We start from the raw sequence: 54,896 nt of genomic DNA, 5'->3' as shown, positions 1-54,896 counted from the left end.
CCACGTCAGGTTGACGATCGGGTCCGGGAACACGCCCCCTTCCTTCAGGTAGAGGTCGCGCACCCGCAGGAACACCTGGGCCATGATCCAGGTGTCCAGCTTCGCCTCGCCCGGGGGCTCGGCCCCCGGCCAGTGCCACTGCAGCCAGCGGCCCGAGTTCACGAGCGCGCCTTCGTCCTCGGCAAAGCAGGACGAGGGCAGCTGGATCACCTCGGTCTGGATCGCGGGGGTGTCCACGTCGTTGTGGTCGCCGTGGTTTTCCCAGAACCGCGACGTTTCCGTCTCCAGCGGGTCGATCGTGACGAGCAGCTTCAGCTTCGACAGCGCCCGCGTGACCTTGCCCCGGTCGGGGAAGGCCAGAAGCCCGTTGAAGCCCTGGCAGAAGTAGATGTTGCAGCGCCCCTGGTCCATCATCTCGAAGATGCGCAGCACGTCGTAGGCCGGCACGTCGAGCTTGGGCAGGTAGTGGTAGGCCCAGTCGTTTTCCGCCGTTGCCGCGTCGCCCCACATCGCCTTCATGAAGCTGACCATGAACTTGGGATAGTTCTGCCAGTAGCTCGTCTGCCCGGGCCGCAGCGGCTTGAACGCCCGCGTCTTCATGTAGGACGCCCAGTCGGGTTCCTGTTCGGTCGGGATGTTGAGGTAGCCGGGGATCAGGTTCGACATCAGCCCGATGTCGGTCAGGCCCTGGATGTTGGAATGGCCCCGCAGCGCGTTCATGCCGCCGCCCCGCACCCCGATGTTGCCCAGGATCAGCTGCAGCATCGCCATGCCGCGGATGTTCTGAGCGCCCTTGGAATGCTGCGTCCAGCCGAGCGCGTACATCGAGGTCATGGTCTTCGTGGGCGAAGAACACTCCCCGATCATCTCGGCGACCTTCAGGAAGCGGTCGGCGGGCGTGCCGCAGACGCGTTCCACCATCTCGGGCGTGTAGGCGTCCACGTGGGCGCGCAGCAGCTGCCACACGCAGCGCGGGTTTTCCAGCGTCGGGTCGACCGCCGCGAAGCCGTCCTCGCCGATCACGTAGTCCCAGCTTTTCTTGTCGTAGTCGCGCTTTTCCTCGTTGTAGCCGGTGAACAGCCCGTCATTCCAGCCGAAGTCGTCGCGCACGATGTACGCGGCGTTGGTGTAGTTGCGGACATAGTCCCACTGCACCTTGTCGTTTTCGATCATGTAGCGGATCAGCGCCATCAGGAACACGATGTCGCTGCCGGGGCGGATCGGCGCGTAATAGTCGGACACGCTCGCCGTGCGCGTGAACCGGGGGTCCACGACGATCAGCTTGGCGCCGCGATGATGCTTCGCCTCGGTCACCCACTTGAAGCCGCACGGATGCGCTTCGGCGGCGTTGCCGCCCATGACGACCACGAGGTCGGTGTTCTTGATGTCGGTCCAGGAGTTGGTCATCGCTCCACGGCCAAATGTCGGGCCCAAACTGGACACCGTGGGGCCGTGTCAGACGCGCGCCTGGTTGTCGAACGCGACTACTCCCATGGACCGGACGACCTTGTAGGTCAGCCAGGCCGTTTCGTTGGTGGTGGCCGACGCGGCAAGGAAGCCCGTCGTCGTCCAGCGGTTGACCGGCACGCCCGCCTCGTTCAGCGACAGGAAGTTTGCGTCGCGGTCGTCCTTCAGCGCGCGGGCGATCCTGTCGAGCGCATCGTCCCAGCTGACCGGCTCGAACTCGGTCCCGCCCGGCTTGCGGATGCGGGGCTGGGTCAGGCGGGTCGGGGCGTTGACGAAATCCTTCAGCGCCGCGCCCTTCGGGCACAGGGTGCCGCGGTTGGTCGGGTGGTCGGCGTCGCCTTCGATGTGGAAGATGCGCTTCTTGCCGGTTGCGTCGTCCACGCGGGAATACATGATGATGCCGCAGGCGACCGAGCAGTAGGGGCAGGTGTTGCGCGCTTCCGTGGTGGCGGCCAGCTTGAAGGCGCGCACATGCGCGAGCTCCGCCGCCTCCGCCTCGCCGAAGCCCAGGGCTCCCAGCGACGTTGCCGCGACACCCGCACCCGCCAGCTTCAGGAAGCCGCGCCGTGAGAGGTCGATGTTCATCCGATCCTCCGTCCTTTGCCTGTCGTCTAGATAGGTAACTTCATCCTTCGGCCCGAAACGGCCGAGTGTCAACGCATCAGGTCCGGTGAGGAACAAGGGGCCGGCGGTGGCGTTGCGTCACGTGGTGCCGTGGCGAGTGGCACCTCATGCGGAAGGGGGCCTGCCATGCGGACCGCGGCATCGACATGGTGGGGGATCCTGCTGGGCGTGGCGCTCGGCGGGTTCTTCGACGGCATCCTGCTGCACCAGATTCTGCAATGGCACCACCTGCTGAGCCTCGTGGCCGGGATGGGCGACCTGCGGACTCAGGTTCTGTGGGACGGCTATTTCCACGCGCTGATGTACCTGATCGCCGCGGCCGCGCTGTGGGGCCTGTGGTCCGCGCACCGGCGCGGCGCCCTGCCCGAGGGCTGGGCGCTGGCGGGGGCGCTGCTGGTCGGGTTCGGGCTGTGGCACGTCCTCGACAGCATCCTGTCGCACTGGCTCCTGGGCATCCACCGGATCAAGGTGGACAGCCCGAACCCGCTGGCCTGGGACCTGGTCTGGTTCGTCGTGTTCGGCGTGGTGCCCATCGTGCTCGGCTGGCAGGCGGGCCGGGGCGGAGGCACCCCGCGGCTGCCCGCGCGGACGGCTGCGATGCTGGCGCTGACGGCCCTGACCCTTGCCGCCGCCGCCTGGTCGCTGCGCCCCGCGCCGGGCCAGCCGTTCACCACCGTCGTGTTCCGCCCGGGCATCGCCCCGGCGCAGGTGTTTGCGGCGCTGGGCGCGCAGGACGCGCGCCTCGTCTGGTCGGACCCGGCCGGAGCCGTGATCGTGGTCGCCGTCGATCCGGCCGACCGGTGGGGCTTCTACCGCCACGGCGCATTGCTGGTGGGCGGCGCGGGAACGCCCGCCGGGTGCATCGCGTGGACCCGCGCCTGACCTGCGCCTGACCTGCGCCTGATCCCCCCCGGCGGCCCCGGCGCGGCTACAACCCGCTGCGCAGGTCCCAGAGGTCCGGGAACAGCACCGTGTCCAGCATCCGCCTGAGATACGACACCCCCGCCGTGCCGCCGGTGCCGCGCTTGAAGCCGATGATGCGTTCCACGGTCGTGACATGGTTGAAGCGCCAGCGGCGGAAGTAGTCCTCGAAATCGACCAGCTTCTCGCCCAGCTCGTAAAGCCCCCACCACCGCTCCGGATCGGCGTAGATCGCGCCCCACGCCGCCCGCGCCGCCGGATCGGGCGCGGTCGGCGCCGAAACGTCCTGCGGCGCCGCCACGTCGAAGCCTTCGGCCGCGAGCCGCCCCAGCACGACCGCGTAGAGCGACGGCCGCCCCATCTCGGCCCGCAGCGAGGCGGCGAGTTCGGGGCGGTGTTCGTGCGGGCGGATCAGCTCCGGGTTGCGGTTGCCGGCGACGAACTCGATCATCCGGTACTGGTGGCTCTGGAAGCCCGAGCTTTCGCCGAGGAACGGGCGGAACTGCTGGTACTCGCTCGGCGTCATCGTCCGCAGCACGTCCCACGAGCCGTTCAGCTGCTCCATGATCCGCGCGACGCGGGTCAGCATCTTGAAGGCCGGACGAAGGGCCCCGGCGGCGATGGCCTCGCGCGCGGCGGAAAGCTCGTGCAGCGCGAGCTTCATCCACAGCTCGCTGGTCTGGTGCTGGATGATGAACAGCATCTCGTCATGCGCCGCCGACCGCGGGTGCTGCGCCGACAGGACGGGATCGAGCGACAGGTAGTCGCCGTAGCTCATCCGGCCCTCGAACGACATCTGCGCGTCGTGGTGGCCCGGCGGGTTGGAAGGGGCGGGGTCGGTCATGGCGAGGCTCCGCTTCGTTCCGGGATCTGCCCCAAGCATACAGCGCGGACCGCCCCGGCTGGCAAGGCCGCCGCCGCATGCTAGACTCGGGGCAACGAACTGCAGGATGACCGCCATGACCGACCTCACGATCCGCCTGTCCCAGCTTGCCCACGGCGGCGGCTGCGGCTGCAAGCTCGCCCCCGCCGTGCTGCGCGACCTGCTGGCGGGGCAGCCCGCCGGGCAGATGTTCCCGCAGCTTCTCGTGGGCAACGAGACCGCCGACGACGCCGCCGTGTGGCAGGTCGACGACCAGACCGCCGTGATCGCGACGACCGACTTCTTCATGCCGATGGTGGACGACCCCCACGCCTTCGGCCGCATCGCAGGCGCGAACGCGATTTCCGACATCTACGCGATGGGCGGGCGCCCGATCCTGGCGCTGGCGATCCTGGGCATGCCGGTGGACCGCCTTCCGGCCGAGACGATCCGGCAGATCCTGCAGGGCGGGCAGTCGATCTGCGCCGAGGCGGGGATCCCGGTTGCGGGCGGCCATTCGATCGACTCGGTCGAACCGATCTACGGCCTTGCCGTGATCGGGCTGGTCCACCCGTCGAAGCTGCGCCGCAATGCGGACGCGCGGGTGGGCGATGCGCTGATCCTGACCAAGGGGCTGGGCGTCGGGCATTATTCATCGGCGATCAAGAAGGGGGCGCTGGACCAGGCCGGGATCGACGAGATGATCGCGTCCACGACGCTCCTGAACCGGATCGGGGCCGACCTGGCCGACGACCCGGCCGTCCACGCGATCACCGACGTGACGGGCTTCGGAATCCTGGGCCACGGGCTGGAGGTCGCGCGGGGCTCGGGCGCGCGGCTGGTGATCGAGGCGGCGGCGCTGCCGCGCCTGTCCCGCGCGGACGAGCTTGCGCAGGCGGGCTTCGTCACCGGCGCCTCGCATCGGAACTGGGCCGCCTACGGGCACGACGTGACGCTGCCCCAGGGCTGCCCGGACTGGCTGCGCGCGCTGCTCTGCGATCCGCAGACCTCGGGCGGGCTGCTGGTGGCGGTGGCGCCAGAGGCGGCGGACGCCTGGGTCAGCCGCATCCGCGAGGCGGGCTACCCGCTGGCCGCGATCATCGGGACGGTAGAGGACGGCAGCGGCGTCACCGTGGTCTGACGGGCGCCCCCGGCGGCGCTGATCGACACCCCGGCCGGCGATCACCCCGGTCTGCCTAAGCGGACCGGAACGCGCCCGCCCGGGCAGGCCCGTCCCATCGGGGTGCTTGCATTATCGGACCGCCCGGAAAGGCCTCGTGCCGTGTCATTCGGCACAACGGCCGCGCTCCCGCCGGAGGCTGATTCTCCGACTGCATCCGCTCCCCCGCCCGAAGAACGGCGCAGGGAACACGGACGCGCCCGCAAGGCCGAGGCGGCCGCCAAGGGGCGAAGGATCAGTCCTTCGCGCGCTCGACGTAGCTGTTGTCCTCGGTGTTGATGACGATCCGCGTGCCCACGCCGATATGCGGCGGCACCATCACGCGCAGGCCGTTGTCGACCGTCGCCGGCTTGTAGGACGACGACGCCGTCTGGCCCTTCACCACCGGCTCGGTCTCGGTGATCTCGACCGTGATCCGCTGCGGCAGGGTCATCGCGATCGGCACGCCGTTGAAGACCTGCAGGAACAGGCGCATGCCTTCCTGCAGATAGGCCTTCTGGTCGCCCACCATGTCGGCGGGGGCGACGACCTGCTCGTAGCTTTCCGGCTCCATGAAGTGGAAGCCCTCGCCGTCCTCGTAGAGGAAGTCGTAGGCGCGTTCGTCGACATGCGCGCGCTCCACCTGCTCGGTCGTGCGCCAGCGTTCCGACACCTTCACGCCGTCGGCGATCCGGCGCATGTCCACCTGCGTCACGGGCGTGCCCTTGCCGGGGTGGAAGTTCTGGGCGGTCAGGACGACATACAGCTTGCCGTCCAGCTCGACGACGTTGCCTTTGCGAAGGCTGGAAGCGATGACTTTCACGGGCGTCTTTCTTGCGATCTGGGGATGTGTGGAATATCGCGCGGTCCTTAGCGCAACGCATCGGATTTCGCCAGCCATGACCAGACCGGCCACGGAAACGCCCTGGTGGAACCCCCGCCGCCACGCCGACCGCCGTCCGCTGCTGCTGGCGCGCAACCGCACGCAGGCGGCGATCCGGCGCTGGCTGGACGACAACGGCTTCACCGAGGTGGACCCCGCAGCCCTGGCGGTCAGCCCTGGTAACGAGGCGCATCTGCACGGCTTCGCCACCGACGCGATCGGCAATGACGGCGCGGCGCGGCGGATGTACCTGCACACCTCGCCCGAGTTCGCGATGAAGAAGCTGCTCGCGGCAGGAGAAACCCGGATCGCCGCCTTTTCCCACGTCTGGCGCAACCGCGAGCGGGGGCCGCGCCACAGCCCCGAGTTCACGATGCTTGAATGGTACCGGGCGGGCGAGGGCTACGACGTCCTGGTCGACGACTGCGCCGCCTTCCTGCGCCTTGCGGCCGACGCGGCGGGCGCGACCCTGCTGCGCCATCGCGCGGCCACCTGCGACCCCTTCGCGCCGCCCGAGCGCCTGTCCGTCGCCGACGCCTTTGCCCGCCACGCCGGGATCGACCTGCTGGCGACCGTCAGGGCCGACGGCGGCACCGATCGCGACGGCCTCGCCGCGCAGATGACCGCGTCGGGCGTCCGCCATTCCGCCGACGACACCTGGTCCGACCTTCTCAGCCGCGTCCTCGTTGAACGGGTTGAGCCGCATCTCGGCCACGGCCGTCCGACCGTGCTGGACCGCTACCCCGCGCCCGAGGCGGCGCTCGCCCGCCGCGCCCCCGACGACCCCCGCGTGGCCGAGCGGTTCGAGCTTTACGCCTGCGGGGTCGAGCTCGCGAACGGCTTCGGCGAGCTGACCGACCCGGACGAGCAGCGCACCCGCTTCGCCGCCGAGATGGACGAAAAGCACCGCGTCTACGGCGAGCGCTACCCGGTGGACGAGGATTTCCTTGCGGCCCTCGCCCACATGCCGCCCGCATCCGGCATCGCGCTGGGCTTCGACCGACTCGTGATGCTCGCGACCGGCGCCCCGCGGATCGACGACGTGATGTGGACGCCCGTTCCCTGAACCCCTGACACGCCCGGAGCCCGACATGATCGACTACCCCGCCCTTGCCGCCAGCATCGCCTCGCTCACCCACGGGGAAACGGACGAGGTCGCGCTGATGGCGACCCTTGCCTGCGAAATCCACCATGCCGACGACCGCTTCGACTGGACCGGCTTCTACCGCGTGACCGGGCCCGAGCTCCTGAAGATCGGCCCCTACCAGGGCGGGCACGGCTGTCTCGTGATCCCGTTCTCGCGCGGGGTCTGCGGGGCGGCGGCGCGCACGCGGCAGACGCAGCTCGTCCCCGACGTGGACGCCTTCCCCGGCCACATCGCCTGCGCGAGTTCCACCCGGTCCGAACTGGTGATCCCGGTCCTCGGCGCGGGCGGGCGGCTGATCGGCGTTCTGGACATCGACAGCGACCTGCCCGACGCTTTCACGGCCGCCGACTCGGCGGCGCTGGAAGGGATCCTGCACGATGTCTTCGGAAAGCTCTGACCTGACCGGCGGCTGCCTATGCGGCGCGATCCGCTATTCCGCCGGGGCCGAGACGCTCGGCAACTCTGCCTGCCACTGCGGGCAGTGCCGCAGCTGGTCGGGGCATGTCTGGGCGTCTGTCATGGTCCCGAAGGAGGCGCTGAGCCTCACCGGCGCGCCCAAGTGGTTCCGCTCCTCCGACCACGCGGAGCGCGGCTTCTGCCCGAGCTGCGGAACCTCGCTGTTCTGGCGCGAGGACGGGGCGCGCCACGTCTCGATTGGGATGGGGACGGTCGACGAGCCCACCGGCCTGCAACTGGAGCGGCACATCTACGTCGACTTCAAGGGCGACTACTACGACATCGCCGACGGCCTGCCGCAGGAGGACAGCGCGTGAGGGAGCTTTCCGGCGCCTGCATGTGCGGGGCGGTGAAGCTGCGGGTCCGGACCGGCGCGACCGAGGCGCGGGAGTGTCACTGCACCCAGTGCCGCCGGCAGTCGGGGCATGTCTTGGCGTTCCTGACGGTGCCATGGGACGCGGTGGACTGGCAGGGCGCGCCCGCGATCTACCGGCACACGGAAAAGGCCGACCGGGGCTTCTGCGCCGGGTGCGGGTCCTACCTGTACTGGCGCGAGCGGTCGTCCGACATGGTGGACCTGTCGGCGGGAATGTTCGACGCGCCGACCGGGCTGCATCTTGGACCGCCGTCCTTCACCGGCAACAAGGGCGACTATTACGACGTAAGCCCGTGGAGCGCGGCGGAATGACGGTATCCCTGACCGGCGGCTGCCTGTGCGGCGCGGTGCGCTTTACCGCCGAAGCGGACGACGACGGCATCGTCGCCTGCCATTGCACCATGTGCCGGCGCTGGTCGGGCCATGTCTGGGCGGCGGCCGGCGTAACCGCGCTCAGGATCGAGGATGAACGGGCGCTGCGCTGGTACCGTTCCTCCGGCATCGGCGAGCGGGGGTTCTGCGCGGAATGCGGGTCGTCCCTGTTCTGGCGCGGGGTCCGGGATGGCCACGCGGTCGAGGATGACGTCGAGGTTTCCGGCGGCGCGCTCGACGCGCCCACCGGGTTGAGGCTGTCGTGCCATGCGCGGGTGGACTTCAAGGGCGACTACTACGCGATCGCGGACGGCGTGCCGCAGCGGACCGAGGGACCGGCGGCGTGATCTGGGATACATTGGGCAACATTCCGGCGGCGCAGCTGCTGGCCTTCGTCACCGGCGGGCTGGTCCTGAACTTCGCGCCCGGGCAGGACGTGTTCTTCGCCAGCGCCTGCGGGGTGCAGGGCGGCCCGCGCGCGGGCGCGCTCGCAGGCTTCGGGGTGGGGCTGGGGGTCGTCTGCCACGTCATCCTCGCGACCGTGGGGCTTGGCGCAGTGATCGCCGCGCACCCGCAGGCGCTGATGGGCATCAAGTGGATCGGCGCGGCGTACCTGCTGTTTCTCGCCTGGAAAAGCTGGACCGCGCCGCCGCCCGAGCCGTCCGCCCGCGCGTCCGTGCGGACGTGGAACATCGTCCGGCGCGGGATATTGTCGAACCTCCTCAACCCCAAGCCGGTGCTGTTCCTTCTGGCGTTCCTGCCGCAGTTCACGAACCCCGCCTACGGGCCGGTCTGGCAGCAGTTCCTGGGCCTCGGCCTGATCTTCGCCTTCACCGGAACGCTGGTGACGATCGGCTACGGGGTGGTCGCGGGCAGCCTCGGCCACATGCTGGGGCGGCATCTCGGCATCCTCAACAAGGTCGCGGGCGTGATGTTCGCGGGTCTCGCGGTGCGGCTGGTCGCGAAGTGACGCAAGCCGCACCCGCCCCGTTCGTCTATGTCCCGACCAGCGAGCAGCCCCGCCTGATCCACGCCGACGACCAGATCCTGGTCGTGGACAAGCCCGCGGGGCTCCTGTCCGTGCCGGGCAGGGGAGAGGACCGGGCCGACTGCCTGATCGCGCGGCTTGCGGTCACGTTTCCGACCGTGCTGCTGGTGCATCGGCTGGACCTCGACACCTCGGGCGTGATGGTCTTCGCCCTCACGCCCCACGCGCAGCGCCACCTCGGCCAGCAGTTCGAGCGGCGGCAGACGAAAAAGGCCTATGTCGCGCGCCTGTCGGGCCGGCTGGAGCCGAAGTCGGGCACCGTGGACCTGCCGCTGATCGTGGACTGGCCGAACCGCCCGCGCCAGAAGGTCGATCACGAGCATGGCCGCCCCGCCCGGACCGACTGGCGGGTGATCCGCGCCGACGATGCGGAAACCCGCGTCCGCCTGAACCCGGTCACGGGCCGCAGCCACCAGCTGCGCGTCCATATGGCCTCGCTCGGCCACCCGATCCTGGGCGACAGCCTGTACGCCGAAGGGGCGGCGGCCGACCATCCCCGGCTGATGCTGCACGCCGAGACGCTGCGGCTGCGCCATCCCGACAGCAATGTCACGATGACGTTGTCGGCCCCGGTTCCCTTCTGACCGGCGTTGCCCAAGGCCCCGCGCGGGTGCTGTAGTCATCCCCTTTCACACGGGGACCAGCCATGCCTGAACGACTCACCCGCCGCCGGATGATGCTGGCCGCAGCCGCCGCCCTGGTGCCGCCCGGCGCGCGGGCACAGGCGCAGCCCGCGTGGGTCGCAACGGCCGCGGGGCTGGACCAGTTGCACGCGCTCGTCGTGAACAGGGGCGGGGCCCGTGCGTTCGGTCGTGCGTTCCGCGGCCCCGCGCTCGACCGGCCGGTGAACGTGAAGTCCGTCAGCAAGACGCTTCTGGCGCTGCTGACCGGCGTCGCGATCGACCGGGGCGTGCTCGAGGGACCGGACCAGCGGGTGCTTCCGCTTCTGGGCCGGGCGGGTTTCGGGGACGCGCGCGACCGGCTGACGGTCGGGAACCTGCTGTCGATGCAGACCGGCCTCGCCAGCACGTCGGGGCCGAACTACGGCGCCTGGGTGAACAGCCGCGACTGGGTGGACTACGTCCTGCAGCACCCCTCGGGGCAGCCGGGCGGGTCGTTCATCTATTCCACCGGCGGCTGGCACGTCCTCGGCGCGGCGTTGGCGCGGGCGAGCGGCGAGAGCCTGCTGACCCTCGCGCGCGACTGGCTGGGCGAGCCGCTGGACATCGCCGTGCCGCCGTGGGTGCGCGACCCGCAGGGGCGCTATCTCGGCGGCAACGACATGGCGTTGAGCCCGCTGGCGCTCGCGCGGATCGGCGACATGGTGCTCGCGGGCGGGCAGGCGAACGGCCGCCGGGTGGTCAGCGAGGCGTGGCTCCGCACCTCGTGGCAGCCGCGGGCGCGTTCGCCGTTTTCCGGCGACCGGTACGGCTACGGCTGGTTCCTGACCCGCCTCGGCGGCCACGACGCGGCCTATGCGCGCGGCTATGGCGGGCAGATGCTGGCGGTGATCCCGGCGCTCGGGGCGAGCATCGCCATCACCTCGGACCCGACCCGTCCGGCAAGGGGCGAGGGGCATTTCGGCGATCTCCGCCGCCTTGTGGACGAGATCGCGCGCGACCTCGGCTAGAGGTCGTCGTCCGCCTGCGGGCGCCGCCTTCGCTGCGCCAGCCTGCCCGCGACCGGCGCAAGCGAGATCACCAGCACCATCCGCACGAGATGGTGGGCCACGACATAGGCGAGGTCCGCCCCGGCGATGATCGCCATGACCACCATCTCCGACTGCCCGCCCGGCAGGAACGCGAGGAACGCGTCGAGCGCCGGGGCGAGCCGCAGCAGGTGGATCACCTCGAGGAACCCGAGCGAGATCACCGAGAGGATCAGCGCGTAGACGACCCCCGCGCCCACGTCCACGCGGAGTTCCCGCAGGGTGATGCCGCTGTATTTCGCGCCGACCGCGATCCCGATGAAGAACTGCGCCGCCCAGATGATCTCGGCCGGCGGGCGCGCGGTGATGATTCCCGACAGCGACAGGATCGCGGTCAGGATCATCGGGCCGAGGATCGTCGCCCCGAAAAGCCCGATCCGCGCCGCGATCCGCCAGCCGAGAAAGCACGAGCCGACCATCAGCGCGATCTGCACCGAGTCGGTGTCGCGCGCGCTCGCGCCCGGGGGCAACGACAGGTCCACGTTCCACAGCATCGACATCACCAGCGGCGCGACCGTGACGATCACGAGAACCCGCGAGGCGTGGATCAGCGACAGCGCCCGGATGTCGCCGCCGGCTTCTTCTCCGAACACCAGCATGTCCTGCAGCCCGCCGGGCATCGCCCCGAACCACGCGGTCGCGTGGTCGAAGCCGAAGACGTGGCGGAACAGCGGATAGCCCGCGGCGCCGATCAGCAGGACGAACACCGGCACGAAGGCCAGCGACAGCGCGAAGTCGGGAAGGTGAGAGACCATGGCGGGCGTGACCGCGGTGCCCGCCGCGACGCCGAGGAAGGTCCGCATGAAGGTGCCGAGCGCCCCCATGTCGCGCATCCGCGCGCCCGCGAACGCCCCCACGAGGCAACCCGCCATCGGACCCAGCAGGAACGGCAGCGGCAGTCCGGCCAGGTGGAAGACCAGCGTGCCGATGGCGGCAAGCGCAAGGGCGGCAAGGCGGGGGGCGGCGAGGCGGGGGCCGGCGGGGCGGGGGGCGGTGGGGCGGGGATCGGTCAGGCGGGGGGCGAGGGTCACGGGGGCTTTCCGTGGTCAGCGGCATGCGGCCCGGTCAAGCACGTCGGCGGTCCGGCGGCAATGCCCGCCGGGCCCCGCCGAACCCCGCGCGACTCCGCCCCGTCCCGCGTCAGGCGATCCCGCGTCAGGCGATCCCCGTCCGCCGCTGCCCCCGCATCTGCCGCCATGCGGGGATCATCGCGGCCAGCAGCATCAGCGAGGCGAAGCCCGCGACCATGTGGACCTCGGGCCAGCCGAGGGCGGCGCGGATGTCGATCCCCATCCGCCGCGACAGGATTTCCGAAGCGACCCCCATCCCCGCCAGCGCCAGCCCGACGCCGAGAGCCGCGCCCGCCACGATCAGGATCGCCGCGAACCCCCACGACACCGCCAGGATGAACCGCATCGGCGCACCCATGGCCCCCAGCAGCGCGAACTGGTCCGCGAACAGCGCCATGACGAGCGTGAGCCCCGCCAGCACCGCCACGGTGACCAGCCCCTGGCTCGCCAGCGCCATCACGGACAGCGCCGCGCGCGCGTCGCCGAGGACGGCGTGCAGTTGCGACAGCACCGCGCCGGGGAAGACCGCCATCATGTCGGGCCGCGACAGGGCCGAGCGGACGCCGTAGGCGGCGGCAAGCTGGTCGGTGTCGATCGCGACCGCGGGCACGCCGGGAAACGAGCTTGTGTCCCAGGGCGGGCCGATGGGACGGGCTTCGTGGTCGTGGTCGTGGTCGTGGTCGTGGTCGTGGTCGTGGTCGTGGTGGTCGGCCTCGGCCAGCGGGTGCCCGTCGGGCAGGCCGTGCATGTCCCACAGCGTCTCGATCGGCACGACCACGGCGCGGTCCCACGGTCCCCCCGTCGGCGCAAGGCGGCCCACGACATGCAGATGGTGGCCCGCATGGGCGTGTTCGTCCGCCGCCTCGCCCGTGCCGTGGGCGGGCTCGATCTCGTCGCCAATGGCGAAGGGGGCAAGGGCGCCGACGACCGCCTCGGCCCGCGCGGCGAAGGGGCGGCCCTCGGCGGGCGGACCGGCGAGATGGGCCACGAACTCCGCCGTGGTGCCGACGACAGGGGCGCCGTCGGCGCTGTCGCCGAAGCCGAGCGGGGCGGCCATCGCGACCCCCGGGGTCGCCGCGATCTCGGCAAACTGCGCGCCGGTCAGCAGCGGCAGGTCCGCCGGCTGCAGGAACACCGACGCCAGCATCGCCGTCGTCTCGCTGCCCGGCGCGGCGACGAGCACGTCGAACGGGTCGGCAGCGCGGGCGGAGGCCTGGCGCAGGCCGCGTTCCTGCGCGGTGAGGACCAGCCCCAGCGCCAGGGCCACCGCGATCAGCGCCGTGAACAGAAGCGCCGTGCCCGCGGACCGGCGCAGCATCGCGGCGATCACCGGCCAGGGCCGGTAGCCGCGCAGGACGACCGCGCCGCAGATCAGGCCCGGCAGGACCAGCGCGCAGGCGAGCAGCGCGTCCTCGGCGAAGGGCGAAAGCTCAGGCATCGCTGTCCTCCACGATGCGGCCGTCCGCAAGCGTGATCACGCGGGACGCGCGGGCCTGCACGGCGGGGTCGTGGCTGACGACGACCACCGTGCGCGGGCCGGCGAGCGCGGCCAGGTCGTCCGCAAGCCGGTCGGCGTTCGCGCGGTCGAGGCTGGCGGTCGGCTCGTCCGCAAGGATCGCCGATGGCGCGGTCGCGAGGGCGCGCGCCATGGCGACCCGCTGCCGCTCGCCCCCCGACATCACCGCGACGCGCCGGTCCGCCGCCGCGCCGAGGCCAAGCCGGTCGAGCGCCGCGACCGCTGCCGCGCGCAGCGCGGGCCGGCGCGCGCGCGGCATCCATGCGGCGGCCAGCGCCGCGTTGTCGAGCGCGCCCAGCTCCGCGAACAGGCGGTAGTCCTGGAAGATCAGCCCCAGCCTCTCGCGCCGGAACCGCCTCCGTCCCGCAGGGGACAGCCCGGCGATGTCGGTGCCGCCCCAGCGGACCTGCCCGGCGCTGGCGGCAAGGTTCCCCGACAGCACGTTCAGCGCCGTGGACTTGCCCGCCCCCGACGCGCCGCGCAGGACCAGCATCGCGCCCGCCGGCACCGTCAGCGCGGGAATGTCGAGGATGGTGCGCCCGCCCGCCTCGACCCGCAGGCCGGCGACGGCCAGGTCCGGCGCCGCCGTCTCAGGCGCGGGCATAGGTCGCATCCACCAGCCGCACCCTGGACGCGAAGCCCAGCTCGGGGTCGACGTAATCGCCGAGCTCCAGCCGGCCCTGCGTCACGATGGGGATGTTGAAGCCGATCACGTCCACCACGCGGCGGGCATAGATCGCGAGGATGTCGTCGGGCCAGGGCATCCCCGGCTCGCAGAACGGGCACACGGCCATCGGCTTCTTGGTCAGCACGAAGAACGTCGATTCCGCCTTCAGGGGCGGCGCCATGAAGCCCGCCACGTCGATGCGCTGGCCCTCGTTGGCCAGCGCGAGTTCCGAGAACGACAGGTCCTTGTTGTAGAGGTCGCGCATCCTGATGGGGCCGCCTTCGGCGAAGGCGGGACGCCGCGTCAGCGGCGCGGTGGCGGCGGCGAGGGTAAGCGCCCGGATCAGCGTGCGGCGGTTCATGGCGGCGGCCTTTCTTCCTGCGGGTACACGGCCCCAATGGGACAGGGCGGACCGGGTGGTCCGCCCCGCCTGTCATGTCGTGCCGGCCGCCTACTCCGCGGTGACGGCCTTGTTCATCACGTGGAAGATCACGTTCTGCTCGATCAGCCCGTCGAAGAGGTGCGACCAGGGGCCGCGCGCGAACACCGCGACATCCTCGCCCGAGTGGGTTTCCGACGACATCGGGATCAGCGCCTGCTGGACGAAGTCGATGTCGGTCGCTTCTTCCTGGGTCAGCGTGGCCCGGCCCTCGGGCGCGGCATAGACCGGCTGCGCGGGTTGCGCCGCCGCTTCGGCCGCTTCGGCCGCCACGTCCGCGGGCGTCGCGCCGGGGGCCGCGGCGTCGGCCGCCTGCGCCACCGCGTCCATCGCCGGGGCGGGTTCCGGCGCCGTCACGTCCGTCGATGCCGAGGTCGCGGCCGAGTCGGTCGCCGCAAGCTCGGGCGTGGCCTGCTCGACCAGCACGGACCCCACGCCGTTCAGGAAGCCCACGACGCTGTAGGGCTTGCCGTCCGCGGCGGTTTCAAGTTCGTCCAGGTGCTCGACCCCGGCCTCGTTCACCTTGTAGCACAGCCCCTCGATCGGGGTGCCGCGGCCGCAATAGCCGTTGAAGGCGATCGCGTGCTCGTGGTCGGCGGTGACGATGATCAGCGTGTCCTGCGCGTCCGTCAGCTCCGCCGCCCTGGCGATCGCGTCCTGGAACGCCTTGCCGTCCACCAGCGCGCGCTTGACGTTGCCGTCGTGGTTGGCGTGGTCGACCCGCCCGCCCTCGATGTTGAGGTAGAAGCCCTGCTCGTTCTGCGACAAGGACCTGATCGCGGCCTCGGTCATCTCGGCCAGCGACGGCTCGCCGGTGCGGTCGGCCTCGTACTTCATGTGCGAGCCTTCGAACAGGCCCAGCACCGGCTGGTTGTTGCCCCAGGTCAGCGCCTTGAAGCTGTCCTCGTCCTGGGCGAAGGCGAAGCCTGCGGCCTGCGCTTCCTCGACCAGGTTGCGGCCGTCGTCGCGAAGGCCCTTCTTGCCTTCGGCGTCCTCGGTCCCCTCGGGCAGGAACTGCGAGCGGCCGCCCCCCAGCGCCACGTCGATCACGCCGGCCTTCATCTGGTCGATCAGCTGGGCGGCGATGTCCTTCTGGGCGCAGCCTTCCGGGATCTCGGCGCTGTTTTCCCAGTCGCGGTCGACGCTCCGGGCATAGACGGCGGCGGGGGTCGCGTGGGTGATGCGCGCGGTCGAGATGACCCCGACCGACTTGCCCATGCCGGACACGATCTCGGCGAAGGTGGTCAGGCCGTTCTGCAGCCCCGCCTCGCAGTCGCCCACGGCGACGCTGTCAGGCATGTTGATGATGTCGTTCTTGGTCTTCACGCCGGTGTTCATGGCGCTGGCGGTCGGCGCGGAATCCGGGGTCTGGCCGTTGGCCGAGTAGGTCTTGACCAGCGCCGAATGGGGGAAGGTTTCCGACGGCTGGACGTAGTCGTCGCCCAGCCCGCCCGCCTGCTGGCCCGAGAACAGGCGGATCGCGTAGTTCGTGCCCACGCCGTTGCCGTCGGCGGTGAACAGGATCACGTTCTTCGCCCGGCCGGTGTTCGGCTGGACGGCCATCAGTTCCTCGACCCTCGCCTGCCCGGCCTTGAACCATTCGTTGTCGGCCTGCGGCAGGTCCTGGGCGAACGACGCCGTGGCAAGCGCCGTCAGCACGGTGGAAAGAAGAAACGTCTTCATGGCTGGCTCCTGTTGCTCGCAGCCGCCTTAGCGGGCGATCATTTCGCTCGCGTGACGACCTCGTGGCGATCGTGTGACGGTCACAGGTCACGGATACGTTGCGCAACGTGACCGCGGCCCGCGTTGACGCCCGGGCCCGGATCGCCAACGTTCGCCCGGAAAAGGAAAGACGCTGACATGAGGTCCGAGGTGCCCGCCACATTGCCGCTCCGCGACACCCCGCAGGTCTATGGCGTGGTGACGCGGTTCCTTCACTGGACCGTGGCCGGGCTGGTCCTGTGGCAGCTTCTGGGCATGGGCCTTCGCAAGATCTTCGGCCGCCAGCCCTTCGTCGACGTCGTCGCCGGCTGGCATCAGGCGGTCGGGACGGTGCTGTTCGTCCTGATCGTCGCCCGGATCGCCTGGGCGCTGTCCAACCTTCGCAACCGGCCCCGGCACGGCCGCCACTTCACTGGCCGCGCGGCGAGCCTCGGGCACGCGCTTCTCTATGCGGTGATGTTCTCCGTGGCAGCCGTCGGGCTGCTGCGCGCCTATGGCAACGACCGCGCATTCGCGCCGTTCGGCTTCACGATCTTCCCCGCGCAGGACCCGCCGGTCGCGTGGATGGTGCAGCTCGGCGGCCTGCTGCACGGAGAGCTGGGCTGGGTGCTGGCGACGCTGGTGCTGGGCCATGTCGTCATGGTCGGCGTCCACGAAAGCATGTGGCGCGACGGGACGCTTGCCCGCATGGCGGGGCGCCCGGGCCGTCCGCCCGCACGCCGCAGCAAGGCTGCGGACGCCGCACCCACGCGCTGAGCCGGCGCCGCGCGTCCAGACCGGTCCCGGCTCACAGCTTCCGCTCAGCGCCGATGAGCGTCGTGTCTCGGTGCTCGACCCGGATGGCCCGTCGTTCCCGCGCTCACCCCGCCGACAAGTCCTGCGGCACGTCCACGTCCACCAGCTCTGTCGCGGGGGCGGAAACGCAGGTCGCGTCCTGAAGCAGCTCGCCCGCGCCGCGGTCGCCGTGCAGGTTCGACAGCGCCGGGAACAGGCTCCCCGGAAAGCAGGCGGGCGCGCCGGGGCGGCCGTCGGGGTGGCGCGCGGCCGACGGCGTGTCGTCCTTGCAGTCGCCGAGGATCGCGACCAGCAGCCGTTCGGTCACCAGCGGCATGTCGCCCAGCAGCACGAGCAGCCGCCCCGCGCCCATCTGCCCGGCCCAGCGGACGGCGGCGCGAAGGCTCGACGACTGGTCGTCGCCTTCGGGCGCAAGCAGCGTCGCCTGGTCGACCAGCGCGCCGATCTGCGGATCGCGCACGACCGCGGCGCGAAGGTCCACCGGCGCGCGGCACAGCATCGACGCCGCGTAGGACACCAGCGGCCGCCCGTTCCATTCGGCCAGCAGCTTGTCATCAGGCCCCCAGCGGCGCGAATGCCCGGCGGCGAGCAGAACCGCGGCGGTCCGGGGCGAAGGCGAAGGAGGGGCGCTCATCGCCGGGCCTCGGCCAGGATCTCGGCAAGGACCGATACCGCGAGCACCTGCGGATCGCGCGCGGACGGGATCAGCCCGATCGGGCCGCGCAGGCGGGCGATCTGCGCCTCGGTCACGCCCATGTCGCGCAGCGCCTGCACGCGGGCGCGGTGGCTGCGCAGGCTTCCCTGCGCGCCCACGTAGAAGGCCTGACTTGCGAGTGCGCGGGCAAGCACCGGCGGCTCGCGGTCGTGGTCGTGGTAGAACAGCGTCACCGCGGTCCACGGGTCGGCGTCCACGAGCGTCGGGTCCGCGCCCTGCCGCAGGTCCACGCCCTGGACGGCGGCGGCGCCGGCGGTGGCGTCGTCGTGGGTCGTCAGCTCCGCGGGGAAACCGGCGGCGCGGGCGAGGGCCGCGAAACGCACCGCCTCGACCCCCGCGCCCCAGACCAGGAAGCGCGTCGCGGGTTCCAGCCGCAGCTGGAAGCCCGGCCCGTTCTCGGCGACGGTGCCGTGATCGAGATCGATCCCCAGCGTGATGTCGCGCCGCGCATCGCGCGCCGCCAGCGCCGCCCGGATCGGCGCGGGATCGGTCACGGGCACCAGCGCCACGTCCAGCCCCCCGCCGCAGGGCAGCACCAGATCGAGGAACGGCGACCCGGCCCCGTAGCGCAGCTGGCGGACCCGGCCGTCCTGCGCGACCTCGGCCGCATGGATGGCCAGATCGGCCTCGATGCAGCCGGAGCTCAGCTGTCCGACCCTGCCGCCCGCCGCGGGAAAGGCCATGAAGGTGCCGGGGTTGCGGTAATGCGGCCCCTCGACCCCGGTGATCAGCGCCAGCACGCCGCCGCCCGCCAGCGCCGGCAGCGGATCGCCCAGCGGATTGGGCGCGGGTTCCGCGGTGGATTCACCGCTTTGCGGGGTGGGGCGGGTCAGGGTCATGCGGTGTGCCGCTTGCTATTATTTGTCGCTCGGGACGGAACACCGACGTGCGCAAGGTTGTTCCGCCGCAGCCACGCAGCCGACATGGAGGATCCGCGGATGGATGTCACCCTCACCGTCAACGGCGCGCAGCAGACCTTGCAGCTTGACGACCCCCGGGTCTCGCTGCTGGATGCCTTGCGCCAGCGACTTGACCTGACCGGAACCAAGAAGGGCTGCGATCACGGACAGTGCGGCGCCTGCACCGTCATCGTGAACGGCCGCCGGATCAATTCCTGCCTCACGCTTGCCGTGATGCACGACGGCGACGAGATCACCACGATCGAGGGGATCGGCACCCCGGACAATCTCGCCCCGCTGCAGCGCGCGTTCATCAAGCACGACGGGTTCCAGTGCGGCTACTGCACGCCGGGGCAGATCGTGTCCGCGACCGCCATGCTGGAGGAGCTGCGGCAGGGATGGCCCAGCCAGCTGACGGGCGACCTCGGCGCGGCCGACCTGACCGACGAGGAGATCCGCGAGCGCATGTCGGGCAACATCTGCCGATGCTCGTGCTATCCCAACATCGTCGATGCGATCCGCGACGCGGCCGGCGAGACGGGCAGTCAGGCGGGTGGCCAGCCGGGCGCCCGGCTGGCAGCGGAGGGCGCGGCATGAGACAGTTCGACTATTCCCGCGCCGCCAGCCCCGCCGACGCGATCGGGACGGATGCGCGCATCATCGCGGGCGGCACGAACCTGCTGGACCTGATGAAGCTTCAGGTCGAGACGCCCGACCGGCTGATCGACGTGAACCATGTCGGGCTTGACCGGATCGAGCGTGACGGCGACGGGGTCAGGATCGGTGCGCTGGTGCGCAACGCCGACTGCGCGGCGGACGAGACGGTGCGGCGGGACTGGCCGCTTCTGTCGCACGCGATCCTTGCCGGGGCGAGCCCCCAGCTTCGCAACCGCGCCAGCACCGGCGGCAACCTGATGCAGCGGACGCGGTGTTACTATTTCTATGACCTCGACGCGCCCTGCAACAAGCGCGAGCCCGGATCGGGGTGCGGCGCCATCGGCGGCATCAACCGCATCCACGCGATCCTCGGCGCGTCCGAATCGTGCATCGCCACCTATCCAGGCGACATGGCCGTGGCCATGAGCGCGCTCGACGCCGTGGTCGAGGTGGAAGGCCCGAACGGCAGGCGCGACATCCCCGCGACCGAGTTCCACCGCCTGCCCGGCGACACGCCAGAGCGCGACAACACCCTAGAACCCGGCGAGATGATCCTGTCCGTGCGCCTGCCCGCGCCGCTCGGGGGCCGGCACATCTACCGCAAGGTGCGGGACCGGCGGTCCTACGCCTTTGCGCTGGTGTCCGTCGCCGCCGTCGTGGCGATGGACGGGGGCCGCATGTCCAATGTTCGCCTTGCCTTCGGGGGCGTCGCCCACAAGCCCTGGCGCGTGCCCGAGGCCGAGGCGCTGCTGGAAGGGCAGGCGCCCGCGCCCGACCTGTTCGACCGCGCCGCCGAGGCCGTGCTGGACGGCGCGCGGGGGCAGGGCCACAACGATTTCAAGATCCCCCTGCTGCGCCGCACCCTGTCCGCGGTGCTGGCCGAGGCCACGGAAGGAGCCGAGTGATGTCCGAACCGATCGAAGTCAGCCTCAGCCACCGGATGAACTTTGCCGACAAGGAAGACCTGCTGGACCGCACCACGCAGGGGATCATCGGCACGCCCATGGACCGTCCCGAGGGCCCGCTGAAGGTCAGCGGCACCGCGACCTACGCCGACGAGGACCACCCGCCCGGGACCGTCTACGGGTGGCTGGTCCGGTCCTCGATCTCGAAGGGCTGGGTCACGGGATTCAACACGCGCGAGCTGCGCGCCATGCCGGGCGTGCTGGCCGTGATCCGCGACAAGCGGATGCTGCGGAACCCGGCGCAGGGGCAGGCCTCCAAGGCGCCCTACCAGGGCCCGGCCGAGATCTTCTACAAGGGCCAGCCGATCGCGCTGGTCGTGGCCGAGACGTTCGAGCAGGCGCGGGATGCGGCGATCAAGGCGCGCGCCGACTACGACGATCGCAGCGAGAAGGGCGTGTTCGTCCCGGCCGAGGCGAAGTACGAGGCGCCCCGGTCGCAGCAATCCTCGCAGGGCGACCTCGACGCCGCGATGGACGGGGCCGCGTTCGCCGTCGACGTGGAATACCACACGCCCTCAATGAGCCACGCGGCGATGGAACCCCACGCGGCCGTGGCATGGTGGGACGGCGGCAGCGTCACCCTGCGCGGCAGCTACCAGATGCTCGGCTCGAACAAGGCCGAGCTTGCGGATTCGCTGGGGATAAGCCCCAAGAAGGTGCGGATCCTGTCGCCCTACGTGGGCGGCGGCTTCGGCAGCAAGCTGGGCATCAGCCACGAGGGCGTCGCCGCCGCCATCGCCGCGCAAAAGCTGGGGCGCCCGGTCGCGGTCGCGCTGCACCGCCGCCAGCAGTTCGAGACGACGATCCGCCGCAGCGAAAGCCGCCAGCGCGTGCGTCTGTCCTGCGACGCCGAGGGCCGCATGACCGGCGTGGGACACGAGGCATGGGTGTCGAACCTGCCCGCGGAAACCTTCAGCGAGCCGGTGAGCCAGGCCACGCCCTTCACCTATGAGGGCGAGAACCGCAAGATCGGCCACCATGTCGGCCGCCTGAACATCACCTGCGCCGGCTCGATGCGCGCGCCGGGCGAGGCGATCGGCGTGCCCGTGACCGAGGCCGCGATGGACGAGCTGGCCCACGCCGCCGGCATCGACCCGGTGGAGTTCCGGCTGCGGAACATCCCCGAGAAGGACCCGTCCTCGGGCCGGCCCTTCAGCAGCCACCGGCTGGCCGACTGCCTCAGGCGCGGCGCGGAAAGCTTCGGCTGGCATAACCGGCAGGCGCCGGGCGCGCGGCGCGAGGGGGAATGGCTGATCGGCATGGGCGTGACGTCGGCGATCCGGGTCAACATGCTCGAACCCAGCACGGCCCGCGTCATCCTGCTGCCGGACGGCACCGCGCGGGTGGAAACCGACATGACCGACATCGGCACCGGCAGCTATTCGATCCTCACGCAGATCGCGGCCGAGGTGCTGGGCCTGCCCGCCGACCGCGTGACGACCGTGCTGGGCGACAGCGACCTGCCGCAGTCGTCCGGTTCGGGGGGATCGTTCGGCGCGGCGTCGTCGGGCAGCTCGGTCATGCTGGCCGCCAAGGCCGTGCGCCAGAAGCTTGCCAAGCGGATGGAGTGCGACCCCGACGAGCTGACCCTGAAGGACGGCTACGCCATCGCCGAGAACCGCAGGCGCACCCTGGCGGAGGTGCTGGCGGGCGACACGCTGCAGGGCACCGGCACGATCAAGAAGGGGCTGACCTCGCTTGGCCACCAGCAGGCGTCGTGGGGCGCGCAGTTCGCCGAGGTCGCGGTCAGCAGCGTCACCGGCGAGGTGCATGTCCGCCGCCTGGCCGCGACATTTGCGTGTGGCCGCATCCTGAACGCCAAGACGGCGCGGTCGCAATGCATCGGCGGCATGATCTTCGGGATCGGCCAGGCGCTGCACGAGAAGGTCGAGACGGACGCCCGCGACGGCAGCTTCGTGAACCGGGATCTCGCGGAATACCACGTCCCCGCGAACCTCGACGTGCCGCATATCGACATCGAGTTCCTCGACGACCGCGACCCTTACGCCAACCCGATGCAGGCCAAGGGCATCGGCGAGCTTGCCTGCTGCGGGACGGCGGGGGCGATCGTGAACGCAATCGCGAACGCCACCGGCCACCGTTTCCGCAGCTTCCCGGTGACGCTGGACAAGGTGCTGGAAAAGCTGGGCTGAGGGTGGGGCGCGGCCTCAGCCGGCCGCGCCCATCACCCGCTTCAGGATCAGCGGCAGCAGCCCGCCCCGCCGCAGCGTCTCGACCTCCAGCGAGGTCTCGATCGCTGCGGTCCCGGTGAAGCGGGCGGTGCGGCCGTCTTCGTGGCGGATGGTGACGGGCACCGGGGCGCGGGGTCTGATGCGGGCGGGGTCGGCGTCGATCTCGACCAGGTCGTGGACCGTCAGCGCCAGCATCTGCGGCGTCACGCCTTCGGCCAGGCGCAGGGGCAGGACGCCCATGCCGATCAGGTTGGCGCGGTGGATGCGTTCGAAGCTCGACGCCAGCACCGCGCGCGCGCCCAGCAGCGCCGCGCCCTTCGCGGCCCAGTCGCGCGACGACCCCATGCCGTAGCGTTCCCCCGCGACGATCACGACCGGCTCGCCCGCGTCGCGGTAGCGCGCGGCGGCTTGCCACAGGGGCAGCACGTCGCCGCCGGGCGTCACGGTGGCGCCGGGCGGGATGCCCTCTGCGAGCAGGTTCACCACGTTGCGGTTGGTGTAGAGCCCGCGCAGCATCACCTCCCAGTTGCCGCGACGGGACGAGAAGACGTTGAGGTCGCGCGGGTTCTCGCCGCGCGCGGTCAGCCAGCGCCCCGCCTCGCCCGACGCGGGGATCGCGCCTGCGGGCGAGATGTGGTCGGTCGTGATGTCGTCGCCCAGCACCAGCAGGGGCCGGGCGGTGTAGCGGCCAAGCCTGGTTCCGTCGCCTGCAGAGGCGAAGGGCGGGCGGCGGATGTAGGTGGACGCCTCGTCCCACGGGAACAGCGCGGTCGCGGGCGCGTCGAGGTCGGACCACAGGCGGCTTGCCTCGGCCTCGTCATAGGCGGCGGCGAAATCGCGGGGGTCGGCGCCGGCGGCCAGCGCCGCGTCGATCTCGGCCCCCGTGGGCCACAGGTCGGCCAGCCGCACGCCCGGCGCGATGTCGTCGCGCAGGATGTCGCGCTCGACGTCGCCCGCGAGCGCGAAGGCCACGACCAGCGGCGGCGAGGCGAGGAACCCCGCTTCCAGCTGCGGGTGGACCCGGCCGGGAAAGTTCCGGTTGCCCGACAGCACCGCCGCCTGCAACCGCCCGTCGGCCAGCGCCTCGGCCGAGGCCGGGGTCAGGTCGCCCGAGTTGCCGATGCAGGTGGTGCAGCCGAAGCCCACGATGCCGAAGCCTACCGCCTCCAGGTCGTCCAGCAGCCCCGCGCGTTCCAGGTAGCGCCGGGCGGTGGGCGATCCGGGGGCGAGCGATGTCTTGACCCAGGGAGGCGGCGCCAGCCCCAGCGCGCGGGCGCGGCGCGCGACGAGACCGGCGGCGACCAGCAGCCGCGGGTCGGTGGTGTTGGTGCAGCTGGTGATTGCGGCAATGGCGACGGCGCCGTCGGGAACCTCGCCCGCCGCGTGATGGCAGGGCGGGGCGCCGCGCACCGCGGCCGCGCCCTGCGCCGTGGCGGATGCGGGCAGGCGGTCCTGCGGGCGGCGGGGGCCCGCGACGCTGACCTCGACCCGAGCGAGGTCCAGTTCGACCACCTGGGGGAACGCGGGCATCTCGTCGGGGTCGAACCACAGGCCCTGCCTGCGGCAGTAGGCGCCGACGCGCTCGATCAGGGCGAGGTCGCGCCCCGTCGCGGCCAGGTAGTCCAGCACGGCCGCGTCCACCGGGAAGAAGCCGGTGTTCGCCCCGAACTCTGGCGCCATGTTGGCGACCGCGGCCCGGTCCCCGGCCGACAGCGTGGACACGCCCGGCCCGAAGAACTCCACGAAGCGGTCGGACAGGTCGATCCGGCGCAGCCGTTCCGTGACGGTCAGCGCAAGGTCGGTCGCCGTCACGCCTTCACGCAGCCGGCCCGTCAGGCGCACCCCCACCACGTCGGGCACCCGCAGCATCACGGGCATGCCGAAGAAGACGCTTTCCGCCTCGATCCCGCCGACGCCCCAGCCCAGGACGCCGAGCCCGTTGATCATCGGCGTGTGGCTGTCGGTGCCGATCATCGCGTCGGGCATCAGCCAGCCGTCGCGCGCCGCCACCACGGTCGCGAGGCGTTCGAGGTTCAGCGTGTGCATGATCCCCGTGCCGGGCGGATGCACGCGGAACCCGTCGAGCGCGGCGGTCGCCCACTTCATGAAGCGGTAGCGTTCGCCGTTGCGGCGGTATTCGTTGGCAAGGTTGCGTTCCATCGCCCCGCGCCCGCCGAAGAAATCGACCGCGAGCGAATGGTCCGTGGATACGTCCACCGGCAGCACGGGGTTCAGCAGGCGCGGGTCGAACCCGGCCTCGGCCAGCGTCGAACGCATCGCCGCGATGTCCACCAGCGCCGGGCCGCAGGTGGTGTCGTGCATCAGGACGCGCCCGGGCAGGAACGGGATTTCCGCGTCGGACGGGCCGTCGAGCGCCGCCATGATCGCGGAACGGGCGGCGCGGGCGTCCTTTCCCCCGGTTCGCAGCACGTTTTCCAGCAGGATGCGGTGGATGTGCGGCATCCGCCCGATCCGGCCCGCCGCTGCGGCGGGCAGGTCGATGATCCGGTGGCGGGTGCCACCCAGCGACAGTTCGGTCTCGAACTCCATCGGCGGTGCCCTTTCGGGTCAGTCCTCTTCCTTGCGCAGCGCCGCGAGGCCGCGGAACAGGAACGGGGCCAGCAGGGCAAGGGCCGCGATCACGATCATGATGGCCGATCCGGGGTGGCGGAACAGCACCATCGGATCGCCGAGGCTCATCTGCAGCGCCCGCCTCAGCTGGCTGTCGGCCATCGGGCCGAGGATTAGGCCCACGATCACGGGCGCGACGGGATAGTCGTATCGTCGCATGATGAAGCCCAGGACGCCGAAGCCCGACAGCAGCAGCAGTTCCACGACGGAAGGGTTCGCCGCGATCGTGCCCATCGTCGCGAACACCAGGATGCCCGCGTAAAGCCACGGCATCGGGATCTTCAGCAGCTGCACCCACAGCCCGACCAGCGGCAGGTTCAGGACCAGCAGCATGACGTTCGCGATGAAGAGCGACGCGATCAGCGCCCAGACGAGGTCCGCGTGCTGGACGAACAGCAGCGGCCCCGGCTGGATGTTGTACTGCTGGAAGCCCGCGAGCATCACCGCGGCCGTGGCCGAGGTTGGCAGACCCAGCGTCAGCAGCGGCACCAGCGACCCGGCGGCGGATGCGTTGTTCGCGGCCTCCGGTCCCGCCACGCCCTCGATCGCACCGGTGCCGAACTCCTCGGGGTGGCGCGACAGCTTGCGCTCGGCGGTGTAGCTGAGGAAGGTCGGGATCTCGGCCCCGCCCGCCGGTAGCGCGCCGATCGGAAAGCCGATCGCGGCACCGCGCAGCCAGGGTTTCCACGACCGGCCCCAGTCCTTCCGCGTCATCCAGACCGAGCCCTTGATCGGGATCGGCTTTTCCGGCGCGAAGGCGTGGCGCGAGACGACGTGGAGCGCCTCGCCGATCGCGAACAGGCCCACGGCCAGCGTCGTGACCTCGATCCCGTCGAACAGGTTGGGGACGCCGAAGGTCAGCCGCGTCTGCCCCGTGAGCTGGTCGATCCCGATCAGCCCCAGCCACAGGCCGAGCGCGAGGCTGGTCAGCCCGCGCAGGGGCGACGATCCGAACGTGGCCGACACGGTGACGAAGGCGATGAGCATGAGCCCGAAATAGTCCCACGGCCCGAACCGGACCGCGACCTTGACGAGCCAGGGCGCGAGGAAGGCGAGCCCGGCCGTGGCGATCAGCGCGGCCACGAACGACCCCAGCGCCGCGGTGGCCAGCGCCGGTCCGCCCCGGCCGCTGCGGGCCATGCGGTTGCCTTCCAGCGCGGTCACGACCGACGCGGCCTCGCCCGGCGTGTTCAGGAGGATCGCGGTGGTCGAGCCGCCGTACATGCCGCCGTAGTAGATGCCCGCGAACATGATGAGCGAGCCGCCCGGGTCTAGCTGGAAGGTGACGGGCAGCAGGAGCGCCACGGTCAGCGCCGGGCCGATGCCGGGCAGGACGCCGACGGCCGTGCCCAGAAGGACGCCGATGGCGGCGAACAGCAGGTTCATGGGCAGGATCGCCGCGCCGAACCCGTGGAAAAGCTGCGTCAGCGCGTCCATGGCGACCTCAGAACAGACGTTCCAGCGGACCCGCCGGCAGGGCCAGTTGCAGGAGCTTGTTGAACAGAAGGAAGATCAACGTGGACAGGGCCAGCCCGATCAGCAGGTCTGCGAGCAGCGCCCGGCGTCCGAAGGACCGCGCGGTGAAGGCGAAAAGAAGCGTCGAGCCGATGATGAACCCCGCGCCCATCCAGATCGACCCGATCAGCCCGACGAGCGCCAGCAGCACCCAGCCGACCCCCGCCCAGTCGGTGTCGTCGGCGCGGATGCCCGGCCGCATCGCGGCGATCAGATGGCCCGCGCCGAGGACGCCGAGGAACGCCGCGACAAAGTAGGACGCGGCGTCCGCACCCATGCCGTAGTTGGCCCGGATCGTCATCGACCGCGCGTCGAACCACGTGACCGCGGCCAGCGCGAACAGGCCCACGCCGATGATGAGGGTGGGGCGGTGGAACCCCGTGCGGGCAGGCGGCTGCATTGCGTGAACCCCCGAGATGGGCGGGGGGCGCGGATGACCTCCGCGTCCCCCGGATCGTTACTTCGCCAGCCCGATGGCGCGCAGGGTCGCGCCGACGCGCTCGTTCTCGGACGCGATGAAGGTCGCGAACTCGTCGGCGGGCGCGTAGTAGTCGGTCCAGCCGCGCGCCTTCAGGATTTCCTGCCACTCGGGCGACTTCACGGTGTTGGCGATGGCGGTGGACAGCGCAGCCTTCGTCTCGTCCGGGATGTCCGGCCCCGCGAACACGCCGCGCCAGTTCACCAGCTCGACATCGACGCCCTGCGCCTTGAGCGGTTGCGCGGCGATCCCCTCGATCGGCTCGGGGTAGGAAATGGCCAGCGCGCGGAGGTCGCCGGATTCGATCTGGCCCTGCCATTCGCCGTAGCCCGAGATCCCGGCCGTGACCTGCCCGCCGAGCATCGCGGCCAGCGCCTCGCCGCCGCCCGAATAGGCGACGTAGTTGACCTTGGACGGGTCCGCGCCCGCAGCCTGCGTGATCAGCGCGGCCAGGATGTGGTCGGCGCCGCCGGCCGATCCGCCGGCCCAGATCGTGTTCGCGACATCGCCCTTGATCGCGGCGGTCAGGTCCGCGAGCGTCTGGTCGGGCGATGCCTTCGGCACCACCACGACCAGCGGGTCGCCGGTCAGCCGCGCGAGCGGGGTGACGCTGCTCAGGTCGACCGGCGAGTTGTTGGTCAGGATCGCGCCGACCATGGTGATCCCGCCGACCAGCAGCTGGTCATCGGACCCGCGCGCGGACTGCGCGAACTGCGCCAGCCCCACGGTTCCGCCCGCGCCCGGCACGTTCTGCACCTGCACGCTGCGGGCGTTGCCCGACTTGACCATCGCGTCCTGCAGCGCGCGCGCGGCCGCATCCCAGCCGCCGCCCGCGCCCGCCGGGGCGATGATGCTCAGTTCCAGATCCTGCCCCACCGCGGGCGAGACCATCGCCGCGACGGCGATGCACGCGGCCGCAAGCCGCGACGTGAAGAATGACATGAGTTCCTCCCCAGATACCCTGTTGACCTGTGTGGTCCCCGTCCTGCCGAAAGGCAACATCGTTGCTGCCGTCCTTGCGGGCAGGCCGGGGCTGGCTGTCAGCGCAGCCCGAGCATGCGGCCCAGCCGGGTGTCGGCAAGCTCGCCCACGATGCCGCGCCGGAACAGCAGGACGCAGATCATGAAGACGATCCCGGTGACGACCGTGACCGGCACGTCCGACGTGGCCAGCCGGTTCTGCAGCGCGATGATGACGCCCGCGCCGACGATCGGGCCGGCCATCGTTCCGATTCCGCCCAGAAGCGTCATCAGGATCACCTCGCCCGACATCTGCCACGCCACGTCGGTGAGGGTCGCGAATTCCATCACCAGCGCCTTCATCCCGCCGGCGAGGCCCGCGAAGGCCGCCGACATCACGAACGCGCCCAGCTTGTAGCGCGCGACCGAGTAGCCGAGCGAGATCGCCCGCTGCTCGTTCTCGCGGATCGCCTTCAGGATCATGCCGTAGGGCGAATGGACGATCAGCCAGATCGCCCACAGCGCAAGCGCGAAGACGACGGCGACGAACCAGTACATGTTCAGGCCCTGGTTCAGTTCGATCACGCCGAACAGCGAACCCTTGGGCACGGACTGGATCCCGTCCTCGCCATGGGTGAAGGGCATCTGCAGGCAGGCGAAGAAGAACATCTGCGACAGCGCCAGCGTGATCATGGCGAAGTAGATGCCCTGCCGCCGGATCGCGATGGCGCCCATCACCAGCCCGAGGAGCGCCGCCCCTGCGACGCCGATGAGAATCGCCCATTCGGGCTGCCAGCCCCAGACCTTCGCGGCATGTGCCGTGAAGTAGGCGGCGCCGCCGAAGAAGGCCGCGTGCCCGAAGGACAGAAGGCCGGTGAAGCCCAGGAGCAGGTTGAACGCCGCCGCGAACAGGCCGAAGCAGAGCAGCTTCATGACGAACACGGGGTAGGAGACGAAGGGCGCGATGATCAGGGCCGCCAGCGCGATCAGCACCAGCACCCATCCCGCGCCCCGCGGCCGCGCCACGTTGGCGGCCCCGGCCTTGCCGGCCGCTTGCGTGTGGTTGGCCATCTCAGGCTTCCTTTCCGAACAGGCCTGCCGGGCGCAGGATCAGCACGATCGCCATGATGACGAAGATCACGATGTTGGACGCCTCGGGGTAGAAGACCTTGGTCAGCCCCTCGGCGATGCCCAGCAGGTAGCCGGTCACGATCGCCCCCATGATCGACCCCATGCCGCCGACCACGACCACCGCGAACACGACGATGATGATGTTCGACCCCATCAGCGGCGACACCTGGTAGATCGGCGCGGCCAGCACGCCCGCCAGCGCCGCCAGCCCCGCGCCGAGCGCGTAGGTCAGCGTCAGCAGCATCGGCACGTTGATCCCGAAGCTCTGCACCATGACCGGGTTCTCGGTCGCCGCGCGCAGCGTCGCGCCCAGCCGCGTCTTCTCGATCAGCGCCCAGACGGCGAGGCAGATCACCAGCGACGCCACCACGACCCAGCCGCGATAGAGCGGCAGGAACATGAAGCCCAGGTTCACGCCGCCGGTCAGCGCGGGCGGCGGGGCGTAGGGTTGCCCCGACGCGCCGAACTGCCAGCGGAACAGCCCCTCGAGCGTCAGCGCGAGGCCGAAGGTGAACAGGAGCCCGTAGAGATGGTCCAGCTTGTAGAGCCGCGACAGCATCGAGCGTTCCACCAGCGCGCCGAACGCCCCCACGATCAGCGGCGCGAGGATCAGCGCGAACCAGTAGTTCAGCCCCAGCCACGTCTGCACCAGAAGCGCCACGAAGGCGCCCAGCATGTACTGCGCGCCATGCGCGAAGTTGATGACGCGCAGCAGGCCGAAGATCACCGCCAGTCCCAGCGACAGCAGCGCGTAGAACGACCCGTTGATCAGGCCGACGAGCAACTGCCCCATCAGCGCCTGGACGGGGATACCGAAAATCATGGGCATGTCAGACCCCCAGCGTTTCGTGCAGCATGTCCATGCGGGCGGCCAGTTCGCCCACCGGGAATTCGTGGGTCATCTGCCCGTGATCCATGATGTAGAAGCGGTCCGCGACCTTCGACGCGAAGCGGAAGTTCTGTTCCACCAGCACGACCGTCATGCCCCGTGCGCGCAGTTCGCGCAGCACCACGCCGATGGCGTCGATGATGACGGGGGCCAGCCCCTCGGTCGGCTCGTCCAGAAGCAGGGTCGTGGCGCCGGTGCGCAGGATGCGGGCGATCGCCAGCATCTGCTGCTCGCCGCCCGACAGCTTCGTGCCGGGGCTGCGGCGCCGTTCCAGCAGGTTCGGGAACAGGCGGTAGATCTCGTCCAGCGTCATGCCGCCCTGCGAGATGACGGGGGGCAGAAGCAGGTTCTCCTCGACCGACAGGGTGGCGAAGATGCCGCGCTCCTCGGGCACGAAGCCGAGGCCCGTGTGCGCGGTGCGGTGCAGCGGCAGCGCCGTCAGGTCCTGCCCGCCCAGCGTGATCCGGCCCTGTCGCTGCCGCACGATCCCCATAATCGACCGCAGCGTGGTCGTCTTGCCCATGCCGTTGCGGCCCAGGATGCAGACCGTCTCGCCCTTGCTCACGTGCATGTTCACGCCGTGGAGGACATGGCTTTCCCCGTACCAGGCGTTCAGGTCGCGGACTTCCAGCAGCGGCGTCATGCCTCGGATCCCATGTAGGCGGTCCGCACGCGCGGATCGGCGGACACGGTCGCGTAGTCGCCCTCGGCGAGGATCTCGCCGCGCTGCAGGACCGTGACGTGGTGGCAGATGTCGGCGACGACCGACAGGTTGTGTTCGACCATCAGCACTGCGCGGGACTGCGCCACGCCGCGGATGATGTCGGCGACCATGTGCACGTCCTCGTGCCCCATGCCGGCCATCGGCTCGTCCAGCAGCAGCACCTCGGGGTCGAGCGCGAGGGTCGTCGCGATCTCCAGCACGCGCTTGCGGCCATAGGACAGGTCGGCGGCGCGGGTGTCGCGCCAGGGCGCGAGGCCGAGGTTGTCGATCAGCTCGTCCGCGCGCGCGTTCAGGCGGTCCAGCGCGCCCATGCCGCGCCAGAACTGGACGTGCAGCCCGGCGGGACGCTGCAGCGCGACGCGAACGTTTTCCAGCACCGTCAGGTCGGGGAACACGGCCGAGATCTGGAACGACCGGACAAGCCCCATCCGCGCCACGGCGTCGGGGCGGGTGCCGGTGATGTCGGTCCCCAGCAGCGTGATCTGCCCGCGCGTCGGCTGCAGGAACTTGGTCAGCAGGTTGAAGACCGTGGTCTTTCCGGCCCCGTTCGGACCGATCAGGGCGTGGATGCGGGCGTGGTGGACGTCCAGGTTCACGTTGTTGACCGCCGTGAACCCGAAGAAGTCCTTGCCAAGGCCGCGGGCGGTCAGCACCACCCGCGGCTCGGTCGAGGTTGAGGCCTGCGCCATCGCGTTACTGGACAAGCGGGCAGCCCGATTGGGCCGGGTCCATGTAGGCTTCCTCGCCCGGGATCTCGGCCAGGATCTTGAAGTAGTCCCACTCGCCCGTGCTTTCCTCGGGCGTCTTGACCTGCATCAGGTACTGGGTGTTCATCAGCCGCCCGTTGGCCGCGACCTTCACGCCGCGCCCGAACACGTCGTCCACCGGCATTTCCTTCAGCTTCGCCGCGACCGCGGTGGAATCGTCGCCACCGGCGGCGTCGATCGCCTTGAGGTACTGCAGCACCGCCGAATAGGTGCTTGCGTGGATCATCGACGGCATGCCGCCGTTGCGTTCCTTGAAGCGGGTGGCGAACTCGCGCGACTGGTCGTCGCGGTCCCAGTAGAAGCCTTCGGTCAGGTACAGCCCCTGCGCGGTCTGAAGGCCCAGCCCGTGGACGTCGGTGATGAACAGCAGCAGCCCGGCCAGGCTCTGCCCGCCCTGCGTGATGCCGAATTCGGCCGCCTGCTTGATGGCGTTCTGGGTGTCCAGCCCGGCGCTGGCAAGCCCGATCACCTTCGCGCCCGACGCCTGCGCCTGCAGCAGGAAGGCCGAGTAGTCGGTGTTGTTCAGCGGATGGCGGACCGAGCCCAGGACCTTGCCGCCCGCGGCTTCCACCGTCTTGCTGGTGTTTTCCTCGAGCGAATAGCCGAAGGCGTAGTCGGCGGTCAGGAAGAACCAGCTGTCGCCGCCCTGCTTCACGACCTGTTCCCCGGTGCCCACTGCCAGCGCGTGGGTGTCATAGGCCCAGTGGAAGCTGTAGGGCGTGCAGGCCTTGCCGGTCAGTTCGGTCGTGCCGCCGCCGGTGACGATGTCGATCTTGCCCTTTTCGCCCGACAGCGCCTGCACGGCCAGCGCCACCGACGAGGTGGTCAGGTCCATGATCGCGTCCACCTTTTCGGTGTCGTACCACTGGCGGGCGATGGTCGCGCCGACATCGGCCTTGTTCTGGTGGTCGGCGCCGACGATCTCGATCGGCGCGCCCTGCACGGTGCCGCCGAAATCCTCGACCGCCATCCGCGCGGCGTCCACCGAGCCGACGCCGCCCAGGGCCGAATAGGGCCCCGACTGGTCGTTGAGGATGCCGATCTTGACGACATTGTCCGAAATTTCCGCATGCGCGGCCGAGGCCATCAGCGCCCCCGCGCCGACGGTCATCAGGATCTTCTTCATGCTTTCCTCCCAAGGCGGCCGCGACTTCTGGCGGCGTTGCGCCACGTTCCCTGATGACGTGGCTTGATGCAAGCATTGAGTGGCGCCGGGACCGCTCCGGCGCCACGCCTTCCCGTCGACGCGCGCGTCACTCGACGAGCGGGCACCCCGACTGCGCCGGATCCAGGTAGGCCTGGTCTCCCGGAATGGTCGCGCGGACGTTGTAGTAGTCCCACTCGCCCTTGCTTTCCTCGGGCTTCTTCACTTCCAGCAGGTACACGTCCGAGATCATGCGCCCGTTCGCGCCCACGCGGCCATTTTCGGCGAAGGCGTCATTGACCGGCAGCTCGCGCATCTTGGCGGCGACGTCCTCGGTCTCGTCGGTGCCCGCTTCCTTGATCGCCTTGAGATAGTGCAGCACGCCGGAATAGGTCCCGGCCTGGATCATGTTCGGCATCCGCCCGGTGCGTTCCTTGAAGCGGTTGCCGAACTCGCGCGAGGTGTCGTTACGGTCCCAGTAGAAGCTTTCGGTCAGCGTCAGCCCCTGCGCGGTTTCCAGGCCCAGCCCGTGCACCTCGGCCAGCGTGAACAGGAGCCCGGCGAGCCGCTGGCCGCCCTGCGTGATCCCGAACTCGGCCGCCTGCTTGATGGTGTTTTGCGTGTCGAGGCCCGCGTTCGCCAGCCCGATGACCTTGGCGCCCGACGACTGCGCCTGCAGCAGGAAGGACGAGAAGTCGGTCGTGGCCAGCGGGTGCTTGACCGCGCCGACGACCGTGCCGCCCTTTTCCTTGACCACGGCCGAGGTGTTTTCCTCGAGCGAATAGCCGAAGGCGTAGTCGGCCGTCAGGAAGAACCAGCTGTCGCCGCCCTGTTCCACCAGCGCGCCGCCGGTGCCCACCGCCAGCGCGTGGGTGTCGTAGGCCCAGTGGAAGCCGTAGGGCGAGCACGCCTTGCCGGTCAGGTCGGCGGTCGCCGCGCCGGTCACGAGGTCGATCTTCTTCTTTTCCTGGCTCAGCGCCTGCACCGCGAGCGCCACGGACGAGGTCGTCAGCTCCATGATGGAATCGACCTGCTCGGTGTCGTACCACTGGCGGGCGATGGTGCTGGCGATGTCGGCCTTGTTCTGGTGGTCGGCGCTCACGATCTCGATCGGCGCGTCCAGCACGGTACCGCCGAAATCCTCGACCGCCATCCGCGCCGCCTCGACCGAGCCCGTCCCGCCGAAGTCGGCATAGACGCCGGACTGGTCGTTGAGGATGCCGATCTTGACGCGGCCATCGGAGATCTTTCCGTCCTGGGCAAGGGCCGGCGCGGAAAGAAGCGCCGCCGCGGCGACGCCAAGAAGAAGTCTGGTCATGTATCCCCCCATCGACCGGCCTCCCCGCCGGTCGTCGGGCAGCAGGTTTGCCGAAGAGCGGGAGCAATGCAACAGCGTTGGGGCCGGTCGCCGCGGGTGGGTTCAGGGGCGGACGAAGACGCGGCTGGGGTGCACCTCGCCGCCCATGTAGCGGCCGATGCCGATGGCGCGGCCCTCGTGGCTGACCCAGACCTCGGTCCCGAATTCGGCGTGGCCGATCACCTGGCCGGGGTTGCCGTTCATGATCCGCGCCGCGCCCGCGTCGGTCGCCTGCACCTGCGGCAGCTCCAGCGCGGACTCGACCGGCAGCAGGGCGGCGTCCAGGTCGTCGATGCTGGCGCGGTCGATCCGGTCGAACGGAACCGCCTGTTCCACGTCGAACGGCCCCGACCAGACTCGTCGCAGGCCGACGACATGGCCGAACGTCCCCAGCGCGCGACCCAGGTCGCGGGCGATGGCGCGGACATAGCCGCCCTTGCCGCAGACCATGTGCAGGTCGGCGCCGTCTTCGCGCGCTTCCAGCAGCTCCAGCTCCTCGACCCACAGGGGACGCGCCTGCAGCTCGACCGTCTCGCCCTCGCGGGCGAGGTCGTAGGCGCGCGCGCCGTCCACCTTCACGGCCGACACCGAAGGCGGCACCTGCATGATGTCGCCCCGGAACCGCGCCAGCGCGGCCTCGACCGCCGCCGCGTCGGGCCGCACGTCCGAAGTCCGCAGCACCTCGCCCGACACGTCGTCGGTCGAGGTCTCGGCGCCCCAGGCAACGGTGAAGTCATACGCCTTGAGCGCGTCGGTGAGGTAGGGCACGGTCTTCGTCGCCTCGCCCAGCGCCACCGCCAGGAGCCCGGTCGCATCGGGGTCCAGCGTGCCGGCGTGCCCCGCCTTCTTCGCGTCCAGCGCCCAGCGCACGCGGCCCACCACGTCGGTCGACCCCACGCCGGCCGGCTTGTCCACGATCAGCCAGCCGGACACGTCCCGGCCCTTCTTCCGCCCCATCAGGATCCTGCCTTCGCGTCAGCGGCGCCCGTCACGAGGCCCACGATCGGCCCCATCGTGCGGCCCCAGTCGGCGCGGTTGATGTCGGGCGCATACAGCCGCGAGATCGAGCCGTCGAAATACAGCGCGTTGTGCGCGGAAAGCTCGTCCCGGAAGAAGCGGGCGAATTCGTGGAAGGTCACGGCGCTGTCCGAGATCACGAACCATGCCGTGTTGAAGTCGCGCGACACGCCGACGCCGTTCCGGATGTAGCGGCTGTCGCTGTCGGGAAGGAAGCGCGGGTGCAGATCGCCCTGGATCAGCAGCATCGGGCCGGATTGCGTCGCAAGGCGGCAGTCGGGCTGCGCCTCGGCGAAGCGGCGGCTTTCGATCACCTGGAACGGGGCCTTCGCGCCGACGCAGAAGACGCCGTTCGGGCGCATGCCGAAGTTCCCGTCGCCGCCGCCGGTCACGAGCGCGCCCTTTTCCACCCCGTCGGCGCGGAACAGCCCCACCGGGCTGAAGTCGGTATGATACATCCCCGCGTTCATGGCGAAGGCCAGCACCTGCCCTTGGGCCAGCGTGCCGCGGACACCGCGGAAGTCGCCCAGGATCCGCCCGTCCGGCCCGTCCAGCCACAGGCGCAGCTTGTCCTGGTCGGCGGCCTCGACCGTGCAGACGGCGTAGCCCTTGCCCTCGAACTGGCGCTTTTCGCAGCTGTCGGCGACGGCGGGCAGGGTCATCGCGATCAGCGCGCCGATGGCGAGGCCGACCCGGCGGGTCAGGTCAAGTCCCATCGCGATCTTCGCCGTCTTCGTCGTCGCCGTGATCGTCGCCGTCCTGTTCCACGTCGCGGCGCACCCGGTCCTGTTCCAGCAGGCGGCGGGTGTCGTCCATCCGGTCGAAGGTCTCGTCCAGCACGAAGCGCAGGTTCGGCGCGTATTTCAGCGTCATTTCCTTGGCGACGTGATGGCGCAGCTCGCCCGTGTTGCGGCGCAACGCGGCCAGCGCTTCTTCCGCGTCGTGGCCGCCGAGCGGCAGCACGTAGGCCGTCGCCACCTTCAGGTCGGGCGAGGTGCGGACCTCGCCCACGGTGATGGAAAAGCGGTTCAGGTCGGGGTCGTGCACGTCGCCGCGCAGCAGCACGTCGCTGAGCGTGCGGCGGATCAGCTCGCCCACCCGCAGCTGGCGCTGCGACGGGCCGTGCCCGGTATTGAAGCGGTTGGATGCCATGGGCACCATCTAGGGTCTCGCAGGGCCCGCCGCAACGGGCTAGGACGAGGGGGCAACAGTGTGAGGCCGCGGATGGATCAGCAATCGACAGGCATCGTCGTCACCGGCGCGTCGGGGCGCATGGGCCGGATGCTGGTCCGCGAGGTGCTGGCGACGGACGGCTGCCGCCTCGTCGGCGCCGTCGAGCGCGAGGGCAGCGACTGGGTCGGGCAGGACGTGGGCACCGCGATGGGCGGCGCGGCGGTGGGCGTCACCGTCACCGACGACCCGGTCGAGGCGATCGCCCGCGCGCAGGCGGTGATCGACTTCACCGCGCCCGCCGCCACGGTCGCCTTTGCCGAACTGGCCGCGCAGGCGCGCGCGGTCCATGTCATCGGCACCACCGGGCTGTCGGCGGACGACCTGAAGAAGCTCGCCGCCGCCGCCCGCCACGCGCCCGTCATCCGCGCGGGCAACATGAGCCTTGGCGTCAACCTGCTGGCCGGGCTGACGCGCAGGGTCGCGGCCGCGCTGGGCGAGGACTGGGACATCGAGATCGTCGAGGCGCACCACCGGATGAAGGTGGACGCGCCCTCGGGCACCGCGCTGATGCTGGGCGAGGCCGCGGCCGAGGGGCGGGGCGCCGCGCTGGACGCGCTGCGCACGCCTGCCCGCGAGGGCGTCACCGGCGCGCGCATCCAGGGCAGCATCGGCTTCGCGGCGATCCGGGGCGGCGACGTCGTGGGCGAGCACGACGTGATCTTCGCGGGCGCGGGCGAGCGGGTGATCCTGCGCCACGTCGCGACCGACCGGTCGATCTTCGCGCGGGGGGCGGTCAGGGCCGCGATCTGGGGCCAGGACAAGGGCCCGGGCGAATACGACATGGCCGACGTGCTGGGGCTCTGACCGGCCAGCGTCCGGCCATTCGCCGCATCGACGCAATGTTCGTGCGCTTCGGCGCCAGAACACCGTAGATTTTTGCGGAAAACGCCCAGACAGCCGAACGGTTTCGCAGCACATTCGCGGCAAGATCCGCCATCCTCTTCGCGTTCGTCCGGGGAGGGAAGCCATGCGAATCGTCGTTCTGGGTGCGGGTGTCATCGGTGTGACCAGCGCGTGGTATCTCGCCCGCGCGGGGCACGAGGTCATGGTCGTGGACCGCCAGCCCGCCGCCGCGCTGGAAACCAGCTTCGCCAACGCGGGCGAGATCTCGCCCGGCTATTCGACCCCCTGGGCCGCGCCCGGCATCCCGCAGAAGGCGCTGCGCTGGATGTTCCAGCGGCACGCGCCGCTGGTGCTGCACGCCTCGCTCGACCGCGGGCGCGCGTCCTGGATGGCGCAGATGCTGAAGAACTGCACCGCCGACGCCTACGCGATCAACAAGCAGCGCATGATGCGGGTCGCGATGTATTCGCGCGACTGCCTCGAGCAGCTGCGCCGCGATACCGGCATCCGCTACGGCGAGCGCACGCAGGGCACGCTGCAGGTGTTCCGCACCGACAAGCAGGTCGCGGCGGTCGCCAAGGACATCAAGATCCTGAAGGCCGACGGCGTCGCGTTCGAGGAGCTGGACGTGGACGGCTGCGTCCGGGCCGAGCCGGGGCTGGCCCATTCGCGCCACCTGCTCGCGGGCGGCCTGCGCCTGCCCGGCGACGAGACGGGCGACTGCAACATCTTCACCCAGTCCCTCGCCGCGATGGCCGAGGCCGAGGGCGTACGGTTCTTCTACGACACCAGCATCGTCTGCCTGGAGTCCGGCACCACCGGCCGGATCGAGGCGGTCCGCACCTCGGCCGGGCGCCTGACGGGCGACCTGTTCGTCGTGGCGCTTGGCAGCCATTCGCCCGCGCTGGTGCGCCCCTTCGGCGTCCGCCTGCCGGTCAACCCCGTCAAGGGCTACTCGCTGACGCTGCCGATCGTGGACGAATCCCGCGCCCCCGTGTCGACCGTGATGGACGAGACCTACAAGGTCGCGATCACCCGGCTTGGCGATCGCATCCGCGTGGGCGGGCTGGCCGAGCTTGCGGGGTTCGACCTGTCGCTGTCGCCGCGCCGGCGGGCGACGCTGGCGAAATCGGTGGGCGAGCTGTTCGGCGGCGCGGGCGATCTGGACCGCGCGACGTTCTGGACCGGGCTGCGCCCGATGACGCCGGACGGGACGCCGATCATCGGGCCGACATCGGTCGGGAACCTGTGGGTCAACACCGGCCACGGCACGCTGGGCTGGACCATGGCGGCGGGATCGGCGCGGGTGCTGTCCGACCTCATCAGCGGCCGCACGCCCGAGATCCGGGCCGACGACCTGTCCTGTGCGCGCTACGCCCGCAACGGCCGCGCCCCGCAGGCGCCGCTGGAGCCGGAGGCGGCCTGATCCGCCAGGGTGGCCGGGGGCGCCTGACTCGCCACGGCCGGACGCAGGCTGATCGGCGGTGATCGCCGGTCAGAAGTCGACGGCGATCCCCTTGCGCTCATAGTCGCCGTAGCGCACCGGCTCCGGCCCGTCGCGGCCGCCGAGTTCGGCCGGAAGGTCCAGCGGCGCGGCCGTCCGGCGGCGCTCCTCGGCTTCGGCCAGCGCGCGTTGCGCGGCGGGCGGCAGGTGGGCGCGGTCGGCCCGCCCTTCGGGGGCGCCGGTCTGGACCGTCGAGTGGGGTCCGGTCGGTTCGGTCATGGCAATACCCGCATGGCTTGGTTATCACTGTGCCCCACCTAGGCACCGGAGCGGCGATGGACAAGCGCGACGACACCCACCCGCAGGACAGCGGCGCCGAGGCGCGCCCGCGCCGGAAGCCCGGCGCGGAAGTTCCCGCCGTGCCACCCGCGCCACATGAGCCGCAGCAGCCCGCGCCCGTCGAACGCCCCGCGCGGCCCCCGAAGCCCGCGCGCAAGCCCCGCGCCGACACCGCGAACCCCGAGGCGAAGCGCAAGGCGAGGCCCAAGGCCGAAAAGGCTCCTGACCGGCGGATGCGCGCCGAAAACATCCCGGCCGGCCCGCGCGCAGGTGCGCTCGCCCTGATCGCGGCGGTTCGCAGCGGCGCCACGCTGTCCGAGGCTGCGGGTCTGCTCGAACACCTCTCCCCCGCCGAACGCGCCCGCGCGCAGCGGCTCGCCGCGGAAACCCTGCGCCACGGGGGCCGGGTCGAGGCGACGCTCGCGCCCCTGATCCAGCGGCGGCCCCGGCCCGAGGTCATGGACATCCTCGCGCTCGCCACGACCGAAATGCTGGCGCTGGGCGAGGCGCCGCACGGCGTCGTCAACGCGGCAGTGGCGCTGGCGCGGGGCGGGTCGCCCAAGGTCGCGGCAGCGGCGGGGATGGTGAACGCCGTTCTGCGCCGGGCCGCCGAAGCGGGCGGGGCATGGGCCGCCGCCACCCCCTCGCGGATGCCCGGCTGGCTGCGCGGGCCGGTCGCGGCGGCGTGGGGCGAGGCTGCGGCGCGCGCGATCGAGGCCGCGCACGAAGGGGCCGCGCCGATCGACCTCAGCGGCAAGCCCGGCGCCGAGTTGCCGGGCGAAAGGCTTCCCACCGGCAGCCACCGCCTGCCGCCGGGTTCGCAGGTGACGGCGCAGCCGGGTTACGACGCGGGCGACTGGTGGGTGCAGGACGCCGCCGCCGCGCTGCCGGTGATGGCCTTGGACCCGCGGCCCGGCGAAAGGATCGCGGACCTGTGCGCCGCGCCCGGCGGCAAGACGATGCAGATCGCCGCCGCCGGCGCGGCCGTCACCGCCATCGACCTGAGCGCGGCGCGGCTGGCGCGGGTCGAGGAGAACCTGTCCCGCACCGGCCTGTCCGCCACGCTGGTCGCGGGCGACGCGCTGGACTGGCGGCCGGAAGCGGCCCTCGACGGGGTGCTGCTGGACGCCCCCTGTTCCGCCACCGGCACGATCCGCCGCCACCCGGAGCTGCCCTTGATCCGGGACGGCGGCGGGATCGCCGACCTGACCGCGCTGCAGGCCGCGCTGATCGACCATGCGCTCACGCTGCTCAGGCCCGGTGGGCGGCTGGTCTATGCGGTCTGCTCTCTGCTGCCGGCCGAGGGCGAGGACCAGCTTGCGGCCGCCCTGTCGCGCCACCCCGCCCTGCGGGTGGAGCGTCCGGACCTGCCGGGGATCGAGCCCGCGTGGATCACCGAGGCGGGCGGGCTGCGGCTGCGCCCGGACTACTGGTCCGCGCGCGGCGGCATGGACGGGTTCTTCATCGCCCGGCTGGTGCGGGACGCCTGAGGCGTCAGGCGGCGCACAGCTCGCGCCGGGCGGCCGCGTATTCCGCGGCCAGCCGGTCCACCAGCGCCGCCGCCGGCTGCACCGACTTGACCGCGCCGATGCCCTGGCCCGAGCCCCAGATCTCGCTCCACGCCTTGGCCTTGGCGCTGCCCTTGCTGAAGTCCATCTTCGAGGGGTCGGCGCTTTCCAGCGCGTCGGGGTCCATCCCGGCGTTGCGGATCGACGGCTTCAGGTAGTTGCCGTGGATGCCCGTGAACAGCGACGAGTTCACGATATCGTCCGCGCCGCTGTCCACGATCATCTGCTTGTAGCCTTCGACGGCGTTCGCCTCGACCGTGGCGATGAAGGGGCTGCCGATATAGGCGAGGTCCGCGCCCGCCGCCCGCGCGGCCAGGATTGCGCGCCCCGTCGCGATCGCGCCCGACAGCAGCAGCGGCCCGTCGAAGAACTCGCGGATCTCCTGGACCAGCGCGAAGGGGTTCTGCTTGCCCGCGTGCCCGCCCGCGCCCGCCGCCACCGCGATGAGCCCGTCGGCGCCCTTTTCCAGCGCCTTCCTGGCGAAGGTCACGTTGATGATGTCGTGCAGCGCGATCCCGCCGCAGTCGTGGGCGGCGTGGTTGACCTCGGGCCGCGCGCCGAGGCTGGTGATCCAGATCGGCACCTTGTGGCGGTGGCAGATCTCGAGGTCGCGTTCCAGCCGCGTGTTCGACTTGTGGACGATTTGGTTCACCGCGAAGGGCGCGGCGGGGCGGTCGGGATTGGCCTGGTTGTGGCGATCCAGTTCCTCCTCGATCCGCGTCAGCCACGCGTCGAGCAGCGGCGGCTCCCCGTCCTTCTCGCGCGCGTTCAGCGCCGGGAACGACCCCACGATGCCGGCCTTGCACTGCTCGATGACGAGATCGGGGCCGGACACGATGAACATGGGCGACGCGACGACGGGGATGCGGAGGTTCTGCAGAAGCGGCGGAAGCATGGTGTCCTCGCAGGTGCCGGAAGGTCAGAAGGGAAGCGGGTGGGCGCGGTGGAAGGCGTCGATCCGGGGTGCGGCGTCGGCGTCGATGGTGACGTCGAGCCCCGCCAGCAGGTGGTCGAGCTGGCCCGTGTCGGTCGCGCCGATGATCGGGATGGCCGGGAACGGGCGCGCGCGGACGAAGGCGATGGCGAGGTGGACCGGGTCGTGGCCGAGATCCCGCGCCAGCGCGACCCACCCGTCGGCCGCCTCGACCCCGCGGTCGGTGCGCCGCCCGCCGAGGTTGCCGGGCCCGCCATGCGCCACGTCCACCGCCGCGCGGCTGCCCGGCGGCGTCGCGCCGCCCGAATACTTGCCGGTCGCCAGCCCCGCCGCGAGCGGCGAGTAGGCCAGCAGCGTCACGTCCTCTTTCTGCCCGACCTCGGCCATGTCGGTGTCGTAGAGCCGGTGGAGCGGCCCGTATTCGTTCTGGATCGACACGACGCGCGGCCCGCCGGTGCGATCGGCGGCGGCGTTCCAGGCCATCGTGCCCCATGCCGTCTCGTTGGACAGGCCGAACTCGCGCACCTTGCCGGAGGCGACGACGCGGCCCATCGCCTCGGCGATGCCGTTCATGTGGTCCTCGACCCGCGCCTTGCTCGACGTGCCGGGGTCGTAGGTCCAGTTGCCGCGGAAGGCGTAGGTGCCGCGCCTGGGCCAGTGCAGCTGGTACAGGTCGATGACGTCGGTCTGCAGCCGCTTCAGCGACAGGTCCACCGCTTCCTCGATGTTGCCCGGCTCGAACCCGGCGTCGCCCCGGCTGAAGCGGCCGCTTCCCCCCTTGCCGCTGGCCTTGGTGGCGATCTGCACGTCGGCGCGGCGTCCCGATCGGGCGAACCACTCGCCGATGATGATCTCGCTCAACCCGTAGGTTTCGGCCGTGGCGGGGTTGACCGGATACATCTCGGCCGTGTCCCAGAAGCCGATCCCGGCGTCGAGCGCGCGGTCCATCTGGGCGAAGGCGTCCTCGCGCAGCGTCGCGTTGCCGTAGGTCATGGTGCCCAGGCACACGTCGGACACGGTCAGGCTGCCGATCTTGCGGGTTTTCAAGCTGTCGTCCTTTGCAGGGGCTTGCCCTCGTCGACCAAGGGCAGGCGCGGTCATGACGCGGAACCTGCCAGCGCCGCCGGGCGGGTGCAACCTTTCGGGCGCGGGGCGGAAAGGGACGCAGCGGCGCGGGGCGTTCCGGCAAACGTGATGCAACCCGCCGACGCGGGCGGCGTAGCATCCTTCGAGCGATGACAGGAGAATGCGATGAAAAGGGGATCACTGGTCGCGGCGGCGGTGCTGGCGGCGAGCATGGCAGCCATGCCGGCGCTGGCCGATCCGGGCCACGGAAACGGCCACGGGAACGGCAAGGGTCACGGTCACGCAAGCGGGGGCAAGGAGAAGGCCGGCCACGTCCGTCACGACGATGGCCGCGGCCGCGGTCACGCGGATCATGCCCGCACCTGCCCGCCGGGGCTGGCCAAGAAGAACCCGCCCTGCGTCCCGCCCGGCCAGGCGCGCAAGCATGACGATCACCACGGCACCCGCGTCGGCGACGTGCTGCGGGTCGGCGACTATGCCGTGATCCGCGACTTCGACCGCTACGACCTCGAACGCCGGCGCGGCTGGGACTACTACCGCGACGACGACCGCGTCTATCGCGTCGACAGCGACACGCGGAAGATCCTGGCCGTGATCAACCTGATCGACGCCTTCACCAACTGACGCGTCCGGCGTGACCGGCCCGCGGCCCGCCGTTGGCGCAGGTTTCACGCCGGACTCACGCGTCTGTCGCTTGCGGCCGCGCGCCGCCGCGCCCAACCTGCCGCCGAGTCTTTCCGCCGAGGAGCAGCCGATGACGCGCGCCCACCTGTCCCGACCCGCGCTTGCCGCGCCTTCGTTCGCGCTGATCGCGGCGCTGCTGGCCGCGCCGCCGGTCGCGGCCGAGATGCCGGCGGGCGTCAGCAGCTTCACGCTCGACAACGGCCTGCAGGCGGTGGTGATCGAGGATCACCGCGCGCCGGTCGTGGTGCAGATGGTGTGGTACAGGATCGGGTCGGCCGACGAGGTGGCGGGCAAGACCGGGCTCGCGCACTACCTGGAACACCTGATGTTCAAGGGCACCGAAACGCTGGCGCCGGGCGAGCTGTCCAGGACGGTGACCGCCAACGGCGGGTCCGACAACGCCTTCACCAGCTACGACTTCACCACCTACTTCCAGCGCATCGCCGCCGACCGCCTGCCGCTCGTCATGCGGATGGAGGCGGACCGGATGGCCAATCTCCGCATCGGCGAGGACGACTGGCAGGCGGAACGCCAGGTCGTGCTGGAGGAGCGGGCGCAGCGCACGGACAGCGACCCCGCCGCGCTCTTCGGCGAGGAAGTGGCGGCGGTGCAGTTCTACAATCATCCCTACGGCCGCCCGGTGATCGGCTGGCGGGCCGAGATGGAGGGGCTGACCCGCGCCGACGCGCTGGACTGGTACGAAAGCCACTATGCCCCGAACGTGGCCGTGCTGGTCGTGGCGGGCGACGTGACGGCTGACGAGGTCCGCAAGCTGGCCGAGGAGCATTACGGGCCCATCCCGGCCAAGCCCGGCGCCGAGCGTCAGGCCCGCCCGCAGGAGCCCGCGAAGCGCGCCGAGCGGCGGATGGAGATGCGGGACCCGCGCGTGCCGCAGCCGGTGCTGACCCGCAGCACGGTTGCGCCGGAACGCAACCCCGGCGACCAGGAGACCGCGGCGGCGCTGTCCGTGCTGGCCGAGCTGCTGGGCGGATCGGCGCAGACGTCGGTGCTGGGGCGGGAACTGATGCTGACCGGCAAGGCGGTCTACGCGGGCGCGCGCTACGACGGGCTGTCGGTCGATCCCACGACCTTCGCGCTGACCGTCGTGCCGGCGCCCGGCGTCCCGCAGGACGAGGCCGAGCGGATGCTGGACGACGCCATCGCGAAGTTCCTGCGCGATGGCCCCGACGAGGCCGCGCTGGAGCGGGTGCGGACCGGGCTGCGCGCCGCCCGCATCTACGAACAGGACAGCGCGCACGGACGCGCCTACGACTATGGCCAAGGCCTTGCCGTGGGCCTTTCGGTCGAGGACGTGAACGACTGGCCCGACATCCTGGCCCGGGTCACCGCCGAGGACGTGATGGCCGCGGCGGCGCTGGTGCTGGAGGGGCGGCCCGGCGTCACCTCCTGGCTGCTGCCGGCGGAAGGGGCGACGGTCGCGCAGGGGGCGCCGGTGGGTTCAGCGGCGGCCGACCCTGCGGCGACCCCCGCAGGCCGCGGCATGGCCGATCCCGCGGACCTTTCCGGCGACACGCCCGCGGCCAACGCGGGCGAGCCCGCCGCGCCCGTGGGACCTGCCGACATCCCGGCCCCCGACGCAGGAGCCGCGGCGCCCGTTCCCGACGCATCCACCGGCGACACGCCCGCCCCTGGCACATCCGCGCCCGGCACATTCGCGCCCGGTACGCCGCCGCCCGGAACGCCGTCGCCCGACACGCCGACCCCGGAAACACCCGCGCCCCCGGATCCGGTCGCGCACCCCGTCGCTGACCCCGTCGCGGCCCCGGCGGATGCCGTGCCACCCGTCGGCGCACCCGTCGAGCGTCAACCCTCCCCCCAGCCGGAGCAGCAGCCATGATCCGCGCCATTGTCACGGGCCTCGCGCTGGCCGTCACCCTCGCGCTGCCCGCCCGCGCCATCGACATCCAGGACGTGAAGTCGCCCGGCGGCCTCACCGCATGGCTGGTCGAGGATCACTCGATCCCCTTCGTCTCGATCTCGATCCTCTTTCGCGGCGGGGCGTCGGTGGATGCGCTGGGCAAGCGCGGCGCGGTCAACCTGATGGCCGCGACGCTCGAGGAAGGCGCGGGCGACATGGATGCCACGGCCTTTGCCGAAGCCGTGCAGGAACAGGCGGCGAGCATCGGCTTCGATGCGGGCGACGACGCGGTGTCCGTTTCGGCCCGGATGCTGACCGAGAACCGGGACGCCTCGGCCGAGCTGCTGCGCGCGGCCCTGGTCGAACCGCGCTTCGACGCGGCCGCGGTGGACCGGGTGCGGACGCAGGTGCAGGCCGCGATCCGGGCCGAGGAAACCGACCCCAACGCGATCGCCGCGACCACGCTGGCGCGCGAGACGTGGGGCGACCATCCCTACGGCAGCTCGATCAACGGCACGGCGGACAGCGTGGCCGGGCTGACGCCCGACGACCTGCGCGCCGCCAAGGACCGGGTGCTCGCCCGCGACCGGGTGCTGGTCGCCGCTGCGGGCGACATCACGCCCGGGGAACTCGGCGCGCTGATGGACCGGGTGCTGGGCGACCTGCCCGCCACCGCGACCGCGCCGCTGCCGCAGGCGGCCGAGCTGAAGCTGACCGGCGGCACGACGGTCGTGGACTGGGACAGCCCGCAGACGGTGGTCGCGTTCGCGCAGGAAGGGCTTGCGATGGACGATCCCGACTATTTCGCCGCGTTCGTGCTGAACCACATCCTGGGCGGCGGCGGGTTCTCGTCGCGGCTGATGGACGAGATCCGCGAGAAACGCGGCCTGACCTACGGCGTCGGCACCGACCTGTCGAACAAGGTGCTGGGCGACACCTGGCAGGGGGGCATGGCTACGGCGAACGCGTCCACCGCCGAGGCGGTGGGGATCCTGCGCGAGGTCTGGGACGGGATGGCGCAGGGCGTCACCGACCGGGAGCTTGCGGACGCCAAGACATACCTGACCGGCGAATACCCGCTGCGCTTCGACGGGAACGGCCGGATCGCGGGCATCCTTGCCGGCATGCAGCTGGTCGGCCTGCCGCGCGACTACGTCAACACGCGCAACGCCAAGGTAGAGGCGGTGACCGCCGACGACGTGCAGCGGGTGGCCCGTGACCTTCTGGACGCGGGCAAGCTGCGCTTCGTGCTGGTCGGGCGGCCCGAGGGGATGGACGACGCAAAGGTCGCGCCGGCGGCGGCGGACTGACGCGGGCCGATGGCGGCTGACGGGGGAAGCCTGCGCCGCCAAGGAAAGGGCGCGTCATCCCTGCGGATGCGCGGCCTTCCAGTCTCGGATGCTCCGGCGCGCAGCCGGAGCTTCAGGGCACGTCAGGGATTGACCTGGACCGCGCCCGAGCCGCCCGCGATCCCGCCGACCGCGGCGCCAACCGGGCCCGCGACCAGCGCGCCGGTCGTCGCGCCGGTCACGGCACGCTCGGTCGAGTTTTCGCCGCAGGCCGCGACGCCGAACACCAGCCCGCAGGCCAGAACAACACCAATTTTCTTCATCTCACGTTCTCCTTACCTGTCACGCGACGGCCCTCGGGCCTCCCGTCACTAGCGCGCGAGGGCAGGGTTGGGTTCCCGGAAAGTTGAACGGGCTCAGCAGGATGGCCACAGGGCGCCGGGCAGGGGTCGGTCAAGCGGCCGAATCTCTGGCAGGTAGGGGTGCCGGCATGCTACATCTTGGGGAATGACACGCCACGACCCCCACATCCGGCCGGTGATCCGGCAACTCGACGAGGCCGCGGCGAACCGCATCGCCGCGGGCGAGGTGGTGGAGCGTCCGGCCTCGGCCGTCAAGGAACTGGTCGAGAACGCGCTCGACGCCGGGGCACGGCGGATCGAGGTGGCGATCGCGGGCGGCGGCAAGCGGCTGATCCGGGTCAGCGACGACGGCTGCGGGATGACCGCCGCCGACCTGCCGCTGGCGCTCGCGCGCCACGCCACGTCGAAGATCGACGGCTCGGACCTCCTGGACATCCGCAGCTTCGGCTTTCGCGGCGAGGCGCTGCCGAGCCTCGGCGCGGTCGGCCGCCTGACCATCACCAGCCGCGTCGCGGGGGCGGACGCGGCCCAGATCACCGTGACCGGCGGGCGCGCCGGGGACGTGCGCCCCGCCGCCGGCAACCGCGGGACGGTGGTGGAACTGCGCGACCTCTTCTTCGCCACCCCGGCCCGGCTGCGCTTCCTGCGCGGCGACCGGGCCGAGACGCAGGCCATCGCCGAGGTCATCCGCCGCCTGTCGATGGCCGACCCGCAGGTGGGCTTCATCCTGACCGACGAGGATGACGGCCGCGTCCTGTTCCGCGCCGATCCCGAGACGGGGGACGCGCCCGCCGCCGTTGCCGCCGCCCGGATCGGCCGGGTCATGGGGCGGGAGTTCGTCGAGAACGCGGTCGCGATCGACGCCACCCGCGACGGGCTGCGGCTGACCGGGCTTGCGGCGCTGCCGACCTATTCCCGCGGCGCGGCGGTGGCGCAGCATCTGTACGTCAACGGCCGCCCGGTGCGCGACAAGCTGCTGACCGGCGCGCTGCGGGCCGGGTATTTCGACGTGCTGTCGTCGGGCCGGCACCCTGCGGCGGTGCTGTTTCTGTCCTGCGACCCGCAGGGTGTCGACGTGAACGTGCATCCCGCCAAGGCCGAGGTCCGGTTCCGCGAGCCCGAGGCCGCGCGCGGGCTGGTCGTGTCGGCGCTGCGCCACGCCATGGCGGGGGCGGGGCACCGCGCGTCCTCCACCGGCGGGGCGGCGACGCTCGCGTCGTTCCGGGCCGAGCCGCGCCCGTCGCCGGGCGCGGTGCAAGCCGCGTGGGTGGCGCAGGCGCCCGCGCCGCCCGCCGTCGACCCGATGCCGGGCTTTGCCGAGGCCAGCGGCCGGATCGAGCCGCCCGCGCCTTCCGATGCCGTCCCGGCCGCGTTCCCCTTGGGCGCGGCACGGGCGCAGCTGCACGAGAACTGGATCGTCGCCCAGTCCGCCGACGGCATCGTCATCGTGGACCAGCACGCCGCGCACGAGCGGCTGGTCTACGAACGGCTCAAGGCGCAGGCGGCGCAGGCGCGGATTCCCGGCCAGGCGCTGCTGATCCCCGAGATCGTGGACCTGGGCGACGCGGCGGCCGGGGTTCTGGCTGCGGCGGGCGAACTCGACCGGCTGGGGCTGGTGGTCGAGCCGTTCGGCCCCGGCTGCGTCGCGGTGCGCGAGGTGCCCGCGCCGCTGGGCCACTGCGATGCGGCCGCGCTGCTGCGCGACATCGCCGACGATCTGGGCGACGATCCGGGCGGGGACGTGACCGGGGGGGCGGGGCTGGACCGGCTGCAGGGGCGGATCGACGCGGTGCTGTCGTCGATGGCCTGCCACGGCTCGGTCCGGTCGGGCCGGCGCCTGTCGGGGGACGAGATGAACGCGCTCCTGCGCGAGATGGAGCGGACGCCGCGGTCGGGCCAGTGCAACCACGGCCGCCCGACCTGGGTGGAGCTGAAGCTTTCGGATATCGAGCGGCTGTTCGGGAGGTAGGGCGGCTGCGGTCCCGCTGAAGGGAACAGGCCACGAGCCTGTTTCCGGGCGGTCCATTGACGTCAGCACTTCGGAGGGACGCGCACGACCGGGTGGGCGCGAACGCGCCCGCCAGGGGGCGGGCGGGCGCGTCCTGGTCCGCTTCGGGCGGACCGGGGGGTGCATCGAAGGATCAGAGCCGCCGCCGCCGGTACGTTGCGGGTGTGTGGACTCCGAAACGGTTGCACGTCTGCTGTGCCACTGAGGCGGCGGCGACGAGCGGGCGATCCTTCGACACCGGCGTTCCGCAGGAACGCGGAACACGAGACACATGCAAGCGCATACCGCGGGGAGCCCGTCCCGGCCCGCTTTAGCGGACCGGGCGGGTGTCGGCAGGCCCCGCGGATCAATCCGCGCGCGTCACCCGGATCATCTGCCCGTTGTCGGCGTCCGTCAGCAGCATCAGCGAACCGTCCGCCGCCTGCTCGACGTCGCGCACGCGGCCGATCCCTTCCAGGTAGCGGCCTTCGCCCGCGACGCGGTCGCCTTCGATGTCCAGCCGCACCAGCGCCTTGGCGACGAGGCCGCCGACCAGCATGTCGCCCTGCCACTCGGGGAACATCTCGCCGTCGTAGATCACCATGCCCGACGGCGCGATGACCGGGTCCCAGTAATAGACCGGCTGCTCCAGCCCCTCCTGCGCGGTGATGCCTTCACCGATGGGGGTGCCGTCGTAATCCTCGCCATAGGTGATGATCGGCCAGCCGTAGTTCAGGCCGGCCTGCGGCTGGTTCAGCTCGTCCCCGCCCTGCGGCCCCATCTCGACGATCCAGAGCCGCCCCTGGCCGTCGAGCGCCGCCGACTGCACGTTGCGGTGGCCCTTGGACCACGTCTCGGGCAGCCAGCCCTCGGTCCCGGCGCCCGCGGGCGCGCCGTCCGGGCCGATCCGCACCAGCTTGCCGATGTGGTTGTCGTCGTTCTGCGCGGTGGCGCGGGGCTCCGGGTCCGACCGTTCGCCCAGCGTCACGAACAGCATCCCGTCGCGGTCCAGCACCAGCCGCGATCCGAAGTGCTTGTCGCTGGCCCAAGCCGGCTGCTGGCGGAAGATTTCCTTCAGGTTTTCGAGCGAGCGGCCGTCCTGCGACAGCGTCGCGGTCGCCACGCCGGTCTGGTTCCTGCCCTCGCCCGCCGGGGCCGCGTAGCTGAGCCAGATCCGGCGCGACTGTTCGAAATCGGGCGCGACCAGCACGTCCAGAAGCCCGCCCTGCCCGCGCGCATCCAGGTCGGGGAGGCCGGTGATCGGATCGGACAGCGTGCCGTCCGCCGCCACCATCCGCAGCGCGCCGGACCGTTCGGTCACCAGCCAGCTGCCATCCGGCAGCGGGTCCATCCCCCACGGGTGATCCAGCCCGTCCACCACCACTTCGGTGTCGAGCCGGACCGCTCCCTGCGCTTCGGGCGCGCGGGTCTGGCCCTCGAAGGCGGGCGTCTGTCCGGCGGCGTTGGGGGCTTTGTCGTTGAAATCCTGCGCACAGGCGGCGCCGGAGAGCAGCAGGGCCGGTACGAGCATGGCGGGGATGCGGAGCATGTCGGGTTCCCTTCGTTTGAAGGAAAGGGAACGTTCCCTGCGCCTGATCGTTCCGGCCGCCCACGGGCACTTGAACGCACCCGCCGCCGTGCCGGTCAGTGGTCTGCGGCGCCGGTCGCCGGGGCGACGTCGCCCATGTGGTCGATCCTGGCCATGTGGTCCGCGACATGGCCCACCTCGGCCAGCCATTCGTCGACCAGCCCGGGGTCGTCGGGGGCGGCGTGGACGCCCGGCACGAAGCGGCCCGCTTCCACCGCGACCGCCGCCAACGCGACCGGCGTCGACACCAGGCGGGCCATCGCCGAGCCGTAGGCGGACCCCTGCGCGTCGAGGACCCATTCCCTGTCATGAACGACCTCGCCGCCGCGTTCGGCGCGCAGGCGCACGAACAGCACGACCCGGTCCGGCTCGCCCGGATCGTAGGCGTGCTGCGCCCACAGCTCATCCGCCATCTGCGACAGCCGGGCGTCGCCACCGGGCCCGGTCAGCCCCTCGACCTCGGCGAAGATGTCGGCCCAGGCCTCGGCCCAGCCCTCCAGCCGGATGGTGCCGCGGACGAAATCCCGCACAGTCCAGTCGGGGCTGAAGCCGTAGGGCGCGACGAACTCGGTCGAATCGCGGTTGGGGTAGATCTCGAACCGCTCGGGGACGGGCAGGGGGGCGTCGTAGGGCTCGATCGCGTGCCAGGGCCGCTCGACCACCCGCGCCGCGCCGCCGCGGATCGACGTCGAGGGCGAACGCAGCGCGCGGAGCACGCCCAGGGGCGACCAGCTGAACTTGTAGCGGAACGGGTCGGGATGGCGCGGGATGCCGCCGCAGTAGCTGGTGAAGCTGACGACGTCGCCCGGCTGCGCGACCTCGCGGTAGCCGGCGACGAGGTCGTGCGCCATCAGGTGGTCGATGCCGGGGTCCAAGCCGACCTCGTTCACCAGCGCCACCCCCGCCGCGCGCGCGCGGTCGTCCATCGCCGCCATCGCGGGCGAGATGTAGGAGGAGCTGACGAAATTCGCGCAGCCGTCGAGGCAGAGCGCCGCGATGGTCGGGTGCAGGTCGGCGGGCAGCATCGACACGACCGTGTCTCCGGGCCGGACGGCCGCCCGGATCTCGTCCAGCGAGAACGGGCGGATGTCGGCGGTCAGATCGCCGACCGCGTCCTGCGCCACGTCCAGCTCGCGGTTCCAGACGGTGACCTCGTGGCCCCCGGCCAGCAGCCGGCGCAGGCCAGGGACCGACGAAAGCCCGGTGCCTATCCAGTGGATCGTCATGCCGCGGCCTCCTTCGAGCGGGCGTCGAAGACCGCACCCGCGCGGGCCCACGGGCCTTCGTCGATCCGGTCGAGCTGGCGCAGCACCGGCAGGAGCTGCTGCGCAAAGTCGAGGCTCGATTCGCGCGGCAGCAGCGAGGGCAGGTTGTCGATCGCCATGACGTCGAGCGGCGGGTTGTCCGCCACCCGGGCGGCGGGCGACGCCCAGCTGGTGATGTGGTCATAGACCGGCACCGGGTTGTAGGGGCCGTCGGGGTCGCAGGCCACGTCGCCGATCACGGTCAGCTCGCGCGGGCGCTGCACCGCTTCGGGCGGGACGAAGACGGGGCTGCCCGGGCGGGCGAAGATGCAGTTCAGGAACAGGTCGTGCATCATCACCTCGGGGAACGGGCCGCCGCTGCGGGTATCCTCGGACCCCCAGCGGGTGAGGTGCAGGCCCATCTCGGCCAGCAGGTCCGACGCGCCGGTCCCGACGCGTCCGTGCGCGCCGATGACAATCGCGGTGGGGCGGTTCCTGCCGGTCGCGTCCAGCTCTGCCCGCAGCGCGTCGGTCAGCGCGTGCCGGTCGGGATAGGGCAGGACCGGGCCGCAGATCCCGCCCCGCTGCTGCGCGGCCCAGCACTTGAGGCTGACCGCCGCGCCCGCGAACCCGGCCCAGTAGCCGAACGCCGCGAGCCTGCGGCCGCCCTCGTCCACGAGGTACTCGATGTCGTACAGCCGGCCGCCGCCCGCGCGGAAGCGGCCGAGCAGCGTTTCGGCCCCGCGCTGGCCCTTGAAGGCGTGGCCGAACATGACATGGCGGTGCGGCAGCGGCGTGCCGTCGGCGGGCAGTTCCTTCAGCCCGAAGACGATGGCGTCGCCGGGCGCGGTGGTCCACGACCCCTCGGGCGCGATCCGGGCGCCGGCGTCCGCGTAGTCACGGATCGGCAGCACGCGGCGGCGCGATTCCTCGACCGTGACGGCGAACCCTTCGCGGATCAGGTCGGCCACGCCGTCGGGGGTGATCCCCACCCGATCCTCGTTCAGCCGGCTTTCGGCGCGGACCCAGAGATGCGTCATGCGGCGATCCTTTCCGATCGGTCAGGGGAAGGCGAAGGCACGAGGTCCGGCGGCCCCGGCGGCCCCGGCGCCCCCGGCGACTGCGGCGCTTGCGGCGGAGGGGCGGCGCGCGCCGCGGAACGGACCGTCGCCCGCGGCGTCGATGCGGGCGATGGCGGCGGCGATATCCTCGGTGACGACCGACATGGCCCATGCGGTCGCATGGACCATGGTGCGGTCGTCGGTGGCCATCGCGACGTGGCCCGGCCAGAACAGGAGGTCGCCGCGCCGGATTTCGTCGGTTTCGGGAAAGGCCTGCGCCTGCAGGTCGCTGTCACCCGGGCAGGCGACCCCGCAGGCGTGCAGCGCCGCCTGCACGAGGCCCGAGCAGTCGATCCCCGCGCGGCTGTTGCCGCCCCACAGATAGGGCGTCCCGAGTAGCGACAGCGCCACGGCGGCCGCGTCGGGCGCGGGTTCGGCGGCGATGTGCCGGACGGGGACGAACAGGCCGTCGGCGAGGCGGGCGAACCTTCCCTCGGTCCCCGCGACGGACAGGCGCGCGCCCAGGGACAGGCCGATCCGCTCGCCCTGCTTGAAGTCGGGCTGCGGATACAGGTGCGTCGCCGGGGCGCTGACGCGGTGGGTGATGGGGGGCAGGTCATCGCTCAGGTGGCTGCCCGCGACCCAGCCGCAATAGCCATCGGCGGCGGCCTGCACGAAGCACCAGCCGTCGCGGTCCTCGATCACCGTCACGTCCGCGCCCACAAGCAGCTGCCGGTCGCGCGCGCCGCCCGGGGCGCGGCGCAGGTCCGACAGGGCGGCGGCGACCCGCATCGGGCGGCCGTCGGTCAGGGCCTCGCGCGCGATGCCCCAGCCGCGCAGCGCAATGCGGTCGGTGGCGGGGGTCAGGCGGCGGTCCATCAGGCAATTGCCGGCAGCGCGTGCAGGATCGCGCGCATGCCCTGCCCGACGCCGCCCCTGGGCCGGCCCGGCGCGGCGCTGGGCTGCCAGCCGTAGATGTCGAAATGCGCGTAGGTCCCCGCGCCTTCGGTGAAGCGGCGCAGGAACAGCGCGGCGGTGATCGCGCCCGCGAAGCCGCCGCCCGGCGCGTTGTCGAGATCGGCGATGGCGGGCTCGATCATCGCCTCGTAGGGTTCCCAGAACGGCATCCGCCAGATCGGGTCGGCGTTGTCGCGGCCTGCGCCGTAAAGCGCGTCGGCCACCCGGTCGTCGTCGCAGAAGAACGGCGGCAGGTCCGGCCCCAGCGCGACCCGCGCCGCGCCCGTCAGCGTGGCCATGCTGACGAGGAGCGCCGGCCGTTCCTCGGCCGCGAGTGCCAGCGCGTCGGCCAGCACCAGCCGCCCCTCGGCATCGGTGTTGTTGACCTCGACCGTCAGGCCCTTGCGGCTGGCCAGCACGTCGCCGGGGCGGAAGGCGTTGCCGCCGATTGCGTTTTCCACCGCCGGAACCAGCACCCGCAGCCCGCGCGCCCGGCCAAGCCGGGCCAGCGTCTCGGCCAGCCCGAGGACGTTCGCGGCCCCGCCCATGTCCTTCTTCATCAGCAGCATCGACGCAGCGGGCTTGATGTCGAGGCCGCCGGTGTCGAAGCAGACGCCCTTGCCGACCAGCGTGACCGCCGGGCCGTCACCCGGAAAGCGGATGCCGATCAGCCGCGGCGCCTGCGCGGCCGCCCGCCCGACCGCGTGGATCATGGGGAAGTTCTGCGCCAGCAGGTCGTCGCCCGCGATCACGGCGACCTGCGCGCCGTGGCGCCGGGCAAGATCGCGCGCCGCCGCCTCCAGCGCGTCTGGCCCCATGTCCGATGCGGGGGTGTTGATGAGGTCGCGGGCGAGGTATTCCCCCGCTGCCTGCGCCAGCACGAGATCGGCGTCGACCCCGTCCGGGCAGACCAGCCGCGCGCGCGCCGGCTCGGCCTGCTTGTAGCGGTCGAAGCGGTATTCGGCGAACAGCCAGCCGAGCGCGCCGTGGGCGAGGTCGTAGTTCCCGGGCGCGCCCTCGATCCGCCAGTTCCCCGCCGGCAGCGCCTCGGCCGCGCGGGCCAGGGTGAAGCGTTCGCGGGTAGGGCGGTCGGCGGGCGTGGCGGGTTTTCCGATGCCGAACAACG

General features: G+C 71.5%; 53 protein-coding genes and 1 pseudogene (2 of these 54 only partly in view). 21 read left to right on the top strand and 33 right to left on the bottom strand.

Going from position 1 to position 54,896, the window contains the following annotated elements; translation table 11 throughout:
* Both fdnG and ELI80_RS16730 read right to left on the bottom strand, forming a co-directional pair.
* Positions 1-1,443, bottom strand: the 5' portion of a protein-coding gene (gene fdnG, locus ELI80_RS15715) for a formate dehydrogenase-N subunit alpha (protein WP_500048780.1). It extends 1,029 nt beyond the left edge of the window; 1,443 of the gene's 2,472 nt are visible here — the first part of the coding sequence; it begins with the start codon at positions 1,441-1,443; its stop codon lies beyond the left edge, outside the window.
* Between the two features lie 12 nt (positions 1,444-1,455).
* Positions 1,456-2,052, bottom strand: coding sequence for a twin-arginine translocation signal domain-containing protein (locus ELI80_RS16730; protein ID WP_201740672.1), 597 nt, complete (start codon positions 2,050-2,052; stop codon positions 1,456-1,458).
* Positions 2,053-2,217: 165 nt separating this feature from the next.
* On the opposite strand from ELI80_RS16730, the gene ELI80_RS15710 reads away from it, so the two are divergent.
* On the top strand, positions 2,218-2,973 hold the full coding sequence (locus tag ELI80_RS15710; RefSeq protein ID WP_136653242.1) for a DUF2243 domain-containing protein: 756 nt from the start codon (positions 2,218-2,220) through the stop codon (positions 2,971-2,973).
* A gap of 46 nt (positions 2,974-3,019) precedes the next feature.
* Here ELI80_RS15710 and ELI80_RS15705 read toward each other — a convergent pair whose 3' ends face one another.
* A complete protein-coding gene (locus tag ELI80_RS15705) occupies positions 3,020-3,856 on the bottom strand; it encodes a tryptophan 2,3-dioxygenase (RefSeq protein WP_136653241.1) in 837 nt (278 codons plus the stop codon).
* 115 nt (positions 3,857-3,971) lie between these two features.
* On the opposite strand from ELI80_RS15705, the gene selD reads away from it, so the two are divergent.
* Positions 3,972-5,015, top strand: a complete 1,044-nt coding sequence (selD, locus tag ELI80_RS15700; protein ID WP_136653240.1) for a selenide, water dikinase SelD — start codon at positions 3,972-3,974, stop codon at positions 5,013-5,015.
* A gap of 274 nt (positions 5,016-5,289) precedes the next feature.
* Here selD and efp read toward each other — a convergent pair whose 3' ends face one another.
* On the bottom strand, positions 5,290-5,856 hold the full coding sequence (efp, locus tag ELI80_RS15695; RefSeq protein ID WP_136653239.1) for an elongation factor P: 567 nt from the start codon (positions 5,854-5,856) through the stop codon (positions 5,290-5,292).
* A 76-nt stretch (positions 5,857-5,932) separates the two neighbouring features.
* On the opposite strand from efp, the gene epmA reads away from it, so the two are divergent.
* From epmA to ELI80_RS15655, 8 genes are all read left to right on the top strand, one after another.
* Entirely contained in the window at positions 5,933-6,982 is a 1,050-nt protein-coding gene (gene epmA / locus ELI80_RS15690; protein ID WP_136653238.1) for an EF-P lysine aminoacylase EpmA, read from the top strand.
* 25 nt (positions 6,983-7,007) lie between these two features.
* Positions 7,008-7,460: a free L-methionine (R)-S-oxide reductase MsrC gene (locus ELI80_RS15685; protein WP_136653237.1), complete on the top strand. Its 453-nt coding sequence runs from the start codon at positions 7,008-7,010 to the stop codon at positions 7,458-7,460.
* Positions 7,441-7,836 (top strand): GFA family protein, encoded by a 396-nt coding sequence (locus ELI80_RS15680; RefSeq protein WP_136653236.1) that lies wholly within the window; start codon positions 7,441-7,443, stop codon positions 7,834-7,836. The genes ELI80_RS15685 and ELI80_RS15680 overlap by 20 nt, the downstream gene beginning before the upstream one ends.
* Entirely contained in the window at positions 7,833-8,207 is a 375-nt protein-coding gene (locus ELI80_RS15675; protein WP_136653235.1) for a GFA family protein, read from the top strand. The genes ELI80_RS15680 and ELI80_RS15675 overlap by 4 nt, the downstream gene beginning before the upstream one ends.
* The gene (locus ELI80_RS15670) at positions 8,204-8,614 is read left to right on the top strand and encodes a GFA family protein (protein WP_136653234.1); all 411 of its coding nucleotides are present in this window, start codon (positions 8,204-8,206) and stop codon (positions 8,612-8,614) included. The genes ELI80_RS15675 and ELI80_RS15670 overlap by 4 nt, the downstream gene beginning before the upstream one ends.
* Entirely contained in the window at positions 8,611-9,237 is a 627-nt protein-coding gene (locus ELI80_RS15665; protein WP_136653233.1) for a LysE family translocator, read from the top strand. The genes ELI80_RS15670 and ELI80_RS15665 overlap by 4 nt, the downstream gene beginning before the upstream one ends.
* Positions 9,234-9,899, top strand: a complete 666-nt coding sequence (locus ELI80_RS15660) for an RluA family pseudouridine synthase (RefSeq protein WP_136653232.1) — start codon at positions 9,234-9,236, stop codon at positions 9,897-9,899. The genes ELI80_RS15665 and ELI80_RS15660 overlap by 4 nt, the downstream gene beginning before the upstream one ends.
* A 62-nt stretch (positions 9,900-9,961) precedes the next feature.
* Positions 9,962-10,945 carry a serine hydrolase domain-containing protein gene (locus tag ELI80_RS15655; protein ID WP_136653231.1) on the top strand — a complete coding sequence of 328 codons (984 nt, stop codon included), beginning with the start codon at positions 9,962-9,964 and terminating at the stop codon, positions 10,943-10,945.
* Here ELI80_RS15655 and ELI80_RS15650 read toward each other — a convergent pair.
* The 5 genes from ELI80_RS15650 to ELI80_RS15630 form a co-directional block, all read right to left on the bottom strand.
* Positions 10,942-12,054 (bottom strand): AbrB family transcriptional regulator, encoded by a 1,113-nt coding sequence (locus tag ELI80_RS15650; protein WP_236641536.1) that lies wholly within the window; start codon positions 12,052-12,054, stop codon positions 10,942-10,944. The genes ELI80_RS15655 and ELI80_RS15650 overlap by 4 nt on opposite strands.
* Positions 12,055-12,178: 124 nt before the next feature.
* Complete coding sequence (locus ELI80_RS15645) at positions 12,179-13,531, bottom strand: ABC transporter permease family protein (RefSeq protein ID WP_136653230.1); 1,353 nt, start codon at positions 13,529-13,531, stop codon at positions 12,179-12,181.
* Positions 13,524-14,213, bottom strand: a complete 690-nt coding sequence (locus ELI80_RS15640; RefSeq protein WP_136653229.1) for an ABC transporter ATP-binding protein — start codon at positions 14,211-14,213, stop codon at positions 13,524-13,526. Before ELI80_RS15640 ends, ELI80_RS15645 begins: the two co-directional genes overlap by 8 nt.
* Positions 14,200-14,637 (bottom strand): hypothetical protein, encoded by a 438-nt coding sequence (locus ELI80_RS15635; protein WP_136653228.1) that lies wholly within the window; start codon positions 14,635-14,637, stop codon positions 14,200-14,202. The genes ELI80_RS15640 and ELI80_RS15635 overlap by 14 nt, the downstream gene beginning before the upstream one ends.
* Positions 14,638-14,727: 90 nt before the next feature.
* On the bottom strand, positions 14,728-16,398 hold the full coding sequence (locus tag ELI80_RS15630; protein ID WP_136653227.1) for an alkaline phosphatase: 1,671 nt from the start codon (positions 16,396-16,398) through the stop codon (positions 14,728-14,730).
* 177 nt (positions 16,399-16,575) lie between these two features.
* Between ELI80_RS15630 and ELI80_RS15625 the strand changes: the two genes are divergently transcribed.
* On the top strand, positions 16,576-17,193 hold the full coding sequence (locus ELI80_RS15625) for a cytochrome b (protein WP_136653226.1): 618 nt from the start codon (positions 16,576-16,578) through the stop codon (positions 17,191-17,193).
* 103 nt (positions 17,194-17,296) lie between these two features.
* Here the strand turns inward: ELI80_RS15625 and ELI80_RS15620 are convergent, their stop codons facing one another.
* Both ELI80_RS15620 and ELI80_RS15615 read right to left on the bottom strand, forming a co-directional pair.
* On the bottom strand, positions 17,297-17,866 hold the full coding sequence (locus ELI80_RS15620; RefSeq protein ID WP_136653225.1) for a nucleotidyltransferase family protein: 570 nt from the start codon (positions 17,864-17,866) through the stop codon (positions 17,297-17,299).
* On the bottom strand, positions 17,863-18,786 hold the full coding sequence (locus ELI80_RS15615) for an XdhC family protein (protein ID WP_136653224.1): 924 nt from the start codon (positions 18,784-18,786) through the stop codon (positions 17,863-17,865). Before ELI80_RS15615 ends, ELI80_RS15620 begins: the two co-directional genes overlap by 4 nt.
* Before the next feature lie 99 nt (positions 18,787-18,885).
* Between ELI80_RS15615 and ELI80_RS15610 the strand changes: the two genes are divergently transcribed.
* Genes ELI80_RS15610 through ELI80_RS15600 form a run of 3 tightly spaced genes read left to right on the top strand, consistent with a single transcriptional unit; the run spans position 18,886 to position 22,621 of the window.
* The gene (locus ELI80_RS15610) at positions 18,886-19,443 is read left to right on the top strand and encodes a 2Fe-2S iron-sulfur cluster-binding protein (RefSeq protein WP_136653223.1); all 558 of its coding nucleotides are present in this window, start codon (positions 18,886-18,888) and stop codon (positions 19,441-19,443) included.
* Positions 19,440-20,408 carry an FAD binding domain-containing protein gene (locus ELI80_RS15605; protein WP_136653222.1) on the top strand — a complete coding sequence of 323 codons (969 nt, stop codon included), beginning with the start codon at positions 19,440-19,442 and terminating at the stop codon, positions 20,406-20,408. Before ELI80_RS15610 ends, ELI80_RS15605 begins: the two co-directional genes overlap by 4 nt.
* Positions 20,408-22,621 carry a xanthine dehydrogenase family protein molybdopterin-binding subunit gene (locus ELI80_RS15600; RefSeq protein ID WP_136653221.1) on the top strand — a complete coding sequence of 738 codons (2,214 nt, stop codon included), beginning with the start codon at positions 20,408-20,410 and terminating at the stop codon, positions 22,619-22,621. The genes ELI80_RS15605 and ELI80_RS15600 overlap by 1 nt, the downstream gene beginning before the upstream one ends.
* A 15-nt stretch (positions 22,622-22,636) precedes the next feature.
* On the opposite strand, the gene acnA is transcribed toward ELI80_RS15600, so the two are convergent.
* From acnA to rbfA, 13 genes are all read right to left on the bottom strand, one after another.
* A complete protein-coding gene (acnA, locus tag ELI80_RS15595) occupies positions 22,637-25,210 on the bottom strand; it encodes an aconitate hydratase AcnA (protein WP_136653220.1) in 2,574 nt (857 codons plus the stop codon).
* Positions 25,211-25,228: 18 nt separating this feature from the next.
* On the bottom strand, positions 25,229-26,728 hold the full coding sequence (locus ELI80_RS15590) for a tripartite tricarboxylate transporter permease (RefSeq protein WP_136653219.1): 1,500 nt from the start codon (positions 26,726-26,728) through the stop codon (positions 25,229-25,231).
* A 7-nt stretch (positions 26,729-26,735) separates the two neighbouring features.
* Positions 26,736-27,206 carry a tripartite tricarboxylate transporter TctB family protein gene (locus ELI80_RS15585; RefSeq protein WP_136653218.1) on the bottom strand — a complete coding sequence of 157 codons (471 nt, stop codon included), beginning with the start codon at positions 27,204-27,206 and terminating at the stop codon, positions 26,736-26,738.
* 57 nt (positions 27,207-27,263) lie between these two features.
* Positions 27,264-28,226, bottom strand: coding sequence for a Bug family tripartite tricarboxylate transporter substrate binding protein (locus tag ELI80_RS15580; protein ID WP_136653217.1), 963 nt, complete (start codon positions 28,224-28,226; stop codon positions 27,264-27,266).
* 98 nt (positions 28,227-28,324) lie between these two features.
* Positions 28,325-29,314 (bottom strand): branched-chain amino acid ABC transporter permease, encoded by a 990-nt coding sequence (locus ELI80_RS15575; protein ID WP_136653216.1) that lies wholly within the window; start codon positions 29,312-29,314, stop codon positions 28,325-28,327.
* Position 29,315: 1 nt separating this feature from the next.
* Positions 29,316-30,203 (bottom strand): branched-chain amino acid ABC transporter permease, encoded by an 888-nt coding sequence (locus tag ELI80_RS15570; RefSeq protein ID WP_136653215.1) that lies wholly within the window; start codon positions 30,201-30,203, stop codon positions 29,316-29,318.
* A gap of 1 nt (position 30,204) precedes the next feature.
* Entirely contained in the window at positions 30,205-30,906 is a 702-nt protein-coding gene (locus ELI80_RS15565; RefSeq protein WP_136653214.1) for an ABC transporter ATP-binding protein, read from the bottom strand.
* Positions 30,903-31,676, bottom strand: coding sequence for an ABC transporter ATP-binding protein (locus tag ELI80_RS15560; RefSeq protein WP_136653213.1), 774 nt, complete (start codon positions 31,674-31,676; stop codon positions 30,903-30,905). Before ELI80_RS15560 ends, ELI80_RS15565 begins: the two co-directional genes overlap by 4 nt.
* Positions 31,677-31,680: 4 nt before the next feature.
* Complete coding sequence (locus tag ELI80_RS15555) at positions 31,681-32,880, bottom strand: ABC transporter substrate-binding protein (RefSeq protein ID WP_136653212.1); 1,200 nt, start codon at positions 32,878-32,880, stop codon at positions 31,681-31,683.
* A 127-nt stretch (positions 32,881-33,007) separates the two neighbouring features.
* Positions 33,008-34,216, bottom strand: coding sequence for an ABC transporter substrate-binding protein (locus tag ELI80_RS15550; protein WP_136653211.1), 1,209 nt, complete (start codon positions 34,214-34,216; stop codon positions 33,008-33,010).
* A 102-nt stretch (positions 34,217-34,318) separates the two neighbouring features.
* Positions 34,319-35,212 carry a tRNA pseudouridine(55) synthase TruB gene (gene truB, locus ELI80_RS15545; RefSeq protein WP_136653210.1) on the bottom strand — a complete coding sequence of 298 codons (894 nt, stop codon included), beginning with the start codon at positions 35,210-35,212 and terminating at the stop codon, positions 34,319-34,321.
* Positions 35,212-35,988, bottom strand: a complete 777-nt coding sequence (locus ELI80_RS15540) for a phosphodiester glycosidase family protein (protein WP_136653209.1) — start codon at positions 35,986-35,988, stop codon at positions 35,212-35,214. The genes truB and ELI80_RS15540 overlap by 1 nt, the downstream gene beginning before the upstream one ends.
* A complete protein-coding gene (gene rbfA, locus ELI80_RS15535; protein ID WP_136653208.1) occupies positions 35,978-36,424 on the bottom strand; it encodes a 30S ribosome-binding factor RbfA in 447 nt (148 codons plus the stop codon). Before rbfA ends, ELI80_RS15540 begins: the two co-directional genes overlap by 11 nt.
* 72 nt (positions 36,425-36,496) lie before the next feature.
* Here rbfA and dapB point away from each other — a divergent pair, with 72 nt between their 5' ends.
* The gene (dapB, locus tag ELI80_RS15530) at positions 36,497-37,309 is read left to right on the top strand and encodes a 4-hydroxy-tetrahydrodipicolinate reductase (protein ID WP_136653207.1); all 813 of its coding nucleotides are present in this window, start codon (positions 36,497-36,499) and stop codon (positions 37,307-37,309) included.
* Positions 37,310-37,472: 163 nt separating this feature from the next.
* Complete coding sequence (locus ELI80_RS15525; RefSeq protein ID WP_136653206.1) at positions 37,473-38,774, top strand: D-amino acid dehydrogenase; 1,302 nt, start codon at positions 37,473-37,475, stop codon at positions 38,772-38,774.
* Between the two features lie 69 nt (positions 38,775-38,843).
* Here ELI80_RS15525 and ELI80_RS15520 read toward each other — a convergent pair whose 3' ends face one another.
* On the bottom strand, positions 38,844-38,999 hold the full coding sequence (locus tag ELI80_RS15520; RefSeq protein ID WP_136653294.1) for a DUF1674 domain-containing protein: 156 nt from the start codon (positions 38,997-38,999) through the stop codon (positions 38,844-38,846).
* Positions 39,000-39,364: 365 nt separating this feature from the next.
* Here ELI80_RS15520 and ELI80_RS15515 point away from each other — a divergent pair, with 365 nt between their 5' ends.
* A complete protein-coding gene (locus ELI80_RS15515; protein WP_136653293.1) occupies positions 39,365-40,621 on the top strand; it encodes an RsmB/NOP family class I SAM-dependent RNA methyltransferase in 1,257 nt (418 codons plus the stop codon).
* A 4-nt stretch (positions 40,622-40,625) separates the two neighbouring features.
* Here the strand turns inward: ELI80_RS15515 and ELI80_RS15510 are convergent, their stop codons facing one another.
* Together ELI80_RS15510 and ELI80_RS15505 are read right to left on the bottom strand one after the other, a co-directional pair.
* Complete coding sequence (locus ELI80_RS15510; protein WP_136653205.1) at positions 40,626-41,594, bottom strand: NAD(P)H-dependent flavin oxidoreductase; 969 nt, start codon at positions 41,592-41,594, stop codon at positions 40,626-40,628.
* A 24-nt stretch (positions 41,595-41,618) separates the two neighbouring features.
* Entirely contained in the window at positions 41,619-42,680 is a 1,062-nt protein-coding gene (locus tag ELI80_RS15505) for an aldo/keto reductase (protein WP_236641535.1), read from the bottom strand.
* 204 nt (positions 42,681-42,884) lie between these two features.
* Here ELI80_RS15505 and ELI80_RS15500 point away from each other — a divergent pair, with 204 nt between their 5' ends.
* The 3 genes and pseudogenes from ELI80_RS15500 to ELI80_RS15490 all read left to right on the top strand — a co-directional run bounded on the left by ELI80_RS15500 (position 42,885) and on the right by ELI80_RS15490 (position 46,592).
* Positions 42,885-43,343, top strand: coding sequence for a hypothetical protein (locus ELI80_RS15500; protein WP_136653203.1), 459 nt, complete (start codon positions 42,885-42,887; stop codon positions 43,341-43,343).
* Between the two features lie 130 nt (positions 43,344-43,473).
* Positions 43,474-44,874: pseudogene (locus ELI80_RS15495) on the top strand (M16 family metallopeptidase); the annotation flags it as partial.
* 383 nt (positions 44,875-45,257) lie between these two features.
* Positions 45,258-46,592, top strand: a complete 1,335-nt coding sequence (locus ELI80_RS15490) for a M16 family metallopeptidase (RefSeq protein WP_136653201.1) — start codon at positions 45,258-45,260, stop codon at positions 46,590-46,592.
* A gap of 122 nt (positions 46,593-46,714) precedes the next feature.
* Here ELI80_RS15490 and ELI80_RS15485 read toward each other — a convergent pair whose 3' ends face one another.
* Entirely contained in the window at positions 46,715-46,894 is a 180-nt protein-coding gene (locus tag ELI80_RS15485; RefSeq protein ID WP_136653200.1) for a hypothetical protein, read from the bottom strand.
* A gap of 184 nt (positions 46,895-47,078) precedes the next feature.
* Here ELI80_RS15485 and mutL point away from each other — a divergent pair, with 184 nt between their 5' ends.
* Positions 47,079-48,902 (top strand): DNA mismatch repair endonuclease MutL, encoded by a 1,824-nt coding sequence (gene mutL / locus ELI80_RS15480; RefSeq protein ID WP_136653199.1) that lies wholly within the window; start codon positions 47,079-47,081, stop codon positions 48,900-48,902.
* Between the two features lie 385 nt (positions 48,903-49,287).
* On the opposite strand, the gene ELI80_RS15475 is transcribed toward mutL, so the two are convergent.
* The 5 genes from ELI80_RS15475 to ELI80_RS15455 all read right to left on the bottom strand — a co-directional run.
* Positions 49,288-50,469: a PQQ-dependent sugar dehydrogenase gene (locus ELI80_RS15475; protein ID WP_136653198.1), complete on the bottom strand. Its 1,182-nt coding sequence runs from the start codon at positions 50,467-50,469 to the stop codon at positions 49,288-49,290.
* 95 nt (positions 50,470-50,564) lie between these two features.
* Positions 50,565-51,734 carry a saccharopine dehydrogenase C-terminal domain-containing protein gene (locus tag ELI80_RS15470; protein WP_136653197.1) on the bottom strand — a complete coding sequence of 390 codons (1,170 nt, stop codon included), beginning with the start codon at positions 51,732-51,734 and terminating at the stop codon, positions 50,565-50,567.
* Positions 51,731-52,792 carry a saccharopine dehydrogenase gene (locus tag ELI80_RS15465; protein ID WP_136653196.1) on the bottom strand — a complete coding sequence of 354 codons (1,062 nt, stop codon included), beginning with the start codon at positions 52,790-52,792 and terminating at the stop codon, positions 51,731-51,733. Before ELI80_RS15465 ends, ELI80_RS15470 begins: the two co-directional genes overlap by 4 nt.
* A gap of 21 nt (positions 52,793-52,813) precedes the next feature.
* Positions 52,814-53,692 carry a C40 family peptidase gene (locus ELI80_RS15460; RefSeq protein WP_136653195.1) on the bottom strand — a complete coding sequence of 293 codons (879 nt, stop codon included), beginning with the start codon at positions 53,690-53,692 and terminating at the stop codon, positions 52,814-52,816.
* Positions 53,692-54,896, bottom strand: partial view of a leucyl aminopeptidase family protein gene (locus ELI80_RS15455; protein WP_136653194.1) — the 3' portion only. Its footprint extends 181 nt past the window's final position; only the last 1,205 of its 1,386 coding nucleotides appear in the window; its start codon lies beyond the right edge, outside the window; the stop codon is at positions 53,692-53,694. The genes ELI80_RS15460 and ELI80_RS15455 overlap by 1 nt, the downstream gene beginning before the upstream one ends.

Origin of the sequence: Paracoccus aeridis, from assembly GCF_004923205.2 — a bacterium.
Taxonomy (GTDB): Bacteria; Pseudomonadota; Alphaproteobacteria; order Rhodobacterales; family Rhodobacteraceae; genus Paracoccus; species Paracoccus aeridis.
The sequence above is the reverse complement of the archived record's forward strand: the minus strand, read 5'-3'. Positions and strand labels throughout refer to the sequence as shown.

What these genes read in the sequence shown, in the direction of transcription:
- ELI80_RS16730 (WP_201740672.1), bottom strand. Translation starts at nt 2,052, where the DNA reads ATGAACATCGACCTCTCACGGCGCGGCTTCCTGAAGCTGGCGGGTGCG.
- ELI80_RS15710 (WP_136653242.1), top strand. Translation starts at nt 2,218, where the DNA reads ATGCGGACCGCGGCATCGACATGGTGGGGGATCCTGCTGGGCGTGGCG.
- ELI80_RS15705 (WP_136653241.1), bottom strand. Translation starts at nt 3,856, where the DNA reads ATGACCGACCCCGCCCCTTCCAACCCGCCGGGCCACCACGACGCGCAG.
- selD (WP_136653240.1), top strand. Translation starts at nt 3,972, where the DNA reads ATGACCGACCTCACGATCCGCCTGTCCCAGCTTGCCCACGGCGGCGGC.
- epmA (WP_136653238.1), top strand. Translation starts at nt 5,933, where the DNA reads ATGACCAGACCGGCCACGGAAACGCCCTGGTGGAACCCCCGCCGCCAC.
- ELI80_RS15685 (WP_136653237.1), top strand. Translation starts at nt 7,008, where the DNA reads ATGATCGACTACCCCGCCCTTGCCGCCAGCATCGCCTCGCTCACCCAC.
- ELI80_RS15680 (WP_136653236.1), top strand. Translation starts at nt 7,441, where the DNA reads ATGTCTTCGGAAAGCTCTGACCTGACCGGCGGCTGCCTATGCGGCGCG.
- ELI80_RS15670 (WP_136653234.1), top strand. Translation starts at nt 8,204, where the DNA reads ATGACGGTATCCCTGACCGGCGGCTGCCTGTGCGGCGCGGTGCGCTTT.
- ELI80_RS15655 (WP_136653231.1), top strand. Translation starts at nt 9,962, where the DNA reads ATGCCTGAACGACTCACCCGCCGCCGGATGATGCTGGCCGCAGCCGCC.
- ELI80_RS15645 (WP_136653230.1), bottom strand. Translation starts at nt 13,531, where the DNA reads ATGCCTGAGCTTTCGCCCTTCGCCGAGGACGCGCTGCTCGCCTGCGCG.
- ELI80_RS15640 (WP_136653229.1), bottom strand. Translation starts at nt 14,213, where the DNA reads ATGCCCGCGCCTGAGACGGCGGCGCCGGACCTGGCCGTCGCCGGCCTG.
- ELI80_RS15635 (WP_136653228.1), bottom strand. Translation starts at nt 14,637, where the DNA reads ATGAACCGCCGCACGCTGATCCGGGCGCTTACCCTCGCCGCCGCCACC.
- ELI80_RS15630 (WP_136653227.1), bottom strand. Translation starts at nt 16,398, where the DNA reads ATGAAGACGTTTCTTCTTTCCACCGTGCTGACGGCGCTTGCCACGGCG.
- ELI80_RS15625 (WP_136653226.1), top strand. Translation starts at nt 16,576, where the DNA reads ATGAGGTCCGAGGTGCCCGCCACATTGCCGCTCCGCGACACCCCGCAG.
- ELI80_RS15620 (WP_136653225.1), bottom strand. Translation starts at nt 17,866, where the DNA reads ATGAGCGCCCCTCCTTCGCCTTCGCCCCGGACCGCCGCGGTTCTGCTC.
- ELI80_RS15615 (WP_136653224.1), bottom strand. Translation starts at nt 18,786, where the DNA reads ATGACCCTGACCCGCCCCACCCCGCAAAGCGGTGAATCCACCGCGGAA.
- ELI80_RS15610 (WP_136653223.1), top strand. Translation starts at nt 18,886, where the DNA reads ATGGATGTCACCCTCACCGTCAACGGCGCGCAGCAGACCTTGCAGCTT.
- ELI80_RS15605 (WP_136653222.1), top strand. Translation starts at nt 19,440, where the DNA reads ATGAGACAGTTCGACTATTCCCGCGCCGCCAGCCCCGCCGACGCGATC.
- ELI80_RS15600 (WP_136653221.1), top strand. Translation starts at nt 20,408, where the DNA reads ATGTCCGAACCGATCGAAGTCAGCCTCAGCCACCGGATGAACTTTGCC.
- acnA (WP_136653220.1), bottom strand. Translation starts at nt 25,210, where the DNA reads ATGGAGTTCGAGACCGAACTGTCGCTGGGTGGCACCCGCCACCGGATC.
- ELI80_RS15590 (WP_136653219.1), bottom strand. Translation starts at nt 26,728, where the DNA reads ATGGACGCGCTGACGCAGCTTTTCCACGGGTTCGGCGCGGCGATCCTG.
- ELI80_RS15585 (WP_136653218.1), bottom strand. Translation starts at nt 27,206, where the DNA reads ATGCAGCCGCCTGCCCGCACGGGGTTCCACCGCCCCACCCTCATCATC.
- ELI80_RS15580 (WP_136653217.1), bottom strand. Translation starts at nt 28,226, where the DNA reads ATGTCATTCTTCACGTCGCGGCTTGCGGCCGCGTGCATCGCCGTCGCG.
- ELI80_RS15575 (WP_136653216.1), bottom strand. Translation starts at nt 29,314, where the DNA reads ATGGCCAACCACACGCAAGCGGCCGGCAAGGCCGGGGCCGCCAACGTG.
- ELI80_RS15570 (WP_136653215.1), bottom strand. Translation starts at nt 30,203, where the DNA reads ATGCCCATGATTTTCGGTATCCCCGTCCAGGCGCTGATGGGGCAGTTG.
- ELI80_RS15565 (WP_136653214.1), bottom strand. Translation starts at nt 30,906, where the DNA reads ATGACGCCGCTGCTGGAAGTCCGCGACCTGAACGCCTGGTACGGGGAA.
- ELI80_RS15560 (WP_136653213.1), bottom strand. Translation starts at nt 31,676, where the DNA reads ATGGCGCAGGCCTCAACCTCGACCGAGCCGCGGGTGGTGCTGACCGCC.
- ELI80_RS15555 (WP_136653212.1), bottom strand. Translation starts at nt 32,880, where the DNA reads ATGAAGAAGATCCTGATGACCGTCGGCGCGGGGGCGCTGATGGCCTCG.
- ELI80_RS15550 (WP_136653211.1), bottom strand. Translation starts at nt 34,216, where the DNA reads ATGACCAGACTTCTTCTTGGCGTCGCCGCGGCGGCGCTTCTTTCCGCG.
- truB (WP_136653210.1), bottom strand. Translation starts at nt 35,212, where the DNA reads ATGGGGCGGAAGAAGGGCCGGGACGTGTCCGGCTGGCTGATCGTGGAC.
- ELI80_RS15540 (WP_136653209.1), bottom strand. Translation starts at nt 35,988, where the DNA reads ATGGGACTTGACCTGACCCGCCGGGTCGGCCTCGCCATCGGCGCGCTG.
- rbfA (WP_136653208.1), bottom strand. Translation starts at nt 36,424, where the DNA reads ATGGCATCCAACCGCTTCAATACCGGGCACGGCCCGTCGCAGCGCCAG.
- dapB (WP_136653207.1), top strand. Translation starts at nt 36,497, where the DNA reads ATGGATCAGCAATCGACAGGCATCGTCGTCACCGGCGCGTCGGGGCGC.
- ELI80_RS15525 (WP_136653206.1), top strand. Translation starts at nt 37,473, where the DNA reads ATGCGAATCGTCGTTCTGGGTGCGGGTGTCATCGGTGTGACCAGCGCG.
- ELI80_RS15515 (WP_136653293.1), top strand. Translation starts at nt 39,365, where the DNA reads ATGCGCGCCGAAAACATCCCGGCCGGCCCGCGCGCAGGTGCGCTCGCC.
- ELI80_RS15510 (WP_136653205.1), bottom strand. Translation starts at nt 41,594, where the DNA reads ATGCTTCCGCCGCTTCTGCAGAACCTCCGCATCCCCGTCGTCGCGTCG.
- ELI80_RS15500 (WP_136653203.1), top strand. Translation starts at nt 42,885, where the DNA reads ATGAAAAGGGGATCACTGGTCGCGGCGGCGGTGCTGGCGGCGAGCATG.
- ELI80_RS15490 (WP_136653201.1), top strand. Translation starts at nt 45,258, where the DNA reads ATGATCCGCGCCATTGTCACGGGCCTCGCGCTGGCCGTCACCCTCGCG.
- ELI80_RS15485 (WP_136653200.1), bottom strand. Translation starts at nt 46,894, where the DNA reads ATGAAGAAAATTGGTGTTGTTCTGGCCTGCGGGCTGGTGTTCGGCGTC.
- mutL (WP_136653199.1), top strand. Translation starts at nt 47,079, where the DNA reads ATGACACGCCACGACCCCCACATCCGGCCGGTGATCCGGCAACTCGAC.
- ELI80_RS15475 (WP_136653198.1), bottom strand. Translation starts at nt 50,469, where the DNA reads ATGCTCCGCATCCCCGCCATGCTCGTACCGGCCCTGCTGCTCTCCGGC.
- ELI80_RS15470 (WP_136653197.1), bottom strand. Translation starts at nt 51,734, where the DNA reads ATGACGATCCACTGGATAGGCACCGGGCTTTCGTCGGTCCCTGGCCTG.
- ELI80_RS15465 (WP_136653196.1), bottom strand. Translation starts at nt 52,792, where the DNA reads ATGACGCATCTCTGGGTCCGCGCCGAAAGCCGGCTGAACGAGGATCGG.
- ELI80_RS15460 (WP_136653195.1), bottom strand. Translation starts at nt 53,692, where the DNA reads ATGGACCGCCGCCTGACCCCCGCCACCGACCGCATTGCGCTGCGCGGC.